This is a genomic window from Hydrogenophilus islandicus (genome assembly GCF_054657095.1).
Genome location: NZ_BAAHXE010000010.1, coordinates 1 through 55875 on the forward strand (window position 1 = coordinate 1; position 55875 = coordinate 55875).

The 55875-nt window shown below is 66.4% G+C and carries 52 protein-coding genes, 1 tRNA gene and 1 pseudogene (1 of these 54 only partly in view); 20 read left to right on the forward strand and 34 right to left on the reverse strand.

Annotated elements, in window-relative coordinates; translation table 11 throughout:
* Positions 1–47: 47 nt before the first annotated feature.
* Complete coding sequence (locus ACYQ6T_RS04755) at positions 48–755, forward strand: response regulator (RefSeq protein ID WP_459828347.1); 708 nt, start codon at positions 48–50, stop codon at positions 753–755.
* 15 nt (positions 756–770) lie between these two features.
* Positions 771–2033 (forward strand): ATP-binding protein, encoded by a 1263-nt coding sequence (locus tag ACYQ6T_RS04760; RefSeq protein WP_459828349.1) that lies wholly within the window; start codon positions 771–773, stop codon positions 2031–2033.
* Here ACYQ6T_RS04760 and ACYQ6T_RS04765 read toward each other — a convergent pair.
* The 5 genes from ACYQ6T_RS04765 to gatC all read right to left on the reverse strand — a co-directional run bounded on the left by ACYQ6T_RS04765 (position 2003) and on the right by gatC (position 7914).
* Positions 2003–3577, reverse strand: coding sequence for a hypothetical protein (locus tag ACYQ6T_RS04765; RefSeq protein ID WP_459828351.1), 1575 nt, complete (start codon positions 3575–3577; stop codon positions 2003–2005). The two genes, ACYQ6T_RS04760 and ACYQ6T_RS04765, sit on opposite strands and share 31 nt — an antisense overlap.
* Positions 3547–4602, reverse strand: a complete 1056-nt coding sequence (locus ACYQ6T_RS04770) for a YeeE/YedE family protein (RefSeq protein WP_459828352.1) — start codon at positions 4600–4602, stop codon at positions 3547–3549. The genes ACYQ6T_RS04765 and ACYQ6T_RS04770 overlap by 31 nt, the downstream gene beginning before the upstream one ends.
* Positions 4603–4672: 70 nt before the next feature.
* Positions 4673–6133 (reverse strand): Asp-tRNA(Asn)/Glu-tRNA(Gln) amidotransferase subunit GatB, encoded by a 1461-nt coding sequence (gatB, locus tag ACYQ6T_RS04775; RefSeq protein WP_459828354.1) that lies wholly within the window; start codon positions 6131–6133, stop codon positions 4673–4675.
* Between the two features lie 12 nt (positions 6134–6145).
* Entirely contained in the window at positions 6146–7630 is a 1485-nt protein-coding gene (gene gatA, locus ACYQ6T_RS04780) for an Asp-tRNA(Asn)/Glu-tRNA(Gln) amidotransferase subunit GatA (protein WP_459828356.1), read from the reverse strand.
* The gene (gene gatC / locus ACYQ6T_RS04785) at positions 7627–7914 is read right to left on the reverse strand and encodes an Asp-tRNA(Asn)/Glu-tRNA(Gln) amidotransferase subunit GatC (protein ID WP_459828358.1); all 288 of its coding nucleotides are present in this window, start codon (positions 7912–7914) and stop codon (positions 7627–7629) included. Before gatC ends, gatA begins: the two co-directional genes overlap by 4 nt.
* Before the next feature lie 97 nt (positions 7915–8011).
* On the opposite strand from gatC, the gene ACYQ6T_RS04790 reads away from it, so the two are divergent.
* The 10 genes from ACYQ6T_RS04790 to ACYQ6T_RS04835 are packed head-to-tail and all read left to right on the forward strand — an operon-like array spanning position 8012 to position 19281.
* On the forward strand, positions 8012–9052 hold the full coding sequence (locus ACYQ6T_RS04790) for a rod shape-determining protein (protein WP_459828360.1): 1041 nt from the start codon (positions 8012–8014) through the stop codon (positions 9050–9052).
* A 2-nt stretch (positions 9053–9054) separates the two neighbouring features.
* Entirely contained in the window at positions 9055–9897 is an 843-nt protein-coding gene (gene mreC / locus ACYQ6T_RS04795; RefSeq protein WP_459828362.1) for a rod shape-determining protein MreC, read from the forward strand.
* 6 nt (positions 9898–9903) lie between these two features.
* Positions 9904–10416 carry a rod shape-determining protein MreD gene (mreD, locus tag ACYQ6T_RS04800; RefSeq protein ID WP_459828363.1) on the forward strand — a complete coding sequence of 171 codons (513 nt, stop codon included), beginning with the start codon at positions 9904–9906 and terminating at the stop codon, positions 10414–10416.
* A gap of 7 nt (positions 10417–10423) precedes the next feature.
* Positions 10424–12292 carry a penicillin-binding protein 2 gene (gene mrdA / locus ACYQ6T_RS04805; protein ID WP_459828365.1) on the forward strand — a complete coding sequence of 623 codons (1869 nt, stop codon included), beginning with the start codon at positions 10424–10426 and terminating at the stop codon, positions 12290–12292.
* A complete protein-coding gene (rodA, locus tag ACYQ6T_RS04810; RefSeq protein ID WP_459828367.1) occupies positions 12289–13419 on the forward strand; it encodes a rod shape-determining protein RodA in 1131 nt (376 codons plus the stop codon). Before mrdA ends, rodA begins: the two co-directional genes overlap by 4 nt.
* Positions 13416–14375 (forward strand): septal ring lytic transglycosylase RlpA family protein, encoded by a 960-nt coding sequence (locus ACYQ6T_RS04815; RefSeq protein WP_459828369.1) that lies wholly within the window; start codon positions 13416–13418, stop codon positions 14373–14375. The genes rodA and ACYQ6T_RS04815 overlap by 4 nt, the downstream gene beginning before the upstream one ends.
* A gap of 59 nt (positions 14376–14434) precedes the next feature.
* Positions 14435–15577, forward strand: a complete 1143-nt coding sequence (locus tag ACYQ6T_RS04820; RefSeq protein WP_459828371.1) for a D-alanyl-D-alanine carboxypeptidase family protein — start codon at positions 14435–14437, stop codon at positions 15575–15577.
* Between the two features lie 13 nt (positions 15578–15590).
* The gene (lipB, locus tag ACYQ6T_RS04825) at positions 15591–16277 is read left to right on the forward strand and encodes a lipoyl(octanoyl) transferase LipB (RefSeq protein WP_459828373.1); all 687 of its coding nucleotides are present in this window, start codon (positions 15591–15593) and stop codon (positions 16275–16277) included.
* 32 nt (positions 16278–16309) lie between these two features.
* On the forward strand, positions 16310–17284 hold the full coding sequence (gene lipA, locus ACYQ6T_RS04830; RefSeq protein WP_459828375.1) for a lipoyl synthase: 975 nt from the start codon (positions 16310–16312) through the stop codon (positions 17282–17284).
* On the forward strand, positions 17281–19281 hold the full coding sequence (locus tag ACYQ6T_RS04835; protein ID WP_459828377.1) for a UvrD-helicase domain-containing protein: 2001 nt from the start codon (positions 17281–17283) through the stop codon (positions 19279–19281). Before lipA ends, ACYQ6T_RS04835 begins: the two co-directional genes overlap by 4 nt.
* Positions 19282–19365: 84 nt before the next feature.
* Here ACYQ6T_RS04835 and ACYQ6T_RS04840 read toward each other — a convergent pair whose 3' ends face one another.
* Positions 19366–19788: a c-type cytochrome gene (locus tag ACYQ6T_RS04840; protein ID WP_459828379.1), complete on the reverse strand. Its 423-nt coding sequence runs from the start codon at positions 19786–19788 to the stop codon at positions 19366–19368.
* Between the two features lie 95 nt (positions 19789–19883).
* Between ACYQ6T_RS04840 and ACYQ6T_RS04845 the strand changes: the two genes are divergently transcribed.
* A tRNA-Arg gene (locus ACYQ6T_RS04845) sits at positions 19884–19959 on the forward strand.
* Positions 19910–20539, forward strand: coding sequence for a UbiX family flavin prenyltransferase (locus tag ACYQ6T_RS04850; RefSeq protein ID WP_459828448.1), 630 nt, complete (start codon positions 19910–19912; stop codon positions 20537–20539). The genes ACYQ6T_RS04845 and ACYQ6T_RS04850 overlap by 50 nt, the downstream gene beginning before the upstream one ends.
* 11 nt (positions 20540–20550) lie before the next feature.
* On the opposite strand, the gene ACYQ6T_RS04855 is transcribed toward ACYQ6T_RS04850, so the two are convergent.
* The 16 genes and pseudogenes from ACYQ6T_RS04855 to ACYQ6T_RS04930 all read right to left on the reverse strand — a co-directional run.
* Entirely contained in the window at positions 20551–22989 is a 2439-nt protein-coding gene (locus ACYQ6T_RS04855) for a putative bifunctional diguanylate cyclase/phosphodiesterase (protein WP_459828381.1), read from the reverse strand.
* On the reverse strand, positions 22986–23843 hold the full coding sequence (locus tag ACYQ6T_RS04860; RefSeq protein ID WP_459828383.1) for a phosphate/phosphite/phosphonate ABC transporter substrate-binding protein: 858 nt from the start codon (positions 23841–23843) through the stop codon (positions 22986–22988). Before ACYQ6T_RS04860 ends, ACYQ6T_RS04855 begins: the two co-directional genes overlap by 4 nt.
* 48 nt (positions 23844–23891) lie before the next feature.
* On the reverse strand, positions 23892–24452 hold the full coding sequence (locus ACYQ6T_RS04865; RefSeq protein ID WP_459828384.1) for a YqaA family protein: 561 nt from the start codon (positions 24450–24452) through the stop codon (positions 23892–23894).
* Between the two features lie 16 nt (positions 24453–24468).
* The gene (gene sppA / locus ACYQ6T_RS04870) at positions 24469–26367 is read right to left on the reverse strand and encodes a signal peptide peptidase SppA (RefSeq protein WP_459828386.1); all 1899 of its coding nucleotides are present in this window, start codon (positions 26365–26367) and stop codon (positions 24469–24471) included.
* On the reverse strand, positions 26364–27134 hold the full coding sequence (trmB, locus tag ACYQ6T_RS04875) for a tRNA (guanosine(46)-N7)-methyltransferase TrmB (RefSeq protein WP_459828388.1): 771 nt from the start codon (positions 27132–27134) through the stop codon (positions 26364–26366). Before trmB ends, sppA begins: the two co-directional genes overlap by 4 nt.
* Positions 27135–27139: 5 nt before the next feature.
* Positions 27140–27970 (reverse strand): thiazole synthase, encoded by an 831-nt coding sequence (locus tag ACYQ6T_RS04880; protein ID WP_459828390.1) that lies wholly within the window; start codon positions 27968–27970, stop codon positions 27140–27142.
* A gap of 20 nt (positions 27971–27990) precedes the next feature.
* Positions 27991–28206: a sulfur carrier protein ThiS gene (thiS, locus tag ACYQ6T_RS04885; protein WP_459828392.1), complete on the reverse strand. Its 216-nt coding sequence runs from the start codon at positions 28204–28206 to the stop codon at positions 27991–27993.
* A 65-nt stretch (positions 28207–28271) separates the two neighbouring features.
* Positions 28272–31820, reverse strand: coding sequence for an EAL domain-containing protein (locus tag ACYQ6T_RS04890; RefSeq protein WP_459828394.1), 3549 nt, complete (start codon positions 31818–31820; stop codon positions 28272–28274).
* A gap of 6 nt (positions 31821–31826) precedes the next feature.
* Entirely contained in the window at positions 31827–32264 is a 438-nt protein-coding gene (locus tag ACYQ6T_RS04895) for a type II toxin-antitoxin system VapC family toxin (RefSeq protein WP_459828396.1), read from the reverse strand.
* Positions 32261–32512: a FitA-like ribbon-helix-helix domain-containing protein gene (locus tag ACYQ6T_RS04900; RefSeq protein ID WP_459828398.1), complete on the reverse strand. Its 252-nt coding sequence runs from the start codon at positions 32510–32512 to the stop codon at positions 32261–32263. The genes ACYQ6T_RS04895 and ACYQ6T_RS04900 overlap by 4 nt, the downstream gene beginning before the upstream one ends.
* A gap of 72 nt (positions 32513–32584) precedes the next feature.
* On the reverse strand, positions 32585–33433 hold the full coding sequence (locus ACYQ6T_RS04905; protein ID WP_459828400.1) for an ABC transporter permease: 849 nt from the start codon (positions 33431–33433) through the stop codon (positions 32585–32587).
* Positions 33426–34388, reverse strand: a complete 963-nt coding sequence (gene ccmA, locus ACYQ6T_RS04910) for a heme ABC exporter ATP-binding protein CcmA (RefSeq protein ID WP_459828401.1) — start codon at positions 34386–34388, stop codon at positions 33426–33428. Before ccmA ends, ACYQ6T_RS04905 begins: the two co-directional genes overlap by 8 nt.
* A gap of 5 nt (positions 34389–34393) precedes the next feature.
* Positions 34394–35122 carry an alpha/beta hydrolase gene (locus tag ACYQ6T_RS04915; RefSeq protein ID WP_459828402.1) on the reverse strand — a complete coding sequence of 243 codons (729 nt, stop codon included), beginning with the start codon at positions 35120–35122 and terminating at the stop codon, positions 34394–34396.
* A gap of 1 nt (position 35123) precedes the next feature.
* A complete protein-coding gene (locus tag ACYQ6T_RS04920) occupies positions 35124–35444 on the reverse strand; it encodes a (2Fe-2S) ferredoxin domain-containing protein (protein ID WP_459828404.1) in 321 nt (106 codons plus the stop codon).
* A 133-nt stretch (positions 35445–35577) separates the two neighbouring features.
* The gene (locus tag ACYQ6T_RS04925; protein WP_459828406.1) at positions 35578–37188 is read right to left on the reverse strand and encodes an IS200/IS605 family accessory protein TnpB-related protein; all 1611 of its coding nucleotides are present in this window, start codon (positions 37186–37188) and stop codon (positions 35578–35580) included.
* A 47-nt stretch (positions 37189–37235) separates the two neighbouring features.
* Positions 37236–37406, reverse strand: a pseudogene (locus ACYQ6T_RS04930) (IS607 family transposase); the annotation flags it as partial.
* A 114-nt stretch (positions 37407–37520) separates the two neighbouring features.
* Here ACYQ6T_RS04930 and ACYQ6T_RS04935 point away from each other — a divergent pair.
* From ACYQ6T_RS04935 to ACYQ6T_RS04955, 5 genes are read left to right on the forward strand one after another with little or no spacing between them, the layout of a single operon-like run.
* Positions 37521–38660, forward strand: a complete 1140-nt coding sequence (locus ACYQ6T_RS04935; protein WP_459828408.1) for a class I SAM-dependent methyltransferase — start codon at positions 37521–37523, stop codon at positions 38658–38660.
* Between the two features lie 40 nt (positions 38661–38700).
* Positions 38701–40458 carry an asparagine synthase (glutamine-hydrolyzing) gene (gene asnB, locus ACYQ6T_RS04940; RefSeq protein WP_459828410.1) on the forward strand — a complete coding sequence of 586 codons (1758 nt, stop codon included), beginning with the start codon at positions 38701–38703 and terminating at the stop codon, positions 40456–40458.
* On the forward strand, positions 40455–41279 hold the full coding sequence (locus ACYQ6T_RS04945; protein ID WP_459828412.1) for a family 16 glycosylhydrolase: 825 nt from the start codon (positions 40455–40457) through the stop codon (positions 41277–41279). The genes asnB and ACYQ6T_RS04945 overlap by 4 nt, the downstream gene beginning before the upstream one ends.
* Positions 41276–41821, forward strand: coding sequence for an acyltransferase (locus tag ACYQ6T_RS04950; RefSeq protein WP_459828414.1), 546 nt, complete (start codon positions 41276–41278; stop codon positions 41819–41821). Before ACYQ6T_RS04945 ends, ACYQ6T_RS04950 begins: the two co-directional genes overlap by 4 nt.
* A gap of 2 nt (positions 41822–41823) precedes the next feature.
* On the forward strand, positions 41824–43803 hold the full coding sequence (locus ACYQ6T_RS04955) for an HAD-IIIC family phosphatase (protein WP_459828416.1): 1980 nt from the start codon (positions 41824–41826) through the stop codon (positions 43801–43803).
* Here the strand turns inward: ACYQ6T_RS04955 and ACYQ6T_RS04960 are convergent.
* Genes ACYQ6T_RS04960 through ACYQ6T_RS04975 form a run of 4 tightly spaced genes read right to left on the reverse strand, consistent with a single transcriptional unit; the run spans position 43787 to position 48837 of the window.
* On the reverse strand, positions 43787–44602 hold the full coding sequence (locus ACYQ6T_RS04960) for an alpha/beta hydrolase (RefSeq protein ID WP_459828418.1): 816 nt from the start codon (positions 44600–44602) through the stop codon (positions 43787–43789). The two genes, ACYQ6T_RS04955 and ACYQ6T_RS04960, sit on opposite strands and share 17 nt — an antisense overlap.
* Positions 44603–44605: 3 nt before the next feature.
* On the reverse strand, positions 44606–45838 hold the full coding sequence (locus ACYQ6T_RS04965; protein WP_459828450.1) for a multifunctional CCA addition/repair protein: 1233 nt from the start codon (positions 45836–45838) through the stop codon (positions 44606–44608).
* A 56-nt stretch (positions 45839–45894) separates the two neighbouring features.
* On the reverse strand, positions 45895–46872 hold the full coding sequence (locus ACYQ6T_RS04970; protein WP_459828420.1) for a complex I NDUFA9 subunit family protein: 978 nt from the start codon (positions 46870–46872) through the stop codon (positions 45895–45897).
* Positions 46873–46890: 18 nt separating this feature from the next.
* Complete coding sequence (locus ACYQ6T_RS04975) at positions 46891–48837, reverse strand: lytic transglycosylase domain-containing protein (protein ID WP_459828422.1); 1947 nt, start codon at positions 48835–48837, stop codon at positions 46891–46893.
* A 28-nt stretch (positions 48838–48865) separates the two neighbouring features.
* Here ACYQ6T_RS04975 and ACYQ6T_RS04980 point away from each other — a divergent pair, with 28 nt between their 5' ends.
* Positions 48866–49489: a 5-formyltetrahydrofolate cyclo-ligase gene (locus ACYQ6T_RS04980; RefSeq protein WP_459828424.1), complete on the forward strand. Its 624-nt coding sequence runs from the start codon at positions 48866–48868 to the stop codon at positions 49487–49489.
* A 15-nt stretch (positions 49490–49504) separates the two neighbouring features.
* Here the strand turns inward: ACYQ6T_RS04980 and ilvA are convergent, their stop codons facing one another.
* The 8 genes from ilvA to recA form a co-directional block, all read right to left on the reverse strand.
* Positions 49505–51046 (reverse strand): threonine ammonia-lyase, biosynthetic, encoded by a 1542-nt coding sequence (ilvA, locus tag ACYQ6T_RS04985; RefSeq protein WP_459828426.1) that lies wholly within the window; start codon positions 51044–51046, stop codon positions 49505–49507.
* Positions 51047–51066: 20 nt separating this feature from the next.
* A complete protein-coding gene (hprK, locus tag ACYQ6T_RS04990) occupies positions 51067–52029 on the reverse strand; it encodes an HPr(Ser) kinase/phosphatase (RefSeq protein ID WP_459828452.1) in 963 nt (320 codons plus the stop codon).
* Between the two features lie 18 nt (positions 52030–52047).
* Positions 52048–52491 carry a PTS sugar transporter subunit IIA gene (locus tag ACYQ6T_RS04995; RefSeq protein ID WP_459828428.1) on the reverse strand — a complete coding sequence of 148 codons (444 nt, stop codon included), beginning with the start codon at positions 52489–52491 and terminating at the stop codon, positions 52048–52050.
* A gap of 9 nt (positions 52492–52500) precedes the next feature.
* Positions 52501–52815, reverse strand: a complete 315-nt coding sequence (hpf, locus tag ACYQ6T_RS05000) for a ribosome hibernation-promoting factor, HPF/YfiA family (RefSeq protein ID WP_459828430.1) — start codon at positions 52813–52815, stop codon at positions 52501–52503.
* An 18-nt stretch (positions 52816–52833) separates the two neighbouring features.
* A complete protein-coding gene (rpoN, locus tag ACYQ6T_RS05005) occupies positions 52834–54267 on the reverse strand; it encodes an RNA polymerase factor sigma-54 (RefSeq protein ID WP_459828432.1) in 1434 nt (477 codons plus the stop codon).
* Positions 54264–54986, reverse strand: a complete 723-nt coding sequence (gene lptB, locus ACYQ6T_RS05010) for an LPS export ABC transporter ATP-binding protein (protein ID WP_459828434.1) — start codon at positions 54984–54986, stop codon at positions 54264–54266. Before lptB ends, rpoN begins: the two co-directional genes overlap by 4 nt.
* A gap of 4 nt (positions 54987–54990) precedes the next feature.
* Positions 54991–55440, reverse strand: a complete 450-nt coding sequence (locus ACYQ6T_RS05015; RefSeq protein WP_459828436.1) for a regulatory protein RecX — start codon at positions 55438–55440, stop codon at positions 54991–54993.
* A gap of 81 nt (positions 55441–55521) precedes the next feature.
* Positions 55522–55875, reverse strand: the 3' portion of a protein-coding gene (gene recA, locus ACYQ6T_RS05020; RefSeq protein ID WP_459828438.1) for a recombinase RecA. Its footprint extends 723 nt past the window's final position; only the last 354 of its 1077 coding nucleotides appear in the window; the start codon falls outside the window, past its right edge — the gene reads right to left on this strand; it ends in the stop codon at positions 55522–55524.

The window sequence follows — 55875 nt, forward strand, 5'->3', positions numbered from 1 at the left end:
GATGCTCTGTCACAAAACCGTCACAATCTGCGGTTACAATGATTTTCATGGAACGAGAAAAGATTCTCCTCCTCGTCGAAGACGACGCAGCGATCCGCGGGCTGCTTGTCCTCCACTTTCAAAGGGCAGGGTTTCGCGTGGTCGAGGCGGAAGATGTGCGCGGCGCGTTGCGCATCCTCGACCAGATCGTTCCCGATGTTGCGGTGATCGATTGGATGTTGCCCGACGTCGCCGGGATTACGCTCGTCGAACGGTTGCGCCACAGCGACCGGACGCGGCTGCTCCCGATCGTGCTGCTCACCGCGCGCGCCGGCGAAGCGGACAAGATCCGCGGTCTCGAGGGGGGCGCGGACGACTACGTCACCAAGCCCTTTTCGCCCCGCGAGCTCCTCGCGCGGGTGCGGGCGCTTCTGCGCCGCGCGCAGAGCGAGCCCGAAGGGGGGCCGGTGTCGTACGGCCGAATCGAACTGATTCCCGACCGGCGGGTGGTGCAGGTCGGCGGGCGATCCCAGACATTGGGACCGACCGAATTCCGCCTCCTCTACTTTCTCGCGACCCACCCCGAGCGGGTGTGGGACCGTGCGACGCTGCTCGATCGCGTTTGGGGAAACGACGCCGCGATCGAGGAGCGAACCGTCGACGTTCATGTCCGCCGGTTACGCTTGGCGCTTCGGCCGCTCAACGCGCACGAGATGGTCGAAACGGTGCGGGGCGTCGGCTACCGCCTCACCACCGAACGCGACGCTGCACAGTAACCGATGCGGGAGGGAATGGCGCCGCTCGCGATCGCCCTCACCCTGATCGGGGGCGTTGCGGCGTGGGCGGTTGCGCACGTCGACGGCCTTTTGGTAGTGGCGGCAGCAGTGGCGGCGTTCGGATGGTGGCAAACCGCGCGGCATTTGCGCGCTCAGAGCGAACGGCTCGCGCAACTCGAGCGGGAGGCGCGCGTCGGGCAAACGGGGGAAGCGAAAGAGGAGGATACATCAAGGCTCCTTGCGCTCCTCTCAAGGGTACCAGTAGGGCTGCTGTGGGTCCGCAAAGGTCGGGTTGATTGGGTGAACGGCAATGCCAGCCAAGGGTTGGCGATCGACCCGACCCGCCACCTGGGTCAGCCGGTCATCTGGTTTTTGCCCGATCCCCACTGCTGGCACGCGGTGACGACCAGCGCCGAGCGGAGCACGACGATCCGAGTCTCCCGCCACGGTCGGGAACGCGTCTGGCAGCTCAGGTGGTTCCCTGAAGGAGAAGCGGCCGATTCGGGGTTGTTGTGGCTCGCCGACATCAGCGACGAGGTTCAAGCGGCGAAGATGCGCGAGGAGCTTCTGGCGAACGTCTCGCACGAACTGCGCACGCCGCTCACGGTGCTGCTCGGGGGGTTGGAGACCGTGAATGAGCGTGACCTGCCGCTCGCGGCGGAGGAGCGGGACAAACTGCTTCTGCAGTGCGAAAGGGAAGCACGCCGGATGTTGCGGCTGGTCGATGACCTACTGCGTCTGGCCGAGCTCGAAGGGGGAGCGGCGCATGCCGCGGAGTGGCTCGATGTGGTGGCGTTGCTCGACGAGGCGGCGGAAGTTGCGCGCCACGCAGCGCCCCCCGGGTTGACGATCGCGGTGGAGCTTCCCGAGGAGCTCGCGACCGAGATTTACGGCATTGACGCGGAGATCGCGATGGCGCTGAGGAACCTCGTGACCAACGCGGTGCGCTACACCCCGCCCCCCGGCACGGTGACGCTTGGCGCCAAGGTCGACGGGGGGCATCTTGACCTCTTTGTCGCTGATACCGGGATCGGCATTCCGGAGGAGCACCTCCCGCGCCTGACGGAGCGTTTCTACCGCGTCGATCGGGCGCGGTCGCGGGCGAGCGGCGGCACCGGTCTGGGGTTGGCGATCGTGCGCCAGGTGGCCGATCGCCACGAGGCGACGCTGGAGATCACCAGCCGCGTGGGCGAGGGGAGCACTTTTCGGCTGCGCTTTCCCCGCGGCCGTTGGCGCGCGCAGAAGGGCTACAGCTCGGAAAAGGAGAACCAGAGGTAGTCGGCACCGCGCTCATACTGCTCCGAGAGGAGGAGCGAGCGAAGCGCGTTGCCCTCTCGGATCTCCCAATGGAGCGGCAGCTCATCCGCGACGAGGGGAACGACCAGCGTCGCGAGGGGGTCGAGATCGCCGCGGTTGCGGAGGAGGAGAAAGGCGGGCGACCACGGGTGAGGCTCTTTGCCGATGGGACTCCACGGCCGAGCGGCGATCGGTTGCAGGCGGTCGTAGGGAAAGCGCTCGATACCGACCCGCACCGTGCGATCGAAGCGTAGACGCCACCGCACCCGCGCGAGCACCGCACGGTTCTGCACGTTCGCTTCGTCCTGGTTGGGAACGACCACCACCAGCTGCTGCGGGGTCAGTGGGAGCTGCTCTTCATCCTCGTGGGGGTGCACCACCTGCCAGCCGTTTGCGCTTCGGTCCCACAGGCGCCAGAGCTCCTGGGTCTGCCAACGCGAGTGACTCCCCTCCTCAAGGTTGGAGCCAAAGAGGGAGATGCGCTGCGACCGCAGGTGCGAAGATTCAGTTACAGCAGCAAAACCGAACGAGCGGCCGGCAAGGAGGGCGTAGATACGCCCCCAGCTGCCGACGACCGCAATCGGTTCGAGATACCCCGTTTCGCGCGGCTGGCGCCGCTCTTTCGGTTTGTCGCGCAGCAGTTGCAGGAGCGTTTGCACCGCTTCGGGGGGGGTAGCGGGAACGTCTCCCTCAGCGCTCTCCCGCGTGAGCAAAGCGCTCAGGCGCGTCAAGCACGCCTCGCTATCGAGAAACCACGTTTCTGACTCGCGCGAGGGGTCGCGCAGTCGGGGCGGCGACCAGCTCTGGGGCGAGAAGCCGTAGCGGGACTCCTCGGGGGGGGTAACAAGCCAGCTTTGCGGGACGATCTGCAAAAAGGGGGCGCACGCGCCGATCAGGTCCGCAAGCGACCGCCACTTCGCTTCAGGATGGCGCGTCGGGTCGACGACGAAGAGGGCGACCACCCCGGCGATCCACTCGTGGGCGGAGGCTTTGCCGTCACGACTCAACGGCTCGTCGACCCGCTTCCAGAGGACCCGCCGCTCATGGGCGACCGTAAAGAGGCGGTAGAGGGCGTTCCAGAGCGCTTCGGGGATCGCAATTGCGTGTTGCCAAAACCAGAGAAAGGTCTGGTGGAACCCCCACGCAATCCGCTCGAACGCGACGGCGAGGTGGTGGCGTGAGCGGGAGTGGTTCGCGAGCTGCTCTGCGACCGCTTCGTAGAGGGCGATCTGGGTGGGCCAGAGGGGCCACCACCATTCGGGGTGGTTCGCGGTGAGGGTCACCGCGTGGTGGCGGAGCGTGTCGATGGCAGCTAGGAATGAACCAGGGTCAGTGGGTGAGGCGCTGCCGGAAAGAGAAGTGCCAGGAGGGGTGCGCAGGGTCTTTTCGAGCGCTTTGGCCCGCTCGATCAAGAGATTCCCCGCTTGCTGCGCCGAGCGGACCGCGCTCAATTCGGTGTGGAGCGTTTCGCGCCAACGGTCCGCGTCCCACATCGTCACTGCGCCCGTTTGCTGCCGTCGACCCATTGGTGGGTCAGAATGCCACCCACCCACATCGCGAGCAGCGTCACCCACGAGGTGAGGGAGAAGAGGGAGGCGCCGGTCACCCCTGCGCCCACCGCACAACCGCCCGCGAGGATGCCGCCAAATCCCATCAGCACAGCACCGGCAAGATAGCGCTTCATCGCGTGTCCGCCTTGGAATCCTTGCAATTCCAGTTCGCGATTGTGCCATGCGGCGAGAAAAGAACCCAGAAGCACCGCGGGGATAAAGAAGAAGTCAAAGTCGAGCGGCACTGTGGGGGTGGCGAGTACAGTCATCAAGACGTTTGCCGACGGCGTGGTGAAGGTGAGGCTGCGGACAGCTACCGGTTCGAAGGAGACGAGCGAGAGTTGGTAGGTGGCCACCCAAGCGACGACGATGATCAGCCCAGCGGCGATTGCATGGGCGATTTGCGCACGGGGGAGGCGCGAGCGAACTGCCCAGACGATCGCGGCAGCGAGCCAGAGCGCGGCAAAGGCGATCGCGAAGGGCCGTCCCCAGCCGAGGAGCGCGAGGAGGTCGCGGGCGGTGCCGCCGGGGATCGTCCATAGGCCGTTGAGCCATTCACGGAGCGGCGCCAAGATTCCGCCCGATGCCGCCTGGGCGGTCACTGCAAAGAGGAGACCAGAAAGGAGCGAGCGCAGGTTGCCAGTTCCGGCGAGGATCAACATGCGCGACGCGCAGCCCCGGGTGAGGATCATGCCGCAGCCGAACATCAGACCGCCGAGGATGGCCCCCGAGAGACTGCCGACGCTCGCGAGTTGCCGAACGTTGGCGGTGTCGAACCATCCCAGGGCGATCATGAGCTGGGTACCCATGACGGCGACCGAGAAGGTGATCAACCAGACTGTGGTCCGCTGCCCCCATTGACGTTCGGCAAATTCGATAGTGGCTGCGCGCAGGCAAAAGCGCGAGCGCTGGCCGGCATAGCCGAACCCGAGGCCAATAAGTGCCCCCAAAAAAGCCAGAATGTAAGGGGTTTCGAAGTGGTCGACAAGCCAAGAGATCATGGCGACACCCCCCAAGGATGGTGTCGCCATTATCGCACAGAAAGACGGCGAGTCAGGATAGAGGAAAATACTAAGAAGATAATGCGCGCCGAACGAGCTCGCTCACCTGTTGCGGGTTGGCTTTCCCTTTCGAAGCTTTCATCACCGCGCCGACGATCGCGTTCAACGCCTTCTCTTTGCCGGCGCGGAATTCAGCGACCGACTTGGGGTTGGCGGCGATCGCGTCACGCACGAGCTGCTCAAGGAGCCCGCTGTCACTCTCCTGGCGCAACTCGAGCGCCGTGATCAATTCGTCGGCGGAGCGGCGATCCCCGTCCCACCAGGCGGCGAGCAGCCGCTTGCCGCCGGTGGAGGAGAGGGTGCTGTCGGCAACCCGTTGCACCAGAACTGCGAGCTGTTCGGGGGTGATCGGGCAGGCGGCAAACGGCCGCTCCTCTTTGTTGAGCCGGCCGATCACTTCCACCAAAAGCCAGTTGGCGCACGGTTTAGCAAGCGCTGCCCCGGCGGCAGCCACCGCGGCGGTGAAGAAGTCGGCCAACGCCCGATCGCTCACGAGGAGCGCCGCGTCGCTCTCCGAGAGACCATAAGTAGCGACGAACCGCTCGGCAAGAGCATCCGGGAGCTCCGGGAGCGCCTCCCGTTCGCGGGCGATCCATTCGGCTGGGATCACGAGCGGCAAGAGGTCGGGGTCGGGGAAGTAGCGGTAGTCGTGCGCCTCCTCTTTGGTGCGCATCACCCGCGTCTCCCCTTTCGCCGGGTCAAAAAGGACGGTCGCCTGTTCGATTGCGCGCCCCGCTTCGAGCTCGTCGATCTGCCAGGCGATCTCGTATTCGATCGCCTGCTGGAGGAAGCGAAACGAGTTGAGGTTCTTGATTTCGCGCCGGGTGCCGAGTGCTGTGGCGCCGCGCGGCCGGACCGAGACGTTGGCGTCGACGCGAAACGACCCCTCCTGCATGTTGCCGTCGCAGATGCCGATCCAGCGAACGAGCGCGTGGAGCGCTTTGGCGTAGGCGACCGCTTCCGCGGCGCTACTCATCTCGGGTTCGGAGACGATCTCCAGCAGCGGGGTCCCGGCGCGGTTGAGGTCGATGCCGCTCATCCCGTGAAAGCTCTCGTGGAGGCTCTTGCCGGCATCCTCTTCGAGGTGGGCGCGGGTGAGACGAACCGTTTTGCGGGTGGCGTGTGCCCCTTCGCCGACGCGGAAGGTGATCGCCCCGCCGGCAACGACCGGCTGTTCGTACTGACTGATCTGGTACCCCTTGGGGAGGTCGGGGTAGAAGTAGTTCTTGCGGGCAAAAAGGCTCACGGGCGCAATCGTGCCCCCGACAGCGAGGCCAAAGCGGATCGCACAGGCGACCGCTTCGCGGTTGAGCACCGGCAGCGTCCCGGGAAGCGCCGCATCGACCCAACTCACCTGCCGGTTCGGTTCAGCACCAAAGCGGGTTGCAGCCCCCGAGAAGATCTTGCTTTGGGTGATGAGCTGGGTGTGGATCTCGAGCCCAATCACCGCCTCATAGCGACTCGTGTTCATCGGCTCTCTCCTTTACCGCGCTGCGATCGGGGGAAGGGCCCAGTGCCATTCGGTAACGCTCTGGTAGGCGTGCGTCGCCGCCAGGAGCTTCTGCTCGCCAAAGTGGGGGGCGATGAGCTGCGCGCCGATCGGCAGTCCTTGACCGTCAAAACCACACGGATGGGCGATCGCGGGGAGTCCCGCGAGGTTCACGCCGATCGTATAGATGTCGGCAAGGTACTCTTCGACCGGGTCGCTGCGCTCCCCGAGCCGCCACGCGGTGGTGGGGGTGACGGGGGTGAGGAGGAGGTCGCAGGTGGCAAAAGCGGCGCGGTAGTCGTCGGCAATGAGCCGACGCACCTGTTGCGCTTTGCGGTAGTAAGCGTCGTAGTAGCCGTGGGAGAGGACGTAGGTCCCCATGAGGATCCGTCGTTTGACCTCCCAGCCGAACCCTTCGGCGCGGGTGCGGGCGTACATCTCCAAGAGGTCGTCGCTTTGAGCGCGGTAACCATAGCGCACGCCGTCGTACCGGGCGAGATTGCTCGACGCCTCTGCTGGGGCGAGGACGTAGTAGGCAGGGATCGCAAGCTCAGCGCGGGGGAGCGCCACGTCCACCAGGGTCGCGCCGAGCGACTCATAGGTGCGGGCGGCGGCGAGCACTGCGTCGCGCACTGCTGGCTGGAGCCCCGCGGCGGTAAAGAACTCCTGCGGGAGGCCGATGCGCCAACCGGCGAGCGGCCGGCTCTTGGGGAGCGCCGCGAGTTGTGCCGGGTAGTCGGGGATCGGGACGTCGACAGATGTGGAGTCGCGGGGGTCGAACCCGGCGATTGCGGCTAGCAGCAGCGCACAATCTTCGGCGGTACGGGCAAAAAGACCCGCTTGGTCAAAGGAGGAGGCGTAGGCAATCATCCCCCAGCGGCTCACCAACCCGTAGGTCGGTTTGAGGCCGGTGACGCCGCAGTGGGCGGCGGGCTGTCGGACACTTCCGCCGGTGTCGGTGCCGGTTGCCGCCGGCGCGATCCCCGCAGCGACCGCTGCGGCTGAGCCGCCCGAGGAGCCGCCGGGGATCCGCTCAGGATCCCACGGGTTGCGGCAGGGGCCGAAGGCGCTGTGGCTGTTCGCTGACCCCATCGCGAATTCGTCGAGGTTGGTTTTGCCGATCGCGATCACCCCCGCACCGTTGAGTCGCTCGACGACCGTTGCGTCAAAAGGCGAGCGGTAGGCGGCGAGCATCCTTGAGGCCGCGGTGGTGGGGAGGTCGACGGTGCAGAAGAGATCCTTGTGGGCGATGGGGATTCCAGCCAGGGGCGACGCGCTGTCGGCAACGCGCGCCGCGACCTCGGCGCTGCGGGCGGCAACGCGCGCAGGCTCAGCCAGGGTGATGAAGGCGTTCAATTGCGGTTGCAGCGCTTCTGCCGCTTCACGCGCGGCCAGGGCCGCCTTTTCGGGGGTAGTCGTGCCGTCGGCAAAGGCGCGGGCGAGCGCCGCGACCGTCATCGGGTGTGAGGGACGCATCATTCGATGACCTTGGGAACGAGGTAGAGACCGTTTTCAGCAAGCGGCGCAATCGCCATCAACGCCTCCCGGCAGTCGGGTTCGGTGACGACATCGTCGCGCAGCCGCTGGGTGAGTTCAAGCGGATGGGCGAGCGGCTCGACCCCTTCGGTCGGCGCCTGTTGCAGGCGGTCAATCAGCGCAAAGACACCATCGAGTTCGTGCGCCATCTGCGCCGCTTCTGCGTCGGTGAGCGCGATGCGCGCAAGCGTTGCCAAACGCTTCATCGCTTCAGGGGTGAAGGACATAGTCTGCTCGATCCTATCCCATTCGGAAACCGGATAGGTTATCATAGCGCATTGGTTTTTGCGCAGCGCTCCGCGCCTCTTTGCTCAAGGAACACCCATGTTCGGCTTCTTACGCTCTTGGTTCTCGAATGATCTCGCGATCGACCTCGGGACGGCCAACACATTGATCTACATGCGCGGCCGCGGCATCGTACTCGACGAGCCGTCGGTGGTGGCGATCCGCATCGACCCCACGACGGGAAAGAAGACGATTCAGGCGGTGGGGAAGACGGCGAAAGAGATGCTCGGCAAGACCCCAGGGAATCTCCAGGCGATTCGCCCGATGAAGGATGGGGTGATCGCCGACTTTGTCGTCACCGAGCAGATGATCAAGCAGTTCATCAAGAAGGTCCACTCGTCGAAGCTGATCGCCCCGTCGCCGCGGATCATCATCTGTGTGCCGTGCGGTTCGACCCAGGTGGAGCGGCGGGCGATTCGCGACGCCGCGCTCGCGGCCGGCGCGAGCAAAGTCTACCTCATCGAAGAGCCGATGGCCGCGGCGATCGGCGCGGGGTTGCCCGTTGCCGAAGCAACGGGGTCGATGGTGGTCGATATCGGCGGGGGGACGACCGAAGTCGGGGTGATCGCGCTCGGTGGGATGGTCTATTCCGGTTCGATTCGGGTCGGCGGGGACAAATTCGACGACGCGATCGTCAATTACATTCGCCGCAATTACGGGATGTTGATCGGTGAGGCGACCGCCGAGACGATCAAGAAAGAGATCGGCACGGCTTTCCCTTCGGCGGAGGTGCTCGAGATCGAGGTGAAGGGGCGCAACCTTGCCGAAGGGATCCCGCGCGCCTTTACCGTTTCGTCGAACGAGGTGCGCGAGGCGCTCCAGGAGCCGCTCAATCAGATCGTCTCGGCGGTGAAGATCGCGCTCGAGCAGACGCCGCCTGAGCTGGGTGCCGATATCGCCGAGCGCGGCATTGTGCTGACTGGTGGGGGAGCGCTGTTGAAAGACATCGACCGCCTGATCCAGGAGGAGACGGGGCTACCGGTCTTCGTCGCCGACGACCCACTCACCTGTGTGGCGCGGGGGTGCGGCGCCGCGCTGGAGAAGGTCGACCTCGTCGATACGATCTTCACCCATGAGTGACTGTGGCTGATTCGGCTGCGCCGCATCTGAGCTTTCGCCGTTCGCTGTCGCTGACCACCCGGGCGTGGTTGGGAACGCTTTTGGCCCTCCTTCTGATGGTGGCCGACGCTCGTTTCGGTTGGCTCACGTCGTTGCGTGACGGCGTCTCCGTCCTGGTTCGCCCCTTCGTCGCCGTTGGCCAGTGGCCGGTGGCGTTGTGGGAGCGCTTTGAGCGCGCGACCCTCGACGTCGTTGCGCTCCAAAAGGAGAATAGCGAGCTCAAGCGCCAGCTCCAGATCCTCTCGGTCGAGCTGTGGCAGGGGGCAGAGGCGCGGCGGGAGAACGACCGTCTGCGCGCGCTCCTCTCTTTTCCGCCGCTGCCAGCGACGCGGGTGTTCCCCGTCCAGGTGCTCTACGACTCTCCCGACCCCTATTCGCGCCGGATCGTGATCGATCGGGGGAGCAACCACGGGATTCGCCCCGGTTTGGCCGTTGTCGCCGCCAAAGGGTTGGTGGGGCAGGTGACCCGCGTGCAGCCGCTCGTGAGCGAAGTGACGCTGATCACCCATGAGCGGATCAGGATTCCCGCGGTCGTAACACGGACCGGGATGCGGGGCATCCTGTGGGGGAGAAACGACGCCGAGCTGCAGTTGCGTGATGTCCTCGGCGAATGGGCGGTGGCGGAAGGGGATGAGGTGGTGACCTCTGGCCTGGACGGGCTTTTGCCGAGTGGCTTACCGGTGGGGCGTGTCTCCCGGATCGAGCGGGGCGAGGCGACGCCGCTCGTCTTTGTCGCGCCGTTCGACGCCGGCGAGCAGTGGCGGGCGCTCCTGGTTGTCGAGCGCATCGACGCCGAGGGGAGGTAAAAGCGGATGGAACAGCCGACCCACCGGTCGCGGGAACTCCTCGCGCCGCCCAGCCGCACCTGGCTGGGGGTGACGCTGCTTGCGTCGATCGCGCTCGACCTGGTTCCGCGCTTCGGGCCGGGATGGGGGCCGGAGGTGACGCTGCTCACCCTCACCTTCTGGGCGCTGCGTACGCCGATGTGGGCGGGAATCGGTCTGGCGCTCGCGGCGGGGGTGGCGATCGACGTTGGGCGCGGGGCGGTGCTGGGGCAGACGGCGCTCGCGGCGATCTGGGTGGTTTGGGGGGCACAGCGGTGGCGCAACCGCCTCCTCTGGTTCGGCCCGGTGGGGCAGGCGGCCCACCTCATCTGGCTCTGGGCTGCAGTGCTGCTCGCCCAGATGGCGGTGCGCTGGATTGTGGTCGGAGAGGGTGAACCGGTTACAGGCTACCTTTTGGCGCCGGTGTGGATGGCGCTCCTTTGGCCCCTCTGGTACCAGCTCCTCCTTTGGCCGCAGCGGCGGCATGTGGCGAAGAGTTAAGGCGGCGATGGCCTTCGCGATACTCACGCTCGATCAGCTGGTGCGCCGGACGCGCTGGCGGGCGCTCATCTGGGTCGTGGTGATGGTGGCCGGTTTTGCCGTCTTGTTGTGGCGGCTGCACCACCTGCAGATCGTGCAGCATGAACGGTTTGCGGTGTTGGCGGAGTCGAACCGCTTGGCGCTTGTTGCGATCCCGCCGCAACGGGGAGAGATCTTCGACCGCAACGGCAAGCCGCTCGCGCGCAACGAAGGGGTCTATGTGTTGGAGGTCACGCCCGCGTTCACCCCCGATCTCGAAGGGACGCTGGCGCGGCTGCAGACGCTGGTGGCGATCGAGCCCAACGAGTTGCGGTCGTTTCGCCGCCGGGTGCGGGAGCAGCGGGGACTGGGGAGCGTGCCGCTCAAGTGGCGGCTCTCCGACGAGGAGGCGGCGCGTGTTGCGGCCCACGCTTTTGCGTTGCCGGGGGTGCAGGTGGCGGTCCGGTCGATGCGCCACTACCCTTACGCCGAGGTGATGGCGCACGTCGTCGGTTACCTCGGGCGGATCAGCGAACGGGATCTGCAAGAGATCGATGCGCGCGATGAGTTGGGGCGGTACCGGGGCCTCGAGGTGATCGGGAAAGAGGGGGTCGAGGCGAGCCACGAGGGGGAGCTCGTCGGCTGGCCGGGGTGGGAGCAGCTCGAGGTCAATGCCGCAGGTCGTGCGGTGCGCCGCTTGGCATCAAACCCACCGCGCCCCGGGTTGGACGCGGTGCTGACGATCGACGTCGATTTTCAGGCGTTCGTCTATGAGCTGTTGCGCGACAAACGGGCGGCGTTCGTCGCGCTCGACCCCCGCGATGGGAGCGTGTTGGCGCTGGTGAGTACCCCGTCGTTCGATCCGAATCTCTTCGTCGCGGGGCTCTCGGCCGAGGAGTGGGGGGCGCTCATGAAAGATCCGGCGCGGCCGCTCCTCAACCGGCCGCTGCGCGGGACCTACCCGCCCGGGTCGACCTTCAAGCCCTTTATGGCGCTTCTGGGGCTCGAGAGCAAGGCGCGCACGGTGGCGCAACGGTTCAACCATCAGGGGGCGTTCCAAATTGGCGCGCAGGAGCTCTACGACCGCAAAGCGAGCTGTCAAAGCGGGGTCGACCTCATTCGCGCGCTGACCTACTCGTGCAATGTCTATTTCTACCAATTGGGGGTCGATCTCGGGATCGACGCGATCAGCTCCTTCATGACCCGTTTCGGTTTTGGCCAGCCGACCGGCATCGATCTCCCGCAGGAGGCGGCAGGGGTCCTACCGTCGCGCGCGTGGAAGCGCGGCCACTTCAAGCGGCAGCGTGATCAGCAGTGGTTCACCGGCGAGACAGTCTCGGTGGCGATCGGCCAGGGGTACAGCAGCTACACGCCGCTCCAGATGGCGAACGCTTTGATGATTCTGGTGAATGGCGGATTGGGCCCGATCCCGCACGTCGTCGACCATTTTCGCGATCGCACGCGGGGTGAGATCGTTCCGGTGACCCGCCCGCCCGCCCGCTTCGTGCCGCTCTCCCCCGCCCACGTCGAGGCGGTATTGACGGGGATGCGGGAGGCGGTGCGGGTGGGTACTGCGGCGAAGGCTTTTGCCGGTGCGCCGTACCGCGCCGGCGGGAAGACCGGAACGGCGCAGGTGGTGTCGACGCAGCGGGCGCGGCGCCACGATCCGGATGACGCCGACGATCGCGACCACGCGTGGTTCCTTGCCTTTGCGCCGGTGGAGGATCCGCGGATCGTCGCAGCGCTGATCGTCGAAAATGGCGGCTTTGGCGGGGCGGTCGCGGCGCCCTTGATGCGGGTGATTTTCGACCGCTTTTTCGGGGTGGCGCCGAAACCGACGTGGGAGACGGCGCAATGAGGTGGGGGGGATGGCAGACGCTTCTGGTGCGCTGGGATCCGCTGCTGCTGCTGATCCTTGTGGGAATCTTCACCTTTTCCCATTGGGTGATGACGAGCGCCTCGCCAGAACGGCTCGACGACCAGCTCCTCCATCAGGGGTTGGCGCTTGCGGCGCTGCTCGTTGCGGCGCTGATCCCGTTTCGCTGGTGGCTTGCGCTTTCGCCTCTCCTCTATTTGGGCGGCCTGCTTGCGCTGGTGTTGGTCCTGATGGTGGGGGTGACGGCGAAAGGGGCGACGCGCTGGCTCGATTTGGGGGTGGCGCGGGTGCAGCCTTCGGAGTTGATGAAGCTGGCGGTACCGCTTTTCGTTGCCGCCTATTTCCATTGGCGGCAGGGGGTATTGCGCTGGTGGGACCATCTGGTGGCGCTCCTCTGGGTGGTGATGCCGACGCTGCTCATTCTGAAGCAGCCCGATCTCGGGACTGCGATCATGGTGGGGGTGATCGGCGGGTGCGTCCTCTTCTTCGCTGGGCTGAGCTGGCGGGTGATCCTGCCGCTCTCTGCGGTTGCCGCGGTCGCCATTGCCGCCTTCATCCATTACGGTGCGGCGTGGTGCGCGCCCGAGGTCCAATGGCCTGGATTGCACGACTATCAGAAAGGGCGAATCTGCACGCTGCTCGACCCCGAGCGCGATCCGTTGGGAAAGGGGTTTCACACGATCCAGGCAGCGATCGCGATCGGCTCGGGCGGTTTTTGGGGGAAGGGCCTTGGCCAGGGAACGCAGGCGCAACTGGCGTTCATCCCGGAACGGCACACCGATTTCATCCTTGCGGTGATCGCCGAAGAGCTGGGATTTGTCGGGGTGAGCGGGCTCTTTGCGGGTTATTTTCTCCTGTTGTTGCGTCTTTTGGCGCTCGCGCTCCGGTCGGGGTTGTGGGCTGGGCAGCTCTTTGGCGGCGCTGCGGTTGCGGCGATCTTCATCTATACTTGGGTCAACGCCGCGATGGTGATGGGCATTGCCCCCGTCGTGGGGGTGCCGTTGCCGTTTGTGAGCTATGGTGGGACGGCGCTCATGAGCCTCTGTTTGATGGTCGGGGTGGTTGCGAGTGCTGCGGCAGAGCGGCCGTTGTCTGGGGGACGACGATGAGACGCTGGCGAGCGGTTCTGAGTCTGGTGGTCGCTTCAGGCGTTCTTGCGGCGTGCGGGTCGCCTCGCGTCAAGAGTGAGACACGTGAACCTCAACCCAGCGCTAGCCGAGGGGTTGAGCCGCGGGTGGAGCCGCTGCGGCCGGCGAACGCCCGCCCCTATACGGTGCTGGGGCGCACCTATTTTCCGATGTCCGATTTTGCCCCCTACTGGGAAGAGGGGGTGGCGTCGTGGTACGGTCGGGATTTCCACGGTAAGCCCACGGCAAGCGGCGAGTCCTACAACATGTTCGCGATGACTGCGGCGCACAAGACGTTGCCGATCCCCAGTTACGCCCGAGTCACCAATCTGGCGAACGGCCGTCAGGTGGTGGTGCGGGTCAACGACCGCGGGCCGTTTGTCGACGGGCGGTTGATCGACCTCTCGTTTGCTGCAGCGCAGGAGCTCGGTTTTGCCAACCAGGGGACGACGCCGGTGCGGGTGGAGCTGATCCTCCCCGAGGAGATCCGCGCCGCCGAGCGGGAGCGGCGGTCGCTCGTCGCGCAAGCGGCGCCAAGCGCGCTATCCGACGCCGAGCGCCTCGGTTCGGTGCAGGGTGGCGAACCGATGGTGGCTTCGCTCGCGAGCGCGCAGCAGAGCGAGCGCTTGGCGCCCGCTGTGGCGGAGCCTCCGTCGCCGCTTGCGGCCAACGCCCCTTCGCCGCTTCCCCGCAGTGCTTTTTACCTGCAGCTCGGGGCGTTTGCCCAACCCGACAACGCGGAGAGCTTCGTCGCCCATCTGCGATCGCAATTTCCGGAGATGCCGTTGCGCATCCACGTCCAGGGGGCGCTGGCCCGCGTCGTCGCCGGGCCTTACCGCGATGCAACGGTGGCACAACTTGCGGCAGAGCAGCTCAATGCCCAATTTGGCCGGATGCCGCTCGTGGTTTCGGGGAGTCGTTTGGGGCTCATGCCCTGACAACGGGAAGAAAAGCGGGTACACTTCGCGTTTGTCGTTTGGCACAGGAGCGAGAGAGCGTGAACAGACGGTGGGGTGGGTGGCTCGTCAGCCTCTTTTTCGCGGCGTCAGTGTGGGCGCAGACGCCGACCGTTTCGTTGCCTGCGAAAGAGTGGCTGCTGCTCGATTTTGCCACCGGCGAGGTGCTTGCCGAGCAGGGGGCCGATGAAGCGGCGGAGCCGGCGTCGATTACCAAGGTGATGACCGCTTACCTCGTCTTCGAGGCGCTCGCCGATGGGCGGCTGCAATGGGAGCAGCGCGTACCGGTGTCGCAAAAGGCGTGGAAGATGGGGGGGTCGCGGATGTTCATCGAGCCGCGCAATCAGCCGACCGTTGCCGAGCTGCTGCGGGGCATGATCATCGCCTCCGGTAACGATGCGACGGTGGCGCTCGCCGAGGCGGTTGCCGGCACTGAGGAGGCGTTCGTCGCGAAGATGAACGCCACCGCTGCGCGATTGGGGATGACCCGTACCCATTTCACCGACGCCTCCGGCTGGCCCCACCCCGACCACAAGACGACGGCACGCGATCTCGCGATCCTCGCCCAAGCGCTCATTCGCGACTTTCCCAAAGAGTATGCGCTCTTCAAAGAGAAGGAGTTCGTCTACAACGGCATCCGCCAGCCGAACCGCAACCGGCTGCTGTGGCTCGACCCGACTGTCGATGGGATCAAAACCGGTCATACCGCTAGCGCCGGGTACTGCCTGCTCGCTTCAGCGGAGCGCGACGGCAGGCGGTTGATCGCGGTGACCCTGGGGAGTGATTCCGACGCGCAGCGGGCCGAGGCGTCGTTGAAGCTTCTCAACTACGGCTTTGCCAACTTCGCCCATTTTCCCGTTGCCGAGGCGAAAAAACCGGTCGCGACGCTCCGGGTGTGGCAGGGAGTGCGCTCTGAGGTGGCGGTGGGATCAGAAAAGGCGTTGGTGGTGACGCTGCCGCGCGAAGAGGTGAGTAAAGCGCGCGTCCAGTTTGTCGGGCAGGAGCCGCTGATCGCCCCGGTTGCGGCGGGCCAGCAGGTGGGGCGGATCGAGATCGTCGTCGATGGCGAAGTGCGGCGCTCGCTCCCGGTGGTCGCGCTCGAGGCGGTCGAACAGGCGGGGTGGTGGGGGCGGACCGTCGACGCGTTCCAACTCTGGTGGCGGCGGCTTTTCCCGGCGAAGTGAAGGGTGTGTGGGTTTGAGTGACCAAGGGCTTCCTTTCGCCGATCCGCTTCCCAACGGGTGGGAGGAGCTCTGCGCCGCGACCTGGTGGGGGCGCGTCCCCTACGCAGCGATCTGGGCGAGGATGCAGCGCTACACAGAAGAGCGGAGCGACACTTCGTGCGACTGGTTGTGGTGCGTCGAGCACGATCCGGTCTACACACTCGGGCTTGCCGGGCGCGAAAGCCATCTCACGCCGGCGGCTCGCGACTATGCCCCCGTGGTGCGCTGCGACCGCGGGGGGCAGGTGACGTGGCACGGTCCGGGGCAGTTGGTGGTCTATACCCTGTGGGACCTACGGCGGCGCAACCTCTCGGTTCGGGGGATGGTGGCGCTCCTCGAGGAGGCGGTGATTGCGCTCCTTGCCCGCCATGGGATTACTGGCGAACGGAAGAGCGGCGCGCCGGGGGTCTATGTTGCCGGGGCGAAGATCGCGTCGCTCGGCCTCAAGGTCCGGCGCGGTTGCGCCTATCACGGGGTGAGCCTCAACATCACCAACGACCTCGCCCCGTTTCGCGCGATCGACCCGTGCGGTTACCCGGGGCTACCGGTGACCCGCACCGCCGACTGGGGGTGGGCGCCGACCTTGGAAGCCGCGGCGCGCGAGTTGGCGAACGATCTTCCCGGGCGATGGCAGTGGCAGCAGCCCCCCGCGGTCGCGTGACGGCGGGAAGAGAATGGCAAAAGGGATAGAAGATGGCGCTTGAACCAGGGGTGAAGTTGCGTAGTGGCGCGAAGACCGCGCGCATTCCGGTCAAAATTGTTCCGAAAACCAAACTGGCGAAACCGGAGTGGATCCGTACCCGGCTGCCGGCGGGAGGGGCGCTCGAGCAGTTTCACCGCGTCAAAGAGATTCTGCGCGCGCAAGGGCTCCATACCGTGTGCGAAGAGGCGAGCTGTCCCAACATCCACGAATGTTTCGGCAAAGGGACCGCGACCTTCATGATTTTGGGCGACATCTGCACCCGGCGCTGCCCTTTTTGCGACGTCGCCCACGGCCGTCCGCTCCCCCCTGACCCCGACGAGCCGAAGCGGGTCGCGACGACCGTCGCGGCGCTCAACCTCCGCTACGTGGTGATCACCAGCGTCGATCGCGACGACCTTCCCGACGGTGGGGCGGAGCAGTTCGTTCAGACGATCGCGGCGATTCGCGCTCTGTCGCCCGCTACCCGGATCGAAGTGCTCGTCCCCGACTTTCGCGGCCGCCTGGAGCGGGCGCTCGACCGTTTTGCCGCGGCGCTTCCCGACGTCCTCAACCACAACCTCGAGACGGTGCCGCGCCTCTACCGTGCCGCGCGGCCGGGGGCCGACTACGCCCACTCGCTGCGGCTCCTTGCCGAATTCAAGGCGCGCTACCCCGAGGTGGTGACCAAGTCGGGGTTGATGGTGGGGTTGGGCGAGCGCGACGACGAGATCCTTGCGGTGCTCCAAGATCTTCGCGACCACCAGTGTGAGATGGTGACGATCGGTCAATACCTCCAGCCCTCCCCGGGCCATCTCCCGGTGGAGCGGTTCGTCTCTCCCGAGACCTTTGCCGCCTGGGAGCGTGCGGCGTTGGCGATGGGGTTTCTCCATGCGGCGTGCGGTCCGATGGTCCGTTCCTCCTACTGGGCCGATCGCCAGGCGGCAGAGGCGGGGGTGGTGAAGAGCGTCGCCGGAGGAGCCGCGTGAGGCTCGATACGCTCAACCCCACACAGCAGGAGGCGGTGCGGGCGCTCGACGGCCCTTGCCTCGTGCTTGCCGGTGCGGGGAGCGGCAAGACGCGGGTGATCACCCACAAGATCGCCTATCTGATCGCAGAGGCGGGACTTTCCCCGCGCCACATTGCGGCGATCACCTTCACCAACAAGGCGGCGCGTGAGATGGCCGAACGGGTTGCGGCGCTCATGGGCGGCCGTTCTGCACCGGGACTCACCGTGTGTACCTTTCACGCGCTCGGGGTGCGGATCCTCCGCGAGGAGAGCGCGCGGCTCGGTTTGAAACCGCGCTTTTCGATCCTCGACCCGACCGACGCGCTGACGGTGCTTGGGGAACTCCTCAAGGAGGCCGACCGCGGCTGGCTCAAAGCGGTGCAGGGGCAGATCTCCCAGTGGAAAAACCAGGGGGTGGTGCCGGACGAGGCCGAACAGCTCGCCCAAGACGACCTCGCCCTTCAGGCCGCCAAGGTCTATCGCGACTACGAGCGGGCGCTGGCCGCGTACCATGCGGTCGACTTCGACGATCTGATCTTGAAACCCCTCCTGCTCTTCGAGCGCGATCGGGAAGCGCGGGAGGTGTGGCAGCGGCGGCTCCGCTATCTGCTCATTGACGAATATCAGGATACCAACCGCACCCAGTATCGGCTGCTCAAGGCTTTGGCGGGGGTGCGCGGGGCGTTTACCGCGGTGGGGGACGACGATCAAGCGATCTACGCCTGGCGCGGCGCCGACGTCGAGAATCTGCGCCTCCTGCAGCAGGACTACCCGCAGTTGCGGGTGATCAAGCTCGAGCAGAACTACCGCAGTACCCGCACGATTCTGAACGCCGCCAACCGCCTGATCGCCCACAACGACAAACTCTTCACCAAGCGGCTCTGGTCGCACCACGGGCAGGGGCAACCGATCGTCGTGCGGCTGTGTCGCGACCCGGAAGCGGAAGCGGAGTGGGTCGTCGCCCAGATCGACGCCAAGCGCTTTGAATTGCAGGGGCGGTGGCGCGACTTTGCGATCCTCTACCGCGGCAACCACCAGGCGCGCCTCTTTGAGCAGGCGCTGCGCGCCCACCGCATCCCCTACGTGATCTCCGGCGGCGGCTCCTTTTTCGATCGCACCGAGATTCGCGACGCGATGAGCTACCTGCGGCTCCTCTTGAATGAGGACGACGATCCAGCCTTTGTCCGTGCGATCACCACGCCGCGGCGCGGAGTCGGCGCATCGAGCCTCGAGGCGCTCTCCCGCTACGCTGGGACGCGCCACCTGAGCCTCTTCGCCGCGCTCTTCGAGACGGGGGCAGAAGCGCACGTTCCCGCGGCGCCTCTTGCCGCGATGCGCGAATTTGCCACCTTCATCAACCGCTTTCGCTACCGCGCCGAGCGGGAGCCCGCAGGGCGCGTTGCGCGCGAACTCTTCGCCGCGGTGGCGCTCGCGGACCATTATCTTGCGACGCTCGATCCTCGCGACGCGAAGCAGCGCACCGAGTCGCTCGACGATTTCCTCGCGTGGATCGAGCGCAAAGGGGAGGCCGATGGGGTCACCCTTTTGGAGGTGGTGCAGACGATCGCGCTGATCGCGCGGCTTGAGCGCGACGACGAGACGCCCGACGCGGTGCAGCTCGCGACGCTTCACGCGGCCAAAGGGCTTGAATTCCCCCACGTCTTTCTCGTCGGGGTGGAAGAGGGGGTGTTGCCCCACCAGTCGAGCATCGACGCCGGGAGCGTCGACGAGGAGCGCCGCTTGATGTATGTCGGGATCACGCGGGCGCAGCGGACGCTCACCATCACCTACTGCGAAAAGCGGCGGGAGGGGAAAGAGTGGCGTTCGTGCGAACCCTCGCGTTTTTTGCGCGAAATGGGGGAAGAAGGGGTAGAAGTCAAGGGGCGCGACGCGCCGCTTCCCAAAGCCGAGGCACAAGCGCGCTTAGCGCAGCTGCGCGCGCTCTTGAACCGCGCGCCCGAAGGGGCGACCCCCTAGGCATGCGCCCATGAGCCGCCCCCCTGAGAACCGGCATTGGGGCGAAGGAGGAGAGGGCGCGGCGGTTATGCTACCGAGAGAGCGTTATTCCACCGGTGGCTCGGTAAAGCCTGCGCCTGCCTGGTTCGCGAGATAGGCGACCGCCCGTTTGATCTCAACGTCGGTGAGGTCGGCCGCGCCCCCTTTCGGCGGCATCTGGCCGATGCCGTTCGTCGCGCTTTGGACGAGGGCGTCAAACCCTTTTGCGATGCGCGGGCCCCACGCCGCCGTGTCGCCGGTTTTGGGACTCCCCAATGCGCCACTTTCGTGGCAACTTTTGCACACCGCCTGGTAGATCTGCTCACCGGTCCGTTTCCCGGGTTCGACCGTCTGGAATTTGAGGTTGAGTTGCGCAACCGGCAAAATCGCTGCGAGGGTGGCGTTCTCATCCCCTTTCTGTTCCTGCGAACAGCCGGCGATTACGGTGACTGCCCCCAAGGTAAGCAGCAGGCGAAGCGAGGTGTTCATCATGGGCTCCTGACGCGATGGTTTGGCAACGATTATAACGCAAGGGGCTACGCACTTGAATGAATTCGTGCTATCATGCGCGCTTCAACCCTCAGGCGCCTGTAGCTCAGTGGATAGAGCGTTGGCCTCCGAAGCCAAAGGTCGCAGGTTCGATTCCTGCCAGGCGCGCCATCGTCTGATCGTCGCCGTCACCGGGGCATCGGGCGCGATCCTCGCCGAACGCTTTCTCCTGCGCGCCCGCGAAATCGCCGCCGTTGAGCTCCACTTGATTCTCTCTCCCGCGGCGCTGCTGACCGCCCAGCTCGAACTCGGCAAGAAAAAAAGGGAGTGGGCGGCACTTGCCGACCGGTGCTACCGCTTTGATGACCTCGCCGCAGCGCCCGCAAGCGGCTCGTTTCCGGCGCTCGGGATGGTGATTGTCCCGTGCAGCATGAAGACGCTCGCGGCGGTCGCGCACGGCTTTTCCGACAACCTCATCACCCGCGCCGCCGAGGTGACCCTCAAGGAGCGCCGGCGGTTGGTGCTCGCGGTGCGCGAAACGCCGCTTTCGCTCGTGCATCTGCGCAACATGACGCAAGTGACCGAAGCGGGGGCGGTGGTGATGCCGCCGGTTCCGGCCTTTTACGCTGGGGTGACGACGATCGCGGAGGCGGCTGACCAGTTCGCGTACCGCATCCTCGCCCTCTTCGGCTGGGACCACCCGCAGGCGGTGCGCTGGTCGGGGCCCAACGAAAGGCCCAGCGAGGGGTAGCGCTTTAACCGCTACGGCACGGCGTGGGTACTCTGCGCGGGATCGTTTTTGAGGGGGACCGACGGCGGGGGAAAATCGCGGGAGGGGACGCTCAAATGGTACCCTTGCGCGGCGTCGACCCCGAGCAGACGCAGGAGCGCGACTGTTTCACCATCTTCGACGAATTCGGCGATCGTCGTCTTCCCCAGCCCCCGCGCCACTTGGGCAATCGCCTGGACGATCAGGCGGTTCGCGCTGTCTTGCGGTAGGTCGCGGATGAACTGACCATCGATCTTGACGACGTCGGCCGGGATGTACTTGAGGTAGCTGAAGGAGCTGAAGCCGGTGCCGAAGTCGTCGAGGCAGAGCGCCGCGCCGAGCTGATGGACGAGGTGGGCGAAGCGGATCGCCTCCTGGAGGTCGCTGATTGCCGCCGTTTCGGTGATCTCGAAGAGGAGGCGGCGGGCGTGGGGGGGCGCTTGCCGCCACTCGTTCTCGAGCCACAGCGCAAAGCCGGGGTCGGAGAGGGTCCGGCCGGAGAGGTTGACGGCGATCCGCGGCGCGTTGGGATGTTCGGCGAGGTGGTGCAGGGCGCGGCGGACCACCCAGCGGTCGAGGTCGCGGATCTTGCCGCTCTTCTCCGCCGCGGGGATAAAGTGGCCCGGTGAGACGAGGCGGGAGGGCTCTTCGGGGTCGCGCATCCTAAGGAGCGCCTCGACATGTTGCAGCTGACCGTTGAGGTCGTAGATCCCCTGAAAATGGAGCTCGAAGAGCTCCTCGGCCAGTGCCATCTCGATCCGCTGGTTCCAGGTGAGGCGCGCCACCTCCTCGTGGTGGGCTTCACTGCTGTAGAAGCGCCAGGTGTTGCGGCCACTCCCCTTCGCCTGGTACATCGCCATGTCGGCCGCGACGACGAGATCATCGGGGTTGTCGCCGTGTTCCGGGAAGAGGGCGATCCCGACGCTTGCGGTCACCCCGATCCGTTGACCGTCGAAGTCAAAGGGAATCCGGGCGATGGCGCGGACGATCCGCTCGGCAAGCTGCTGCGGCTCGCTGCGGTCACTGATTTGCGGCAGGAGAACGGCAAATTCGTCCCCCCCTAACCGCGCGACGATCTCGTTGCTGCGGGTGATCGCGGTGAGTTCACTGGCAATCCGCGCAAGGAGCGCGTCGCCGGCGCGGTGGCCAAAGGTGTCGTTGAGGTGTTTGAACTCGTCGAGGTCAAAGAGGATCAGCGCGGCCTGGTGGCGTTGCCGCCGCGCGTCGTTGAGCCGCTCTTCGAGGAGCTCGGCAAAGCGGCGGCGGTTGTAGAGGCCGGTGAACCCGTCGCGCTCAGCGAGGTAGATGAGCTGCTCCGCCGCGCGCCGTTCGTGGGTGATGTCCTCAAAGAGCCAGAGCCGCGCGATCAGCCGCTGATGGCTGTCGCGGACCGGAAAGCAGAGTTGAAGAAAAATCCGGCCATCGACGAGGTGCAATTCGGCGCTGTCGGAGATCTCCTGGGTGCCCGGGACGGTGAGGAGGAGCTTCGAGAAGTGGTCGGGTTCGGCACAAAGAGTTTGGCTCGCCCGCATCACGTCGCGGCTCTTTTGCCCGACGATCGGCGTCTCCGCCGGAATACGCCAAAGCCGCCGCAAGGCGCTGTTGGCGAAGATCACCCGCTCGGAGGTGTCGACGAGGAGCACCCCGAGGCGCATCGCCTCGAGGAGCGCGGTGAGCTGCGCGTGCTCCGCTTCGAGCGTCGCTGCCGCGGCTTCGGTCTCCCGTTGCGCGACGGTGAGCGCCACGAGCCGCTCTTGGAGCTCGTCGGCCATGCGGTTGAACGCTGCGCCCAGGCGGGCGATCTCGTCATGGGTTCCCGCCGGCGCGCGCTCGTGGAGCCGACCCGCGGCAAAGCGCTCGGCGGCCTGCTCGATCGCCTGGAGCCGCCGTCCCAGACGGTAGAAGAACCAGAGGTAGAGGGCAAGCGTCAGCACCGTGGTGCCGGCAAGGGCCCACCCGCCCAGTTGGGCGAGCCGCTCGACGAGCGCGGTGAGCGGTTGCGGCGCGTACCCCACCTGAACCGCACCGCTTGCAAGCGGCAGGAGGATGTCGAGCCGGCGCGTGAGCGGCACGGTGGTGAGCGCCGCAAGGGGCTGCGCCGGGGGGAGCGCGGCGTCGGGGGGCGTTCCCGCGAGCGCGAGCCGTTCGCCCGCGGCGTTGAAGACGGCAAGGTAGTCGATCTCCCCTTGCGCGCCGAGCTCCTCGGCGATCTCCTGGAGCGTCGGGAGGTTGCGCTCAAGGAGCGGCGCCTGGAGCGCTGCGGTGAGCTCGACCTGCAGGCTCTGGAGGCGTGCGCGGGCGAGCTCCTCGGCCGCCTCGCGTGTCTGCTGCCAGAAGAGGTACCCGCAGAGGGCAAAGATCGCGAGTTGCGCCACAAGGAGCAAGGGTGCCCAGCGGGCGAAGAGCGAGCGGCGAGAGAGGAAGCGGCTCATTCGGTGCTCTCAAAGAGGCGGTCGAAGTCGGCGACGAAGGGGTCGAGCGCCTGCCAATCGTCGTCGCTGATCGGTTGCAGCGTCCCGTGGCGGAGTGCGGCGAAATGCGGCGCCCCGTCGCCGCGACTCCACGCGAGCAGCCGGTCGCGGAGCGTGGCGATCGTCTCATCCCCGAGCCGGGCGTGGGCGAGGTAGAGGAGCGGCGGCGAGGGGGGGAGGCGCACGACAATCCGGTAGGCGGTCGGGTCGAGGTTGAGCTGTTTGAGGGTGGTGACCGAAACCACCGCAGCGTCGGCAAGTCGCTGTTGCAGGTGGGCAAAAGAGTTGGCATGGCTGCCGGTTGCGGTGAGCCTCAGGTCGCGCCCGATCACCCACCCCTGTTCGCGGAAGAAGCGGCGCGCCGCGAGCGTCAGGTTCGCCCACGGGTCGCTCGTCACCACCCGTTTGCCGCGCAGATCGGCAACGCTCTCGATCGGGCTCTCGGGCAGGACGATGAGGAGCGGCTCCAAGGGGGTCGAGGGCCGGGCGAGCCCAACCATCTGGTAGAGCAGCTGCGCGATGCGGCCAAAATAGGGGCTGGTGGCGATGAAGTCGTACCACCCCGCTGCGGTTCGCTCGAAGTGGCCGCGGTAGTTGGGGGCCGATTCGAGCGCCACCGGGCGGTTGAGTTCGCGGGCGAACCAGGCGCGGAGCGGCTCGTAGAGTTGGGCGAGCCGCCGCGCCGAGAGGTAGGGGACGACCCCGAAGACGAGCGGTGGCTCGGCGGCACGAAGCGACACGGGAAGAAGGGTCGCGCCTGCAGTGGCAAGCGTTCGGGTGAGAAAGTCGCGGCGGTTGCGGCAAGTAGAGGTCATGGGGCGATAGGTCCAGGTGACCGGTCTATCGATTCTACCGCAAAGCACTTAGCTGAAAAGCCCGAGCCCCGCGTGGATCACGCCGTAGTAGACAAAGAAGCGCGGGATTCGGAAGGCGCACGCGAGCGCGACGAGCGGCAGCGGCAAGCGCAAGAGTCCCGCGGTCCAGGTGGTGACCGAGAAGGGGAGCGGCGTCGTCGCGCCGAGAAGCACCCACCAGAAGCCGTATTTGCGCAGCATCGGTTCGTGCTCCTCACGGAAACGGCCGAAGATCCGGTGGAGCATCGGGAAGTGTTCGAGAGTGCGGCCGATGAAGTAGCCCTGGACGCCGGCCCAGGCGGAGACGGCGCCGATCCCGAAGACATAGAGCCACCACTTCTCGGCCATGCTGCTGCGGCTGACGACAACCAGCATCGAGTCAGGAGGAAAGGGGAAGATCAAGGTGTCACCGATGAGAATCACGAGCGCCATGCCCGGAAAGCCGAGGTGTTCGGCAACCCAATGGGCGGCGGCGACGAGCTCCTGTTGAAACGCCCAGCCGAGGGCGGCCATCAGGATCAGGAGCCCCACAATCGCGATCACGGTCTTTTTGAGCGCCTCTTCGATCATCGGACTGGTAACCTCATCACGGGGGGGTGCACAGACAGTGGGCCCAAAGGGGGGGCAGCGTCGCCGTCGGAGCGGTGAGTTCGCGGGCGAGCGTGGCGACGAGCGGGGTGAGCGACGGGGGGAGAAGGAGCGTGTCGATCGCCGAATGAGCGAGCGGGGAGGGGGTGAGGCCCACAGCGGAGACCTTCGACTGTAGGGTGAAGAGGAGCCGCCGCAACCATTCGCGCACGGTGGGTGGCTCTGTTGCCCACCGCACCTCGGCGTCTGGGGCGCCGGCGCGTTCGCGCGCAAGGGCAAGCGCCCGCTCAAGCCCGCCGAGCTCATCCACGAGCCCGAGTTTCACCGCCGCGCTCCCCAACCAGACCCGCCCTTCGGCGATCGGAGGGAGCTCGGAGGCAGGGATTTTTCGCCCTTCGCTCACCAGCGTGAGGAAACGGCGGTAGGTGTGGCTGACTGCCGCGTCGAGCGCACGGGTCACCGCCTCGGGGAGCGGCTGGCGGGGGTCGAGCGGTGCGGCGAAGGGGCCGGTGCGCACGCCGTCGGTGGTGAGATCGAGCTTCTCAAGAAGCCGCGCGGCGTTGGGGATGAGCGCGAAGACGCCGATCGAGCCGGTGAGGGTTTCGGGCCGAGCAGTGATTGCGTCGGCGGCGGTGGCGATCCAGTAGCCCCCCGACGCCGCGACGCCGGCGAAGCTCGCGACGACCGGTTTGCCGGCGCTCCTGACTGCCGCGACCGCGCGGCGGATCTCTTCCGCGGCAAAGGCGCTGCCGCCAGGGGAGGCGATGCGCAGCACCACCGCGCGCACCGCGGCATCATCCCGGGCGTCGTTGAGAGCCTCGACGAGCCGGTCACTCGCCGCTGCTGTCGGGCTGCCGTCGTCGCGCTCGACAATCGTGCCGTTGACGACGACGACGCGGATCTCCCCCCCTTTAGGGTGGAGGAGCCGTTTCGCTTGGTGCGCGGCAAGGTAGCGGTGCCACGCGACCCGGTCGCGGTCAGGATCGAGCCCCGTCGCGTCGCCTACCCGCTTTTCCCACGCGTCGCGCGGGGCGAGGTGGTCGACGAGCTTTTCGGCAAGCGCCGTCTGCGCGCCGTCCCCGCCGTGGGCGGTGAGCCGTTCGTCATAGGCGGCGTGGTAGCGGTCGACCGCCTCCGGCGGCAGGTGGCGCGCTGCGGCGATCGCGTCGCGCACCTGGTGCCAGAGGCCGAAGAGGAGGTCGGTGACCGCGCTCCGTTCTTCTTCGGACATCGCGTTGCGGGTGAAGGGTTCGACGAACGACTTGTAGCGGCCGGCGCGAAAGGCATAGACGGTAACGCCCAGGCGGTCGAGCGCCGCCTTAAGGTAAGTCGGCTCAAGTGCAAGCCCCGGTAGGAGCACGAACCCTTCGGGGTCGAGGGTGATCTCGCGGGCGATCGACGCGAGGTAGTAGCGCTTCTGGTCGAACCGGTCGGCAAAGGCGAAGACGGGTTTTCCCGCCGCCTGGCAGCGGGCGAGCGCGTCGCGCAGCTCCGCGAGTTGCGCATAGCTCGCTCCAGAAAAGCGGCTGAGGTCGAGGGTGACTGCGACGACGCGCGGGTCAGTTGCCGCAGCAGCGAGCGCTTCGAGGAGCGAGCCAAGGTGGTTCTGCTCCTCCTCTTCGTCCCAGAGGGCGAGCGGGGGCGTGCGCGGCGGCGTCTCGCTGATGCTCCCGTCAAGCGTCAGGTCGAGGATGAAGCGGTGGGGAAGGAGCGGCGTCGCTGGCGGTTTGGCGTGCCACGCGACGGCGAGGGCAATGAGCACCGCAAGGCCGACGGCGAGCGCAATTGCGCCCAGGACCGCGCGCCCGAGCCATTCGAGCCCGGCAAGGAGGCGCGCGGCGAGCTTGAGCGGCGCGGTAAGGAGCGCGAGGAGCAAAGCGGGGCGGCGACTGCTCATGACGGGGAGGAATCGGCGGAGGGCGCTGCTTGCGCGTCCAGAGGGGCGTCAGCAGGGGGCGCGGCGCGGCGGCGATAGACGAGGTCCCAGACGGCGTGGCCGAGATGGGTTCCGCGCTGCTCGAATTTGGTCCGCGGCCGCCACGCGGGGCGCGGTTCGGCAAACCCCGTTTCGGGGTAGTCGTTGGCAAGGAGCGGCTCGGCGTCGAGCACCGCCCGCATCCAGTGGGCGTACTCCTCCCAGTCGGTGGCGCAGTGAAGGTACCCTCCGGGTTTCAAGCGCGAGGCGAAGAGCGCGACGATCGGCGGCTGGACGATCCGCCGCTTATGGTGCTGCTTCTTCGGCCAGGGGTCGGGAAAGAAGAGGTGGAGTGCCGAGAGCGCCCCTTCGGGGATCACCCGCTCGAGCACCTCGACCGCGTCGTGGCGCAACACCCGGAGGTTCTTGAGCCCCCGCGCGTCGATGAGCTTCAGGAGGTTGCCTACCCCAGGGCCGTGGACTTCGACGGCGATGAAGTCGATGTCGGGGTTCGCTTCGGCGATCGCCGCGGTGGCGTCTCCCATCCCCGAGCCGATCTCGAGCACCACCGGGGCGCGGCGCCCAAAGATCGCGGCGAAGTCGAGGGGTTGGTCGGGTTGCCACGGCAAGCCCCAGATCGGGTAGAGGCGGGTGAGCGCCTCCTTCTGGCTCGGGGTCATCCGCCCTTGGCGCAAGACAAAGGTGCGGACCGTACGGTGAGTCAAGCGGTCGGTGGTAGCGGTCGTCATCCTTTTCACCCTCGGCCAATGAGGCCACTCATCGGGGAGCTTGGGTCGGCGCTGTAGGCTTTGCGCGGCATGCGGCCGGCAAGGAAGGCGGCGCGGCCGGCGGCCACCGCCCAACGCATCGCGTAGGCCATCCGCACCGGGTCGCGGGCGTGGGCAATCGCGGTGTTCATCAGTACCGCGTCGCACCCGAGCTCCATCGCGATCGCCGCGTCTGAGGCCGTGCCGACCCCGGCGTCGACGATCACCGGCACCTGGATGGACTCAATGATGAGGCGCAGGTTCCACGGGTTGAGAATCCCCATCCCCGAGCCGATGAGCGACGCGAGCGGCATCACCGCAACGCAGCCGATCGCTTCGAGCCGTTTCGCAAGGATCGGGTCGTCGGAGCAGTAGGCCATCACGTCGAACCCATCCGCCACCAGCTGCTCGGCCGCTTTGAGGGTCTCGAGCATGTTGGGGAAGAGGGTCTGCGGGTCACCGAGGACCTCGAGTTTGACGAGCGATTGGCCGTCCAACAGCTCACGCGCGAGGCGCAGCGTCCGCACCGCCTCCTCGGCGGTGTAGCAGCCGGCGGTGTTGGGGAGGATCGTGAACCGCTCCGGGGGCAGGTAGTCCAGCAAATTCGGCTCGTCGCGCTTCTGCCCGAGGTTGGTGCGGCGAATCGCGACGGTGACGATCTCGGCACCCGAGGCTTCGACCGCGGCGCGGGTTTCAGCGAAGTCGCGGTATTTGCCGGTACCGACGATCAAGCGCGAGGTATACGTGCGGCCGCCGAGCACGAGCGGGGTGTCGGCAACGGGGTCGGGTGGGGTGGGGGGCGAAAGCGTTTCGGTCATCATGGCTCCAGCAAATCAGATCAGCCGCCGCCAACGGCAACGACGATTTCGAGCAGGTCGCCGTCGGCAAGCGGGGTAGTTGCGAAAGCGCTCTTCGGGACGATCGCGCCATTGCGCTCCACGGCGACGCGCTTCCCGAGCCAGCCGTAGCGCTCGAGGAGCGCGGCGACGGTCGTGCCGGCGGGCAGCGTGACCGGTTCGCCGTTGAGGCGCACCGTGAGCGGGGTCTCAGCCATCGGTCCTCTCTCAGTGGAGTAGCTGGGCGGGAGTTTACCCGAAATCGACCCGACACGCCCCTCGCTTACCGCCCGATCTCGCGCAGCCACGCGGTCAAGAACCACTCCATGAGGGTGTTGTAGGCGACGCGGTAGGCGGTCCTGTCGCCGCGCTCGACGGCGTCGTGGAGCACGGCGTGGGCGGCGCGGGGCACCTCTGCCTTCGGGTGGTAGGTGGCCAGGTAGGCGGTGACCGGACAGTCGGCGAGTTGCTGGAGGTGTGCAAATCCGCGCTCGTGGTGGACCTGCCACTGGTAGGTGAGGGCACCGAGGAGCGTCGTGAGCGGCGCGGCGGGGTAGCGTAGGAGTGGCGTTTGGTGCCAGCGCGCTGCCCATGCGGGGAGCGTCTCGGGGGGCATCGGGCGGGCGATCGCGTACCCTTGCGCCCGAGGGATGCCGACGACACTCAGCGCTTCGGCGAGCGCGGCGTTTTCGACCCCTTCGGCGACCGTCTGCCGCTCGAGCCCTTCGGCGAGGCGCGCAAGCGCGCGGATCACTGTCAAGAAGGTGATCGGGTTCGCGGCGAGTTTGCGCACGAGCAGCTGGTCGATTTTGATCACGTCAAAAGGGAGCTCCGCGAGGCGCAAGAGCCCACTGTAGCCCGAACCGAGGTCGTCGACCGCGAGTTTTACCCCGACGGCGCGCAACGCGGCGAGCGCTTCGATGCTCTCCTGCGCGGTGATCGGTTCATCCTCAAGAAGTTCGAGGGTGAGCCGCTCTGGGGCGACTCCTGCGGCGGTGAGCGCGGCGCGAAGGGCGTTCGCGGCGTCGGGTTGGTGGAGGGTGGTGTGGTCGAGATTCACCGAGAGGTCGATGGTGAGTCCCGTCTGCTCCCATGCGCGCAGCCAGTCGAGCCCCTGCCGCACCACCGCGCGGAAGAGGTAGGGGTAGTCGTCGGCACGAAGTGCCGGGAGAAACTGCCCGGGAAGGAGGGTCTCGGAACCGACGGTGAGCCGCGCGAGCGCCTCGGCTTTGACCACCGTGCCGCGCCGTAGGTCCACAATCGGCTGCACCGCGAGCGCGACGCCCCCGCTCATCACTGCAGCGCGGATCGCCGCGGCGCGCCCGACGCTGATCGGTGTCTCTCCACCCCGATGCGGGGCGGTTTCGAACGCGCGCAACACGGCGTTTGCGCGTGCCTGCACGCTCTGGAGCCACAACTGGGCGAAGAGGGCGCTGAACTGGTAGGGGTGGCGACCGCCGATGTAGAGGAGGAGCCGCGGACCGTGACTGTCGGCAAGCGGGACAGCGGCAGCGCTTGCGACCCCGAGCGCCGCGGCAACAGGTTGCCACGGTACGGTCCGCGGGTCGTGGAGGTAGTCGTCGGTGGTTGCGATCGTGCCGCGCAGCCACGCGGTGGCCATGAGTCCCCGGCCGGCGGGGTCGCGGGTGTCGAGGCGCGGCGCGCGCTCCGGCGCAAACGCGGCGTTAAGCGGAGAGAGATCCCCTTTACCCCGCGCGGTGACGAGGTGAAAGACCCCTTGAGCGTCGGGCTGAAGGAGCAGCACCATGCGGATTCCCGGTAGGCCGAGGATCGCCTCTGCGAGCGCCTCTTGCCAGCTCGCCAAGGTCCCACCCCCCTCGGGAAATTCGTGGAGGACCATCCGCAGGTAGGCGAGCTGCACCCCCTCCATCGCGGCCAAAAAGTGTTGCAGCGCGAGCGCGGTGCGCAGTCGCCAGAGGTGGAGCAGGCGAAAGACCTCGCCGCTTCGGAGTGCCTGCGCGTTGAGAAACTCCTGGAGGAAGGTGTGGCTGCGGTCGTAACCGATTGCCGCGTCGGCAAAGCCGAGCCCTTCGAGCGCGTGGATGGTGCCCAAGAGTGCTGCCTGCTCGGCGATCGTCTCGCGGGTCGCGTCGGAAGTGGCGAGGGTGGCGAAGTGGGTGGCGATCAGCTGCCGGTAGCGGGCGAGCTCCTCGGCGGGTTGTGCGGCGAGCCGCTTGCCGATTTCGGGGTGGTCGGTGAGGCTTTTGAGGAGCACTTCGGCGAAGGTTTGCGCCGCTTCGCGCAAGAGCGGCGCATAGGCGGCGAGGAGCTGCTCCGCTGCGGGGGAGAAGGGGTCGAGTGGAGCTTCGAGTGCCTCCAGCCACCGGGTCTGTTCGGGCTCTTCCCCCGCGACGCGCATCACGGTGTCGCTTCGCCCCTTCTCCGCTTTGAGGGTGAGGAGCGCCGCATCGGCGCGGCGCAGCAGCGCATCGAGCTCCTCCCCCTGTTTGGGGAAGAGCGCCCAGCCGACGCGGTAGTGCGGGGTGACGGTGACCCCGTCGGCGAGTGGTACCGGCGCGGCCACCGCGCGCGCGAGCCGTTCGCCGAAGGCGGCAAGCTCCTTTTCAGCAGTTTGCGGGGTGAGGTGGGTGAGCAGAATCACGAATTCGTCGCCGCCGAGACGGGCGACGAGATCCCCACCGCGGACGCTCTGTTGCAGCCGTTCGGCGACGGCGCGGAGCAACTGGTCGCCGGCGTCGTGGCCGTAGCGGTCATTGACCGGTTTGAAGTCGTCGAGGTCGAGGATCCCCACGGCCGCCCGCTCGCCGCGGCGGCGCGCGTCGGCAAGGAGGGGCGGCGCGGCGATCTCGAGCGCATGGCGGTTGATCAGCTGCGTGAGGGGGTCGGTGCGGGCGACCACGGTCTCCTGCACGAGCGCGTCATGGAGGGTGCGCAGCAGCGTGCGCTGGCGCGAGAGGAGCGCGGCGAGGATCAGGAGGAGTCCAAGCTCGAGAACCCAACGGGGGAGGGCGCTTTGGGCGTAAGCGGTGCGCCACGCCGCGTGCGAGATCGCCGCGGTGACGCAGTAGGCGCCGCGGCACGCCTCAGCGGTGAAGGCCGCCTCTTCGCCCCCCGTCGCGGCGGGGGCGCTTGCTGAGGGGGTGTCAGGAAAGGTGAGGGTCTCCGCCACGTCGAGCAAAGCGACGACGCGAGCGAAGCGGCGGTCGGTGACGGTGAAGCGAAGCGGTGGGAGCTCTTCGGGAACGAGCGTCTCGGCGCGGGCAAAGAGGAGGGTGGCGCGGTAGGGGCTACCGGCAAAGGCGGCAATAGTGCCGTCGGCGCGAAGAAGCGGCACGCGCACGCCGACCACCGCTTCTTGGAAGCGGGGGGAGAAGCGGGGCAACGTCGTTTGGCAGGTGCCTTCTGCCGCGGGGGAGAGATCGATCGGGCGGAAGTCGTCCGCGGTGAAGATCGGAGTGTGCGGTTGTTGGAGGGTGCTCCAGAGGAACCTCGAGGCGTCGGGCGACTGGACATTGACCGCGCGCAGTTCCGGGTGCTCCCCGGTGACCCGCGCGAGCGCCACGGCGATCGCCTCGGGGATCGGGCGCGGGGGCGACGCGGTGACGTAAGGGGCGAGGAGCCCTTTGCCGATCAGGGTGAGATTTTCGCAATGTTCTCGCACGCGGGCGTCGATCGCGCTCGCCTGGGTTGCCGCCGCAGCAGCAAGCCGCTCTTCTGTCTCTTTTTGGGCTGACCGAAACCACACCGCCTCGGCGACGGCAATGAGGGCGACGGCAATCAGGAAGATGATCAGGAGCGACCATGGAGGGCGCGGGTGGAAGTCGGTGGGGGGCGGGGTGGCATGGTTCATGGGAGATCAAGCAGAAGCGTTCGGACTTTCCAACCAAGGATTGATGACCGGCACCCCCATGGCCACGAAGGGGGAGGTATCTCGGGTTGCCACAGTCAGGCGGTTTGCGAGAGCAGTAGCAGCGATGAAGCCGTCTGCCATCCCCACAGCCAAACCTGACGCTTGGGCATTGGCCAGCGCTTCGGCATAAGGTTGGGTTGCCGCCACATCAAAAGGAAGTATCCGTCCTGCAAACGCAGGGAATATCTGACACTCTAATTGCTCAATGAGGCTGTTGCGGCGGCGACCTACAGGCAAGCGCGCCACACCAAAACGCAGCTCCGCAACGGTAACTACAGAGAGAAACAGGGTCTCCAGGGGCTGAGCATCAAGCCATGCGACCACTCGCGCATCGGGCTGGGCACGCAGTGGTTCTGAGATCACATTGGTATCGAGGAGAATCATTCAAGTTCCACCGTCCTCGGGGCAGACTTCTCGCGTTGATTGATCAGCGCCACTTCTTCGTCGGTGAGTTTGACTTTGCGACCGATTTCGGCAAGCATCGACCCCAATTTCAGGTGGCCTTGTGGTTTGACGGCCTCTTCGAGCAAGGCGCACACCTCGGCCTCGGTACTACGACCGTGCAGAGCGGCGCGCAAGCGCAATGCGAGATAGACCTCTTCCGGCAGATTACGAACAGTCAGAGTGGCCATGAACCACCTCGCTTGAGTTGCTCCGGTAAACCCATTTTATTCCGATGCGCTGATTCTGCCAACGCGCGCGGTTCAGGGAAGGAGCCGGCGGCGCAATCGCGCAAGCGCCCAGCGGGTAGGGAGGAGGGTGAGGAGCAGCGCAACTCCGAGCGCCGAGAGGACAGCGGAGAGGGGCGGGAGGTCGCCCGCCGCAAGGGGGCGCAGGAGCGCGAGCGCCTGGGTGAGCGGCAGCCACTCAGCGACGCGCAGGAGCGGCGCGGGGAGCTGGGCGAGCGGGAAAAAGGCGCCGGAGAGGAAGGCCATTGGGGTGATGAAGAGGGTGAAGTAGTAGAGGAAAAAGTCGTAACCGCGGGCGAGCGCGACCATCGGCAGCGCGAGCGCCGCGAAGACGAGGCCGGTGGCGAAGACGACCAGCAGAAGAAGCGGCAGCGTCGGCCAGGCGATCAGCCCTGCGGCGGCGGCAATGAGCGCGACCGCGCCCCCCGCGAGCGCCGCTTTGGTCGCCGCCCAGAGGAGCTCGCCGAGGAGGATGTCGCTCAAAGTGAGCGGGGTGGTGAGGACCGCCTCCCAGGTCTTTTGCACGTGCATGCGCGAGAAGGTCGAATAGAGCGCCTCAAAAGTGGCGGCGTTCATCGTCGCGTAGGCGACGATCCCCGGGGCGAGGAAGTGGAGGTAGGGGCGGCCGTCGATCTCGGCGACGAGCGACCCCAAACCGAGCCCGAAGCCGAAGAGGTAGATGAGTGGATCGACGAAGTTCCCGAGGAGCGACGGGACGAGGAGTTTGCGCCAGACAAGGGCGTTGCGCCGCCAGAAGGAGAGTGGCCGCAGGAGCCGGCGGGCAAGCGGGGGTTGTTGGGGTTGGGCGGGCAGAGGCGCCACCGACGGGGGGTTGCCAGGAGGCGGGGTGGTCGGGTCAGCCATCGCGCAGCTCGCGGCCGGTGAGTTTGAGGAAGAGGTCTTCGAGGTTGCCGCGCCGCACCACCGCGCGGGCGGTGGCGTCGCGGGCGATCAGCTCGAGCGCCGCGGTCGGGTCGGCGTGGCAGTAGCAGAAGAGGGTTTCGCCGACCCGTTCGAAGCGTAGCGGCGCTGCGGCGGTGAGCGCCGCGGTGAGTTGCGCCTCAAGCGTCGCGAGGCGCTCGGGAGCGGAGGCGGCGGCGTCGATCTCGACGACGTAGGGTTCGATCGCGGCGGCGATCAGCGCGCGCGGCGCCCCTTCGGCGACGACGCGGCCGTGGTCGATCACCACCACCCGGTCGGCGAGCCGCTCCGCTTCGTCGAGGTAGTGGGTGGTCAGCAGAATCGTCACGCCGCGCTGTTGCAGTTCCCGCAGCCGCTGCCAGATGAGGTGGCGCGCCTGGGGGTCGAGGCCGGTGGTCGGTTCGTCGAGGATCAAGAGCCGCGGTTCGGCCACCAGCGCGCGGGCGAGCGATAGCCGCCGCCGCATCCCACCGGAGAGCGCCGCGACGGGGGAGTCCTCTTTGCCGGCAAGGCCGACGAAGGCGAGGAGCTCGGGAGCTCGGGCGCGCGCTCGAGATGCCGAAATTCCGAAGTAGCGGGCGAAGACGACGAGGTTTTCCACCACCGTGAAGTCGGGGTCGATGTTGTCGAATTGCGGCACGACCCCGATCCTTTGCCGCGCTGCTTCCGCCTCGTGGGGAATCGGGTGGCCGAGGAGCGTGACTTCCCCCCGCTCGAAAGGAGAGAGGCCCAAGAGGACGCGGATCGCGGTGGTCTTGCCGGCGCCGTTGGGGCCCAAGAGGGCGACGAGTTCGCCGGGCCAGACGGCAAAGGTGAGGGCGTTCAGCACCGGCTGGGCGCCGAAGCGCTTCTCCACCGCGGCGAAGGTGACGAGGGGGTTTTGTTCGTTGCCGAGCATACCGGTTAGCCAGGCGGGTGGAGGGTGAGCGCCGCTTCGACCAGAGTGCGCACCACGACGAGCTTGCCGTGGAAAAAGTGGTCGGCCCCGGGGATCACGGTGACCGGCCGGGCAGCGGGGCGTGCCCAGTCGAGCGCGCGGGAAAGCGGCGCGACGGTGTCCTCTTCGCCGTGGATGATCAGCGTGGGGAGGGTGTCGGGGAGCTCCGGGGTCGCGTAGACGGTGCCGGAGCCGAGCGCCAACCCGTGGGGGAGGCCCACCAACGTCACGTGGCGGAGGGTGGTCGCGGGAAGCGCTTCGCGCCACACGGTGGGGTCGAGCCCGGGGAGCGGTTCGTTGGGCGAGGCGGGGAGCCCGAGGAGCACCCGCGCGACGCGCGTCGCGACAAAGGCGCCAAACGAGAAGCCGGCGAGGTAGATTTGCGGCGGCAGCGACCACTCGGCAAGCGCCCAGGCGATGAGCGCCAAGAGGTCTTCGCTCTCGCCGCGGCCGTGGTCGTGCACCCCTTCCGACCCGCCGACGCCGCGAAAGTTGGGGCGAAGCGTCAACAGCCCCTTCGCGGCGTGGGCGCGCGCCAGGGTATGGGTCACTTTGTTCGTGTTCGCGCCGCCAAAGAGGGGATGGGGGTGGGCGACGATCGCGAGCCCCACAGGCGGTATGCTCGGCAGGTCGACGAGGAGCTCGATTGCGCCTGCACGCCCTGGGGCGAGCCGTTTTTCGGCTGGCGCGGCCATCTTACGGCTGGTCGGGGAGCATCAGGCGGGTGACCTTGCGGCCGCCGACGAGGTGTTCCGAGAGGATCTCGTCGAGGTCGCTCTCGTCGAGGTAGGTGTACCAGGTCTCGTCGGGGTAGACGACGACCACCGGCCCCAAGTCGCACCGCCCCAGGCACCCCGCTTTGTTCACGCGCACGCCGCCCGGCCCTTTGAGGCCGAGTTCGGCGACGCGGTCGCGGAGGTAGTTCATCAGTCGTTCGGCGTCGTGGTTCGCGCAGCAGGCTTCGCCCGCGTCGCGCTGGTTGCAGCAGAAAAAGAGGTGGTGGCGGTAGTAGCTCATCGCGTCTCCTCAGCAAAAAGGCCAACCCCGGTGCGTTACGGGCGCGATTCAGCAAGAAACGAGAGGAACGCGCCCCACGGCATCGGTTTGGCGAAATGGTACCGTTCCTCAAACCATAGACAGATATTCCGCGTCAAAATGGAATATCCTCTATGACGCTCCCCGAACGGTGCTGGGAGCGGTTCGCGTGCCGGAATCTCACCGGCAAGGTTCGGTAAGCACACACGGGTTGCGTTGCCGGAACTCGAGGTGTGGGTGGTCCCAACCGAACCTGCGCTCCATGCGCCGCTAGAGCTTTCCGAACGCTTGACCAGAACGACCACACATGCTTGGCCCGATTCCTTACAGGTAGGGCAAAGGTGACATGGCCGCCACCACGGGGGACAACCGCCACCCGCACAGTCGGACGTTCAGACAGTCCCAATCCACGACGGGCGATGGCAAGCGCCGCGCCCTGATGAACCGAAATACCTCTTCTTTGCGCAAAATTGACCGCGCCAATGACTGAGGTGTAAGCCGGATTGACCTCAATGACCTCAACACCATGGCGAAACGCTGCTGACTTGATGCTCGATAGCACCTTGCGGTAGGCAAACGAGGAGATGAGCCTCGATTGCCTGGCATCGGTGGTTTCGAGTTCGGCTTTCTTCTTCTGGAAGTCAAGCGCTTCGATCACAATAGGTTTGCCTGCCGCTTGCGCTTGGGTGACAAGTGCAATGGCCGCGCTCTCAATCATCGCCTTGGCTTGGTTGCGTCTCTTGCCGTAGGTGTTGAGATCAATCCGTCGAACCGCAACGAGGTTGCCAAAGCGATCGGTCTCGGCAACAGCCAAGTGGTCCGCATTGACATCGACACCAATTGCCCCCAACGCCCTGTGGGTCACCTGGGGGACGGAATCGGCTTCAACGCTCACGAATACCCGCCACCCTTTGCGATCGCGCACGAAACGGTAGCTCAACGCCGTGCCGATGCGTTTGGTTGTCAGTTTGCCGTTTGGGGTCACGCTATGGACACGCCTGCTTGCGGCGAGCGCTGCGACAATTTGCTCGTGGCCGTAGGCGAAACGAACGCCCTCAATGGTGAGGAACTTCCCGTGTTCCTGGAGCGCATCGGGTAGCCGCAGACGCAGTTGCAGCGTACCGTCTTCAGCAACCACTGCTTGGCACGACTGGTTACCTGCTGTCTCGTCTTGGCTCCCCACAAGAAAGAACTGGTTCGACCGGGCCAGCTGCCACTTCTCTTTCCACTCGGCGTGGTTCGCGTAGCCGTTCTTCTCAAGATGAAACTGCGCCCGAAAGAGCCTCTTGCCACCAAAGCAGAGACGAACTCTACCCGCCTCATGGTCTGCTTTGAGCGCCTTGAGCCGGGCTTTCATGAGGGCCAAGCGGCGCTTCTTCTGGTGGAGCTTGTGGGTGTGCGGTGCTCTCTCTTCAAGTTTTGCAACGACTTTCTCAGCTTGGGCGATGCGCCGCTCGGCTTCTGCAATGAGTCCGGGGCGACGCTCTTTGATGGCGTCGATCTTTCCTTTGAGACTGAGGGCAATCGCGTTGAACTGCCGTGCGGTAATGCCAAAGCGGGGCAGGAACGTGCGCTTGAGTTCCGCAAGCGACGCACGAGTCTCCATCGCCGCAAAGAGACTACGTTCAACCCGTCCGTAGAGCTCGCCCCAAGCATCAAGCACTGCCGCCTGCTCTGGCGTCAGGGCAAGCCGCGTCTGGTAGGTGAACATTGGGCGGTCAGCCATTCTGAATCGCCTCTAACGCCTTTTGCGCACGGCTCCGTGCTGATCGCGCTCGAAACCCGCGCATAAAGCGCCGCCCCACCCTTTTCCGGCTGATCATGAACAATCACCGTACCTGTGGGCAACTGCTCGGCTGGTACCGGCAACTGACCGCTGCGCCACATCCGCCAGGCAGTCTTGTAGGAAATGCCTTGGAGTTTCGCCCAAGCGCTCAGCTTCACCGCTTCACCTCAGGAAGATTTTGGAGAAGTATAGCACATATGGGTACAAAAGTACAACATGCGCAGCTGTTTGGAGCCCTTGAATCGCGATCGGCGCAAAGGGGGAGATTTGTTATGATCGAGGAAAAGGAGAGTTTGCCGATGATTGCTGAAGCGCTGCCGCCGGAGATTGCGGCGCGGAGTCAGGAGCTTGCGCAGCGCATCGCCGCGCGGATCGACGCGGCGGGGGGGTGGGTACCGTTTGCCGACTTCATGAACTGGGCGCTCTACGAGCCGGGGCTCGGCTACTACGCGCGCCACGATCGGCCGTTTGGGCCACTGGGGGACTTCATTACCGCGCCGGAGATCTCGCCCCTCTTTGGGGCGGTGATCGCCGACGTGCTGGCCGAGTCGGCGGCGGCGACCGGCCTTGCGGTCGAGTTCGGCGCGGGGAGCGGGGCGCTCGCGGAGGATCTGCTGCGGCGCTGGCAAAAGATTGGCGCGGTGCCGCGCGACTACGCGATCGTCGAGGTTTCAGCCGGTTTGGCGGCGCGGCAGCGGGAGCGGTTGGCGCCGCTCGCGGCCGAGTTGGGGGTGGCGCTCCACTGGTGGAGCGCTCTGCCTGACTTGTTCGCCGCCGCGGTGGTGGCGAACGAGGTGCTCGACGTCTTGCCGGTCCATCTCGTCGGAACGCGAGGGGAGGAGACCTTTGAGCGCGGTGTCGTCGTCGCGGCGCGCGAACCCGTTGCCTTTGCCTGGGCCGATCGGCCGGTGACGCCGGTCGCGGCGGCAGCGCTCGCGGAGGTTGTGCTCCCAAGGAGCAGCGACGGCGAGTACCTCACCGAGGTGGCGCCGGCGGTGGCGGCGTGGGTGGCGACGGTCGCGGAGCGGCTCGCGCCCGGTTCGACCTGGGTGCTCGTCGACTACGGCTACGAACGGGAGCTCCTCTACGCGCCGTTTCGCTCCTGCGGAACATTGCAAGGGTACTCTCGCCACCGAGTGGTCGAGGATCTCTTGGCGTGGCCAGGGGCGATCGACCTCACCGCGTTTGTCGATTTCACCGCGGTGGTGACGACGCTCACCCGCTGTGGGCTGACGATTGCCGAGTGGTCGCGCCAAGGGGCGTTTCTCTTGCGCCATGGGGTGCTGGAGCGGCTGGCCGAGCGGGCCGAGCCGGGGTCGGCGGCCTACGTCAAGGCGGCGCGGGCGGTGCAGCGACTCGTGATGCCGCACGAGATGGGGGAGCTCTTTCAGGTGGTGGTGGCGAAGCGGTGAAGAAGGAGACAACACTGTGTGTGGTTTAATCGTTGCGTGTATGCAGTGCGGTGCGGTCCCCCCCAACTTGCAACGGGGACTGGCGGCGATGCAGGCTCGCGGCCCGGACGGTGAGGGTCAGTGGCAGGAGAATGAGGTGGCATTGGGGCATCGACGGTTGGCGATCCTCGATCTCGCGCCCCGCGCTGCTCAGCCGATGCACTCTGCCGATGGCCGTTACGTGATCGTCTTCAATGGCGAGATCTATAACTTCCGCACCTTGCGCGAAGCGCTGATCAGCGATGGGGAGTCCTTTCGGACAGAAGGCGACACGGAGGTCATCCTCGCGCTCTTTGCGCGGGAGGGCGAACGGATGCTGCCGAAACTGCACGGCATGTTTGCCTTCGCGATTTGGGATCGACAGACACGGCGGATGTTTGCCGCGCGCGACCCCTACGGAATCAAGCCGCTCTACATCGCGCGTATTCCCAATGGTGTGCTGCTCGCCTCCCAGGTCAAGGCGCTGCTCGCGACTGGCGAGGTGGATGAGACACCTGACCCCCGTGGGGTCGCTGGCTTCTGGATGCTGGGAAGTGTCCCAGAACCGTACACGTGGTATCGCGACATCCAGCCCCTTCCCGCTGGCCATTGCGCTTGGATCGAAGGGGGCATGATCACCCGGACAGTCTGTTGGCACGATATCGGGGCAGTTTGGCGCGAAGCCCCTCGAGATGCTCAGCCCGATGCCGAGGTCCAAGATGGGGTGCGGGCGGCGCTGCGCGAGAGTGTCGCCCGCCATCTGGTCTCTGACGTGCCGGTAGGTGTGTTTCTGTCGGGCGGTATCGATTCGGGGACACTCGCGGGATTGATGGTTGAGGCGGGGGTCAGCGACTTGTGCGGTGTGACCGTCGCCTATGACGAATATGCTGGTACCATTCACGATGAGGCACCCGTAGCAGCCGAGATTGCCCGCTACTATGGGTTGCGTCACCACGTGCGCAGGGTGACACGTGACGAATTTCTCGCTGATCTCCCGCGCATCTTTGCCGATATGGATCAGCCCACGCTCGATGGGATCAACACTTGGTACGTCAGTAAAGCCGTTGCGGAGCTCGGATTGAAGGTGGTGGTCTCCGGCGTGGGGGGCGACGAGTTGTTTCACGGCTACGAACTCTTTTACCGCTTGCCACGCTTGTGGGCATTTTGGCGGCTGTTGTCGTCGATCCCGGGCGTATTACCGCTCGCGCGTCGGGTTGGAGCGTGGCGTGCCCGGCGCAAAGGGAATCTGCTTTGGCGTTACGCTGCCGACTGGTTGCGTTCGATAGAGGGGGCATGGTGGTTGTCGCGCAGTATCTTTGCGCCGGACAATCTGCCCAAGCCGCTGGTTGCCGCGATCGCCCCAAACGGCTTTGATCCCCGAACGCAAGTCCAGTCGATGGTGGGGCGTTTGCCGGACGATCCGTGGTTGGCGCTGTCGCAGATCGAGTCGATGACCTACCTGCGTAACCAGTTGTTGCGCGATTCCGACTGGGCGAGCATGGCGCACAGTGTCGAGTTACGCACCCCTTTAGTGGATGCCTCTCTGCTTGCGCAACTCCAACCGTGGCTCGCTGCGTTTCACCGCTTTCCGCGTAAAAGGCTGCTGGCTTATGCTCCCGAGAAGCCGCTTCCAGAAGCGGTCATCCAGCGCAAGAAAACGGGCTTTGTCATACCGGTGATGCGCTGGCTAGCCGAAGCCGGGATCGCACCGGATGGCATCAAGAACTGGGCGCGATATGTCGCCAACAGATGGGCCCTACCCCCGGAGATGAGCGTATGAGCAGGGTGTGGCGTGTGGTGGCGTTGGGGTTACTGCTTGCGGGGATTTCTTTAGCGCAAGGTGCGCCGCCGATCTCTGGCCGGTTCGCCCCGGAGCTTTCCGACGAGTTTTCGGGCGGCCGCATCGACCCCTCCATTTGGATGGTTGCGCACCCCCACTACCCGGGGCGCCCGCCCGGTCGGATCGATCCGCAGCGGGTGACCGTGCGTGACGGCATGGTGTGGCTCGAGACGAGAGAGGGGACGGGGTACTATTTGACCCCTTTTCTGCGCGCAAAGACGGAGATCCGTTACGGTTATTTCGAGATTCGCGCCCGGTTGGCCCGCTGTCGGGTGAATCAATCTTTCTGGTTTTACGCCTGGCGCGAACGGGGCACGCGCGAGATCGACGTCTTTGAGATGGCACCAGGCGCGCCCGGTGAGGCGCAGCGGCTCCATACCAATCTTCACGTCTATGACGGCGACCCCGCGCTGGAGAACGACAGCAACCGCCGTTCAGCGCCGCAGAAGTGGTCAGCGCCCAATTTCGACCCGACCGAGTTCAACGTCTATGGGTTCCTCTGGACCCCTGAGCGCTTGGAGTGGCGGGTCAATGGGCAGGTGATCCGCGAAGCAGCGAACCGCGACTTCCACTGGCCGATGGCGCTCACCTTCACCGGCGAAATCCACCCCAAGTGGTTTGGGCTCCCTGCTCCCGGTGAGCTGCCTTGCGCGATGGCGATCGACTACGTGCGGGTGTGGCGGTTGGCCGATGAACCCAGCGGTGAGGCGGTCGATCGCGCGCTCCAGAGCGCCGCTACCCCGGAGAGGGGACAACCATGACGAAGTGGCAGAAGGCGTTCGCTTACCTGCGCGGACGGTGGACAAGTTATCGCCACTTTGTCCGTCCGGCGTGGGTCTGTCAGGTGGGGCGGGTGGTGGTGGTGCGGGAGCGCGGGACGATCGAGGTGGGCGAACGGGTATGGTTGTGGCCCGACGTCAAGCTCGACGCGAGCGCCGTTGCTCCGGACGGCGTTGCCGAACTCCGCATTGGCGATCGCGTCTCGATCGGCGACCGCACCCAGATCCACTGCGGCGAGCGGATCGAGATCGGCGAGGGGACCCTGATCAGTTGGGATTGCGTGATCATGGACCGCGACTACCATAATCCCGACGGCGGACCGGAGAAAACCGCACCGGTAGTGATCGGCGAAAGGGTCTGGATCGGTTGCCGCGCGATCATCCTCAAAGGGGTGACGCTGGGCGACGGCGTGGTGGTCGCGGCAGGGAGCGTCGTGACCCGTTCGGTGCCGCCTTACACCTTGGTTGCCGGCAACCCCGCGCGGGTGATTCGGCAGGTGGCAAGAACTGCTTTGGGAGGGTAGCGATGGGAAGTGAGCACGAGTTGGCAGCCCTTTGGCGGTCGCGCCAAGCAGAGGTCGCCGTCACCGAGGAGTGGCGAAACTTCTCTCCTGAGGAGCTCGACCGCCGCTACTATCGGCCATTGGTTGCGCTCGCTGCGCAGGCAGCTGACCCTAAGGAGGAGATCGCTGCGGCACTCTTTCTCGAGGAGGCGCACCGTTTCATCGACCGCTTTTTGCCATCCGAGACGCGGCTGGAGCGTGCCCTGGAGCTCTTGCGGACGTGGCAGGAGGAGGCGAAGCGGCTGGGGTCACCCGCAGCAGAGGGGATCGCTCGGGTCCTGCCGTGGGTCACTCCCGGCGAAAAACTTGTCCATATTGCCGCAGCGGGCGATTGCCTGATGACCGACATTCGCACCTTTTTGCGCCCCTTGGCGGCACGCGAGGGGATCGGTGTATCGATGGATTGTCTCTACCTAAGCGCTGCGGCGGACGGAACCTTTCCGCCCGACGAGTTTGTCCGCTTTGCGCAGCAACAGAAGGCCGATCTCCTCGCGGTGAGTCCCTTCACCTATGACGGTTTGCCGATCTATCGGCTGCTCCGCGCCGGAGAGTGGGCGCTTCTACCGCAAGCGCTCGATGAGGTTCGTCGTTTTGTGAGCGAGTTGCGGGCGCTCGACGAGCGGCCGCTCCTTCTTCATGGCGTCAGCGGTTTGCCGCTCCCCCGCTGGCGGGCGCACCTCCCTTGGGATTCTTGGGCGCTTCCCCGGGATTGGCGTCACCTGTGCGACGTGCTCAATGGGGGGTTGCGTGCGCTCGCTGCTGAGTGGCCACACATCTGGTTTGTCGACGAGTGGGCCGTCGCTGCGCAGATGGGGTGGCGGCAGGCCAATGCGCCGGTCGTCGCCGGACGGCAGTTTGCCGATGCGCTCTTTCATCGTCGTCGCTTCGGCTTTGGTGTTGCCCAGGCCTACGGCAAGGTGGTGCGCGCCTTTACCCGCCTGCGCGGGATCAAGGTGATCGCCGTCGATTTCGACAACACCCTCTGGGAAGGGGTGATGGCCGAGGGACCTGTGCGCCACTACCGCGAGCGGCAGCAGCTCCTCAAGCGCCTCCAGGAGGGAGGGATTGTGCTGGTGGCGTTGAGCAAAAACGACCCGCAGACGATCCGTTGGGAAGAGATGGTGTTGCAACCCGACGATTTCGCCGTGCACGCGATTGGCTGGGAGTTGAAGCCAACCACCCTTGCTGAGATTGCGCAACAGCTCAATCTGGGACTCGACGCGTTTCATTTCATCGACGACAATCCGACCGAACGGGGGTTGGTGGCAAGCCATTTGCCGCAGGTGCGGGTCTGGGATGCGTGTGACCCTGAAACGTGGGAGATGTTGGCGATTTTGCCCGCGTTGCCATGGTGGTCGCAAACGGAGGAGGCGCGGCAGCGTACTGCGATGTACCGTGCCCAGCTCAAGCGGCAAGAGGCGGTACGCGCCTACGGCGAAGCGGGTGGCGATAGAGCAGTCCTTGAGGCACTCGGACTCACATTGACGGTTCACCCGATGCAGGAACGTGAGCGCTCTCGCGTCCATGAACTGGTCAACCGCACCAACCAGTTCAATACCACCACGATCCGCTACCGCCCTGAGGAGTTGGCCGACCCTTCCCGCCAGGTGTGGGTCGGTTCGCTGCGCGACCGCTACGGCGAGTACGGCTTGGTGCTGGTGGCGGTGCTGCGCGGTTTGTCGACCGGAGAGGTCGAGATCGAAGATTTCGTAATGAGCTGCCGCGCGATGGGCTATGGCGCAGAGACGACATTCCTCGCGGCCCTCTGGGAGCGCTTGGGCAAACCGGCGATGGTGGGGCGCTTCATCCCCACCGAGCGCAATGCGCCTGCGGCGACCTTCTTTGCCCGCTGTGGCTTCGTCGAAGAGCAACCGGGCGAATGGCGCCTACCTACCGGAAAAGCGCCCGAAGCGCCAGCCCCTTGGATCACGCTCGCCAAGTGACTCCCTCAAGGCAACGCAGTCGTTGGAGTCCTTGCGCGATCAGCGTTGCCGCGTGCTCCCAGTGCGGTTCGAGCATGAACGCGTGCCCCATATCGGGAAGGGTCTGGGGGGGGACGTGGTAGTGGCGCGCAGTGGTTTCGACTAGGGGCATCGGGATGATCTGGTCGAACTCAGCGCCAAAGACGAGCCATTCGGTGGGGTGTTGTTTATGGCGCTGCGGTAGGGCAAACGCGGTCATGTCCCAGAGTGCCCGAAGCGACTCAGGTTGCGAGAGGGCGAGGTAACGTCTGAGCGCCGCTGCTTCGGGTGGGTGGTGAAAGAGGGCCTGGGTGATCGCGCGGTAGTGTCCCCCTTTCTTGGCGAGGAGCCGGTTCATCTCCATCAGGGTTTGCGGTGAATGGGTGAGGAGATGCCAGAAGGAGGCACTGAGCCCGGTGGGCGGGACGCTGGCCAGCAGCACCACCGCGGGAAAGGGGCGCTTTTCGAGCGCTTTTTGCGCAACGAACCCGCCCATCGAGTGGCCCAGCAGAATCGGCGGCGCGGGCAGGCGCTCAGCCGCTTCCAGCACGTCGGTGACGTAGTCGCGAATGCCCAAGAGGTCAAACGCCTTGTCGCTTTCTGAGGCGCCATGGCCGGAGAGTGAGAGTGCCCATGCGTCGTAACCGTGGGCGCTGAACCAGGGGAGGAAGTGTTCCCAACACCAAGCGCCGGCGTAGGCGCCGTGAATGAAGAGGAGCGGTGGCCCCCCTTCGGCGCGATGCACCGGTGCAGCGTGGAGCAGTTCGAGGGTTCGTGCCATGGGTTATTCCGCTGAGGGGGGAGTGGTGTTTTGCGCTTGGGCGATTGCCGCGACGCGCGCGGTGCGGAGCGCCGCGGCGATCGCAGCGGGGTCGCTCGCGCGCCGGGCGATTGCCCCAGCGTCGACGGCGCGCGCGGCGGCAAGCGCCGCTTCCCACAGCGCCACGGTCGGGGCATAGTCTACGACGAGCGGCGGCCGCCCTTCGGCGTCGCACGCGCACGCGACGAGGAGCTGGCGGAACCGTTCCGGGCGGCGGAGGGCGTCGCACCGCTCGAGCACCTTGAGGCGGGTCGCGGGCCGTAGCCGCGCCCCCTGGTGGATCAGCCCATGTTCGCGTGCGGTGAGGAGCGCCAGCTCCCGGCACTCGTTCGGCGCGCGCAGCCGCCGGCTCACTGCCTCAGCGAGCGGGGCGCCGCGTGCTTCGTGGCCGTAGTGGTGGGGCCAAAGTTCTGGGGGCGTCGTCCCTTTGCCGAGGTCGTGAAGGAGCACCGCCCAGCGGACCGGTAGCGGGGCGTTGCGCCGCGCCGCTGCGGCGAGTGCGTGGAGGAGGTGGGTGCCGACGTCCCCCTCGGGGTGGTAGCGTTGCGGCTGCGGTACGCCAAAAAGGGCAGCCACTTCCGGGAGGAGCGCCGCAAGCGCCCCACACTCGTGGAGGAGCGCCACCATCCGCTCGGGTGCCGCCTCCATCAGCCCGCGAGCGAGCTCCTGCCACACCCGTTCGGGGGTCAGCTCGGCGAGCTCGCCGCTTGCTGCGATTGTGCGCATCAGCGCAAGCGTCTCTGGTGCGACGGTGAAGTCAGAGAAGCGCGCGGCAAAGCGGGCGACGCGCAACACCCGCAGGGGATCTTCGACAAAGGCGGGGCTCACGTGGCGGAGCCGCTTCGCTGCAAGATCGGCAACGCCACCAAAGGGGTCGATCAGGGTTCCGTCGGGGGCGACGGCGATCGCGTTGATCGTGAGGTCGCGCCGCGCCAGGTCCGCCTCAAGTGGCACATCGGGGGTGGCGTGGAAGCGAAACCCTTTGTAACCGCGGCCACTCTTGCGCTCGGTGCGCGCGAGCGCGTACTCTTCGTGGGTTGTCGGGTGCAGAAAGACGGGGAAGTCGCGCCCCACCGGCAAGAAACCGCGCGCGGCGAGCATCTCAGGGGTGGCGCCGACGACCACCCAGTCGCGGTCGTTCACCGCTCGCCCCAAGAGGGCGTCGCGCACCGCGCCGCCGACGAGATAGACCTGCAACCCCTGGGTAGCCGGGTCGGCGGCGGCGAGGCCGAGCTGCGCCTGGAGGTCCGGGCTCAGCCGGTGTGACGTCGCCGCCATTCGGGGTAGCGGGCGCGGTAGGTGTCGTGGGCGAGATATTCGGGGGCAATCGCCTCGAGCGCCGTCGGCGTGAGGTTGAAGGGGAGCGGCGCCCCCTCGACGACGTTCGGCACTTCGAGCGAGCGGAGGTTGTCGGGGGTGAGCGGCGGGTTGGGGATGAGCGCCATCAAGCGCGCCTGCAGGAAGGCGAGCCGGTCGGGGAGCGCGATCACCGGCCGGGGGTGGCCTGAGAGCGCCGCAGCGTAGGCGACGAGCTCTTTGAGGGTATAGACGCGGGGGCCGCCGAGGGGGTAGGTTTGGCCAGCACTTTCCGGGGTGGTGATCGCGGTGAGGATCACCGTGGCCACGTCCCCCACATAAACCGGTTGCAGTTTCGCCTCTGCCTTGCCAATCGGCAACACCGGGGCGAAGCGGGCGAGGCGGGCAAAGAGGTTCATGAACGAGTCGCCAGGGCCGAAGACGACGCTTGGGCGGAGGATCGTCCAGATCGGTGGGGTGGCGCTCTGGGCGGAGTCGAAGAGGGTGCGGATCGCCGCCTCTCCCGCTGCTTTGCTGCGCAGGTATTCGGAGGGGGCGGTGGGGGAGGCGCCGTTGGCGCTGATATGGACGAAGCGCCGGACCGCGCCGTCGCGGCAGGCGGTGGCGAGCAGCTTCGGCCATTGAACATGCGCCTCCGCAAAGTCGGGGCCAAAGGGTGCGCCTGGGCGGGAGTGGAGGATGCCGACGAGGTTGACGACGAGATCGGCCCCGCGGACCAACTCGGTGAGCGCCTCGAGCGACCGCGACCGGAGCTCGACCACCTCGGCGGTGGGAAGAAGGAGCAGATCGCGGGCGTTTTGCCAGCGGCGGGTGGGGATAATGATGCGCCACCCTTGCGCGGTCAGGCGGTTTGCCAGGTGGCGGCCGATAAATCCCGTGCCGCCGAAGAGAATCGCTGTGGGTTGCCGGGTCATGGTCAACTCCTTGTGCAGTTATCGAAGCCGTTCGCTGATGGTGGCAAGCTGCGGTTGGGCATTGCCGTAAGGGAGAAGGAGTTCGCTCAACCGTTTGGGTTGGCCCAGACGGTGGCTGTAGATCACGGTGTTGGCGAGCACTTTGCGGATGTAGTCGCGCGTCTCGGCAATCGGCAGCAGCTCGATGTAGAGGAGCGCGTCGAAGAGCGCCGCGTCGGCAGAGAGGTCGAGGCGCTGCCGCAACCGTCCGATCCGCCCCGGCCCGGCGTTGTAGGCGCCGGTGGCGAGCACAGGGTGGCCATCGAGCTGTTCGGTCATGATCCGGAGGTAGGTGATGCCGAAACGCAGGTTCGTCTCCGGTTCCAGCAGCTGCCGCGGTTGAAAGCGCAACTCGTTGCGCTTTTTCGCGACCCAGGTGCCGGTCGCCGGCATCACCTGCATCAGCCCGAGCGCTCCACTCGGGGAGCGGGCGTCGGGGCGAAAGCGACTCTCCTGGCGCATGATGCCGTAGGCCCACGCTGGGTCTACCCCTTCGCGGAGCGCCGTAGCGACCACCTCACTGCGCCACGGGGTGGGGTAGCGCAGCGTCCACGCCGTCAGGTCACCGCTTCTGTCGAGCAGCCGGATCGCGAGGTCGTACCGCCCGTCGGCGGCAAGCTGGGCGGCTGCGGCGCGGCGCTCGTGCTGCCGTTGCGGCGACGACCAGTGGGCGGCGAGGAGGTCGACTTCGCGCTGGGCGTCTACGGTCCACCCGCGGGTCGCTAATGCGCGGATCGCTGCGAGTTGCGGGGTCTGCGCAACACGGGGACGTTCGGCAGGTGCGACGTCAGGTTCTGGGGTGAGAGTGAGGGGGCGGCCGACAAGCTCGCCCGCGAGAAGACCGAAGAAGTTGTCTTCGCGGGCAAGTTCAGTGAGAATCACTCGGGCCGCGTCGCCCTTGCCGAGCGCTTTGAGAACCCAAGCGCGCCAGAAGCGCCAGTTGGCTTCTGACCGCTCCACCGCGGTGAGCTCTTCAAGCAAGCGCCAGGCGGTCAGCCACTCTTCCCGCTGCAGCGCCAGGCGGATCTGCCATTCGAGCGGTTCGCGCCAGATCGGGCTGGCCCGAAGCTGCGTGCTCCAGCTGGCTGCCTGCGGATCTCCTTTCCGTGCCGCGGCGAGAAAGGCCGCCCGCGCCAAGCTCGGCCCAAACGGCGGGGGGAGGCGCGAAACCTCTTGCCACACCTCGTCCGGGTTGTCGCGCGCCCGTTGGAGGAGGGTGAGCGCCTGGGGAAGCAACGTCTGGGAAGCGGAAAGGAGCGTCTGCCAGCCATTCGCCCCTTTCTCGCCGCGCTCAAAGGCTGTCGCGAGGAGCCGCTCGACGAGGTGCGTTTCGTTCAGCAGCCCCCGTGACACCGCCGCGCGGAAGTAGTCGAGGCAGGCTTCGGGAGGTTGCGCGGTTTCGGCGAGGAGGGTCACCGCCTCGTGCGCGAGCTGCGGTGGAGATTTGGCTGCCGTCTCGAGGCGGGCGTGGGCGAGCCAGCAGCGCGAGGTGGGGTCGTGGCGGAGAAGCGCCTCCAGCTGTTGCCGCGCCTCTGGCCACATTCCTTTTTCGGCCGCCCGTTGCGCGAGTGCTCTACGTACCCGTTCTGCGGCGCCCGTTCCCTGGTGCTTCTCAAGAAAAGCGCTCACCGTTCGTGGGTCGAGCGCAGGGTCGTCGCGTAAAATCTGCAGCGTTATCCGCCAACTGGTGACCATCGCCGCGAGCGGATCGTGCCGGCTCTTCTCCTCAAGGAGGGTCAGCGCCGCAAGGTCCCCGCGGGCAAAGGCGTCGCGCGCCTGGGCAACAGGATCGGAGGAAGCGGGCGCAGGAGCGGGTGCAGCTTTTGCCGGCGCTGGGCGCGACGCGGCAACGGCAACCGGTGTGCCGAGCCCGGTGACGAGGAGAACGGCAAGGAGAGCAAGGGGCGCCAAACGGCCTCTCAGCATCGCGCAACGAAAGGGAAAGGTGATCACAGTGACGATTGTACCCGATGGCAACGACCGCGCGGCGTTGCGCCGCCACTTTCTCCATCTGCGGCGCGCGATGGCGCCAGAGGAGTGGCAAGCGCGCAACGCGCAGCTGCTGCACCATCTTGGGCGCTGGTGGGCGCGCTGGCGCTCGGCCCAAGAGCCGCGCGGCGACGATCGCCCGTGTTGGGTAGGGCTCTACTGGCCGATGAAGGGTGAGCCCGACGTGCGGCCGCTCTTTACCTCCTGGCGCTGGCGAGCGCTTCCGGCCGCAGTGGCGAGCCACTCGCCGCTCCACTTTCGGCCGTGGATCGAGGGGGCGGCGATGATCGAGGATCTCTACGGCATCCCCACTCCAGAGTGCGCCGCGACGGTCCGGCCCGAGGTGGTGATCGTGCCGCTTGTGGCGTTCGACGAACGGGGTTTTCGCCTCGGGTACGGCGGCGGCTTTTACGACCGGACGATTGCGGCGTGGCGGGACGAGGGGTGGCGGGGGGTCGCGGTGGGTGTGGGATTTTCGTTCGCCCGCGTCGCTGACCTTAAGCCGCAACCCCACGACGTGCCGATGACGGTGGTGGTGAGCGACGCGGGGTGTCTGCTCGATCGCACCACGCTGGATGCGTCGCAATAAAACAGTGTGGTGGAATTACCCCGCCGAGAGGAAGAGATGGTACGCGGGGTTGGTCGTCTCTTCGACCCACTCGTAGCCCAAACGGTCGAGGAAGGCGCGAAATTCGCTCTCCTCTTCGGGGGGAACCTGCATCCCGGCGAGCACCCGGCCGTAGTCGGAGCCGTGGTTGCGGTAGTGAAAGAGGCTGATGTTCCAGTCGGAGCGGAGTTCGCTGAGAAACTTCATCAACGCGCCGGGGCGTTCGGGGAAGACAAAGCGGTAGAGCCGTTCGTTGCGGATGTGGGGGGCGCGGCCGCCGACCATGTAGCGGACATGGGTCTTCGCGAGCTCGTTGTCGGTGAGGTCGACCGCCCGGAGTCCCGCGTGCGCGAGTTGCGCAATCAGCGTCTGGACCTCGTCGCGGGTGTGGATCGTGACGCCGACGAAGATATGCGCCTCATGGGGGTCGGCGTAGCGGTAGTTGAATTCGGTGATGTTGCGGTGGCCAAGGAGCTGAATGAAGCTCTTGAACGACCCCGGCCGCTCGGGGATCGTGACCGCGAGCACCGCCTCGCGCTGTTCGCCGAGCTCTGCCCGCTCGGCAACGAAGCGCAGGCGGTCGAAATTCATGTTGGCGCCCGAGGCGACGGCAACGAGCGTCTGGCCGCTCACCCGGTGCATCCGCACCCACGCTTTGAGGCCTGCAACGGCGAGCGCCCCCGCTGGTTCGAGAATCGCCCGCGTCTCTTCGAAGACATCTTTGATTGCCGCGCAGATCTCGTCGTTACTCACTACCACCATCTCGTCGACATATTGGCGGCAGAGGCGGAAGGTCTCTTCGCCGACCTGTTTGACTGCCGCGCCGTCGGCAAAGAGGCCGATCTGTTCAAGCGTCACCCGTTCGCCACAGGCAAGCGACCGGGTCATCGCGTCGGCATCCTCCGCTTCGACGCCGATCACCCGGATATCGGGGCGCAGCGCTTTGAGGTAGGCAGCGACGCCCGAGATCAACCCACCGCCGCCGACACAACAGAAGACGGCGTGGAGCGGCTCAGGGTGTTGCCGCAGCAGCTCCATTGCGATCGTCCCTTGGCCGGCGATCACGTCGGGGTCGTCGAAGGGGTGGACGAAGGTGAGCTGCTCCTCGTCCGCGAGTTGCCGCGCGTAGGCGTAGGCGTCGGAGTAGGACTCGCCGGCAAGGACCGCTTCGCCGCCGCGCGCGCGGACCGCTTCGACCTTGATGAGCGGGGTGGTGGTGGGCATCACGATCACCGCTCGCACCGGCTTGCCGCGCCGCTCACCGACCGTTTTGGCGGCGAGCGCGACCCCTTGCGCGTGGTTGCCGGCGCTCGCGCAGATCACCCCCCGGTCAAGCTGCTCGTTGCTCAAGTGGGCGATCTTGTTGTAGGCGCCGCGGAGTTTGAAGCTAAAGACCGGTTGCAGATCTTCGCGTTTGAGCCAGACCTGGTTACCGGTGCGGCGGCTGAGGGTGGGGGCGAACTGAAGCGGCGTCTCGACCGCGACTTCATAGACGCGCGCGGTGAGGATCCGTTTGAGGTAGTGGGTAGCGTCGGCCATTGTCGGTATCGTCATTGCTATCAGGTAGGGGAGGTGTTCGCGGCAACGAGCGCCGCTTCGCGGGCCAAGAGCGCCTCGTGGCGCGCGAGGAACTCTTTGGTGGCGTCGATGCCCCGCAGCTTCAAGACAAAGTTGCGCACCGCGGCCTCCAACAGCACCGCCATGTTTCGTCCAGGAGCGACGGGCAGGGTGACGCGCGGAATCGCCACGCCCAAGATCTCTTGTCGCTCCTCTTCGATCTGCAGGCGCGGGAGCGGCGTACTCTCGGGGCTCATCCGCTTGAGGTGGGTGATGAGCCTCAGGCGCACTTTGCGCCGCACCGCCGTTTCGCCGAAGGTGGTGCGGATGTCGAGGAGCCCGAGCCCGCGGACTTCGAGGTAGTTCTGCAGGAGCTCCGGGCAGCGCCCTTCGAGTTCAGAGGGCGAGATGCGCGCGAGTTCCACGGCATCGTCAGCGACGAGCCCATGGCCGCGGGTGACCAGCTCCAGCGCGAGCTCCGATTTGCCGGTGCCCGCGTCACCCGTGATCAGGACGCCAACCCCCAAAACATCCATCAACACCCCATGAAGAATGGTGCGTTCGGCAAGAATGCGCGCGATTTTGAGGCGAAAACGGTCGATCACCTCGGCCGCCGGGCGGGGCGAGGTGAGGAGCGCTATCGCGTGGCGAGTGCAGAGCTCTTCAAGGACCGGGGGAGCAGGGGAGCCGTCGGCGACGATGATCGCCGGGGGGCGCGCCGCGGTGATTTCGGAGAGGATCGTGCGGATCTTCTCGACCGGTTGCTTCACCGACCAGGCGAGCTCAGCAGAGCCAACCACCTGGAACCGCTCGGGGTGGATGAGGTTGAGGTGGCCGACGAGATCGGCCGGCCAGATGTGGGTATCGGTCACCCGCACGACCCGCGAAAGGTCGCCGGTGAGGTGGGTGAGCGCGAGGGGCTCGGCAAGCGCAGCAACCAGGGCCGCGACGGTGGTTTCACGCACGGCCATCGCTACTGCTCCTTAGGCGCGAAACGGCGCGATCAGCGCTTCGGGCGTCTGGGCGGCGAGGATCGCTTGTCGCACCTCGGGGCGGCTCAACCGTTCGGCGAGCTCGGAGAGGATTTCGAGGTGGGTCTCGGTCGCCTGCTCCGGGACGAGGAGCGCGACGACGATCCGCACCGGCTGGCCGTCGATCGCGTCGAAGTCGACCGGCTCAGCCAGGCGGAGGATCGCCAGCCGCGGTTCGGTGAGTCCCGGAACGCGAGCGTGCGGGATCGCTACCCCCTCTCCGAGGCCGGTTGTCCCGAGCCGTTCGCGTTCGAGGAGAGCGGAGAAGAGTTTGTTGGCGTCGCGCCCGGGGGAGGCAAAGCGCTCGGCCACCGCCTCGAGAACCCGTTTCTTGCTCGACGCGGCAACGTCAAGCCCCACCTGCGCACGATCCAGAAGGGGAGCGAGGGTGCTCATTTTTGGCCATCAGGCAGAGGGCGGTGTCGACCCGTTGTGATGGTTGGTCACGATCTCCTTGTGTTTGCGGACCTGGCGGTCGAGTTTGTCGATCATTCCGTCGATCGCCGCGTAGAGGTCAGCGCCGGTTGCTTCGGCGTGGAGGTCTTTCCCTTTGACGTGGAGCGTGCATTCGGCCTTCTGGACGTTCTTTTCGACCGAGAGGATCACGTGGCAACGGGTGACGTGGTCGAAGTGGCGGATCACGTGGTCGAGCTTCTCACGAACGTATTGGTCGAGCGCTTCGGTCACTTCGACGTGACGGCCGGTGATGGTGGTGTTCATCAAAAGGTTCTCCTTGGGTCAAAGTCGTTTCCGCAATTTTGCGGGGGGAATCGAAAGCGAATCCCGGTATTTTGCCACGGTTCGCCGGGCAATCACAATGCCTTCGGCGGCGAGCCGTTCGGCAATTTCGGTGTCGGAAAGCGGATGGTGGGGGTCCTCGGAAGCGATGAGCGCTGCGATCCGGTTTTTGATCGCGGTTGCCGAGGCCGCTTCGCCGCTCTCGGTCGCGAGCGCCGTGGGGAAGAAGGTCTTGAGCTCAAAGAGGCCGTTCGGCGCTTGCAGATATTTGCCGGCAACCACCCGCGAGACAGTCGATTCGTGGAGCCCCACCATTTCGGCAACGGCCTTCAGGGTGAGCGGCTGCAAGGCGGTTACCCCGTGGCGGAAAAAGGCGCTTTGCCGGTCGACGATCGCCTGGCCGACCCGCATCAGGGTGAATGCCCGTTGGTGGAGCTGTTTGACGAACTGTTTCGCTTCAGTGAGGCGTGCGCGCCACGCTTCGGGGCTTTTGCGGCCAATCGACGCCTCAAAGAGCGGCGAGACGACCACCCGCGGGTAGGCGGCGGGGTTGAGGTGCACCTGGTAGTGCGCCCCGTCGGGGGTGACGATCAGGTCGGGGATCACGGCGGGTGCGGTGTCGGTGGCGAAGCGGCGGCCCGGTTTCGGGTCGAGCGATTCGATGAGCGCGACCGCCGCTTTGAGGTCGCCGTCGCTGCACCGAAGCGTCTTCTTCAACCCAGGGTAGTCGTGGCGGGCAAGAAGCGCGAGGTGGTCCGAGACGATCCGCTCGGCGAGCGCCCGTGCCGGGCCTTCTGGCCGTTCTGCAAGCTGGAGCAGCAGGCACTCCGCCAGTGACCGTGCCCCAACGCCGGTGGGGTCGAAGCGGTGGAGGATTTTGAGGGCGACCTCGAGGAGCTCACGATCGACGGGGGGATCGACCCATGTTGCGATCTCATCCAGCGGCGCCACGAGGTAGCCGTTGTCGTCGAGCGCTTCGATCAGGAGCAGCAGCGGGGCGCGAAGGTGGTCGGGCAGCGGGCTCATCTCCGCCTGGCGGATGAGGTGCTCGGTGAGCCCCTCCGGGGTGGCTGCGGTGCGGTAGGGATCGAACGTCTCGTCGTCGGGGGCTTCTCCCGACGTGGCCCCTTCCCAGTAGCGTTCACCAGGCTCGAGAGCGGAGTCAGCGGGGTCGCGGTCACTGCCCTGCTCCAGGGTGTCGCTCGTGGGGTCAAGGGAGGCGCTCGGCGACGAGGTGGGTTCGCCGTGCGATTCGGGAGCTTCGGGGAGCTCTTCAGCGAGGATCAGAAGGGGGTTGGTCGCGAGCGCCTCGTCGATCGCCTGGCGCAGTTCTACTGCCGGCAGGGTGAGGAGATGGAGCGACTGCTGAAGGAGCGGCGAGAGCGCGAGCGCCGTTTGGGTCTTGAGCGCCAAATGGGGGCTGGGCGCTTTCATAGGCGAAAGTGTTCGCCGAGATAGACGCGGCGCACCTCGGTGTGGGCGACGATCTCTTCGGGGGTGCCTGAGGCGATCACTCGTCCGTCGGCAAGGATCGAGGCGCGCTGGCAGATCCCAAGCGTTTCGCGCACGTTGTGGTCGGTGATAAGCACCGCAACGCCGCGCGTCTGGAGAAAGCGGATGATCCCCTGGATCTCCCGCACCGCGATCGGGTCGACGCCGGCAAAGGGCTCATCGAGCAGGATTAACCGCGGCTCGGTGGCGAGCGCTCGCGCGATCTCGAGCCGCCGTCGTTCGCCCCCGGAGAGCGAGACACTTGGTTGGTCGGCGAGGTGCGCGATCCCGAGCTCCTCCAAGAGCGCCGTCTCCCGTTGCCGTCGGCTCGCCGCCGGGACGCCGTGGAGTTCCAGCACCGCGCGGATGTTCTCCCGAACGGTGAGTTGGCGGAAGATGCTCGCCTCCTGCGGCAGGTAGGCGAGCCCCGTGCGGGCGCGGCGGTGGATCGGCAGGTGGGTGATCTCCTGCCCAGCGAGGTGGATCCGTCCCTCGTCGGCGCGAATGAGGCCGACGATGAGGTAGAAACAGGTGGTTTTTCCTGCGCCGTTGGGTCCGAGCAAGCCGACGATCTCGCCCGGCTCGACGGTGAGCGAGACGCCATTCACTACGGTGCGCGCGGCAAACCGTTTGCGGAGGTTTTCGGCAACAAGCAGTGTCATGGTGTCATTCTACTTGAGGCGGCGCGCTACTACACGGGGGATCGTCGAGGAGGCGGCGAATCGTCTCCCACGAGAAACCCCGCGCGGCCAGAAAGCGCGCCTGCCGCTGCCACTCCTTGGGGGTGGTGGGGGGGGCGGAAAATTTTTTTTGCCAGACGAGCGCTGCGCGTGAGGCCTCGTCGCCGAGCTCCTCTTCCGCAGCGCGGAGCGCCTCCGTGATCGCTTCGTCGCCAACCCCCCGTGCGGCAAGGCGATGGACGATCGCGTGGTTCCCTTGCCGTTCGGCAAGGCGGCGGGCGTGGGTGGTGGCGGCGCGGGCGTCGCTGATGAAGCCCAAGGACTCGGCCCGTGCGACGACGCGAGCGACCTCCTCCGGCGCAAACCCGCGGCGTACGAGCGCGGCCATCAGCTCCGCCCGGGTCGCCTCCCGCCGGGATAAGAGGCGAAGCGCCACCGTCCAAGGCGAGGAGGGGGGAGTCTCAGAAGGGGACCGGCCCACTGGATTCCCTGAGCAGTCGCAAAGAGGATCGCCTCGTTACGCCGACGCCTCACCCGCGGCAGCGTCGTCACGAGTTGGGGTCACTTCATCACTCCCCGCAGCAGCAGTGACTGCGGGCAACGGTGGCAGACCCACTGCGGCGCGGATGCGGTTTTCGATCTCGCGCGCGAGCGCCGGGTTTTGCCGCAACGTTTCGCGGACGTTGTCTTTCCCCTGTCCGAGCTTTTGCCCTTCATAGGCGTACCACGCGCCGGTCTTGTCGATGATTCTGTGTTGCACCCCGAGGTCGATAATCTCCCCTTCGCGCGAGATCCCTTCGCCGTAGAGGATGTCGAACGCCGCCTCTTTGAAGGGGGGGGCGACCTTGTTTTTGACCACCTTGACCCGCGT

Coding starts and splice junctions, on each gene's coding strand:
- ACYQ6T_RS04755 (WP_459828347.1), top strand. CDS start 48: ATGGAACGAGAAAAGATTCTCCTCCTCGTCGAAGACGACGCAGCGATC.
- ACYQ6T_RS04760 (WP_459828349.1), top strand. CDS start 771: ATGGCGCCGCTCGCGATCGCCCTCACCCTGATCGGGGGCGTTGCGGCG.
- ACYQ6T_RS04765 (WP_459828351.1), bottom strand. CDS start 3,577: ATGGGTCGACGGCAGCAAACGGGCGCAGTGACGATGTGGGACGCGGAC.
- ACYQ6T_RS04770 (WP_459828352.1), bottom strand. CDS start 4,602: ATGATCTCTTGGCTTGTCGACCACTTCGAAACCCCTTACATTCTGGCT.
- gatB (WP_459828354.1), bottom strand. CDS start 6,133: ATGAACACGAGTCGCTATGAGGCGGTGATTGGGCTCGAGATCCACACC.
- gatA (WP_459828356.1), bottom strand. CDS start 7,630: ATGATGCGTCCCTCACACCCGATGACGGTCGCGGCGCTCGCCCGCGCC.
- gatC (WP_459828358.1), bottom strand. CDS start 7,914: ATGTCCTTCACCCCTGAAGCGATGAAGCGTTTGGCAACGCTTGCGCGC.
- ACYQ6T_RS04790 (WP_459828360.1), top strand. CDS start 8,012: ATGTTCGGCTTCTTACGCTCTTGGTTCTCGAATGATCTCGCGATCGAC.
- mreD (WP_459828363.1), top strand. CDS start 9,904: ATGGAACAGCCGACCCACCGGTCGCGGGAACTCCTCGCGCCGCCCAGC.
- mrdA (WP_459828365.1), top strand. CDS start 10,424: ATGGCCTTCGCGATACTCACGCTCGATCAGCTGGTGCGCCGGACGCGC.
- rodA (WP_459828367.1), top strand. CDS start 12,289: ATGAGGTGGGGGGGATGGCAGACGCTTCTGGTGCGCTGGGATCCGCTG.
- ACYQ6T_RS04815 (WP_459828369.1), top strand. CDS start 13,416: ATGAGACGCTGGCGAGCGGTTCTGAGTCTGGTGGTCGCTTCAGGCGTT.
- lipA (WP_459828375.1), top strand. CDS start 16,310: ATGGCGCTTGAACCAGGGGTGAAGTTGCGTAGTGGCGCGAAGACCGCG.
- ACYQ6T_RS04840 (WP_459828379.1), bottom strand. CDS start 19,788: ATGAACACCTCGCTTCGCCTGCTGCTTACCTTGGGGGCAGTCACCGTA.
- ACYQ6T_RS04855 (WP_459828381.1), bottom strand. CDS start 22,989: ATGAGCCGCTTCCTCTCTCGCCGCTCGCTCTTCGCCCGCTGGGCACCC.
- ACYQ6T_RS04860 (WP_459828383.1), bottom strand. CDS start 23,843: ATGACCTCTACTTGCCGCAACCGCCGCGACTTTCTCACCCGAACGCTT.
- ACYQ6T_RS04865 (WP_459828384.1), bottom strand. CDS start 24,452: ATGATCGAAGAGGCGCTCAAAAAGACCGTGATCGCGATTGTGGGGCTC.
- sppA (WP_459828386.1), bottom strand. CDS start 26,367: ATGAGCAGTCGCCGCCCCGCTTTGCTCCTCGCGCTCCTTACCGCGCCG.
- trmB (WP_459828388.1), bottom strand. CDS start 27,134: ATGACGACCGCTACCACCGACCGCTTGACTCACCGTACGGTCCGCACC.
- ACYQ6T_RS04880 (WP_459828390.1), bottom strand. CDS start 27,970: ATGACCGAAACGCTTTCGCCCCCCACCCCACCCGACCCCGTTGCCGAC.
- thiS (WP_459828392.1), bottom strand. CDS start 28,206: ATGGCTGAGACCCCGCTCACGGTGCGCCTCAACGGCGAACCGGTCACG.
- ACYQ6T_RS04890 (WP_459828394.1), bottom strand. CDS start 31,820: ATGAACCATGCCACCCCGCCCCCCACCGACTTCCACCCGCGCCCTCCA.
- ACYQ6T_RS04895 (WP_459828396.1), bottom strand. CDS start 32,264: ATGATTCTCCTCGATACCAATGTGATCTCAGAACCACTGCGTGCCCAG.
- ACYQ6T_RS04900 (WP_459828398.1), bottom strand. CDS start 32,512: ATGGCCACTCTGACTGTTCGTAATCTGCCGGAAGAGGTCTATCTCGCA.
- ACYQ6T_RS04905 (WP_459828400.1), bottom strand. CDS start 33,433: ATGGCTGACCCGACCACCCCGCCTCCTGGCAACCCCCCGTCGGTGGCG.
- ccmA (WP_459828401.1), bottom strand. CDS start 34,388: ATGCTCGGCAACGAACAAAACCCCCTCGTCACCTTCGCCGCGGTGGAG.
- ACYQ6T_RS04915 (WP_459828402.1), bottom strand. CDS start 35,122: ATGGCCGCGCCAGCCGAAAAACGGCTCGCCCCAGGGCGTGCAGGCGCA.
- ACYQ6T_RS04920 (WP_459828404.1), bottom strand. CDS start 35,444: ATGAGCTACTACCGCCACCACCTCTTTTTCTGCTGCAACCAGCGCGAC.
- ACYQ6T_RS04925 (WP_459828406.1), bottom strand. CDS start 37,188: ATGGCTGACCGCCCAATGTTCACCTACCAGACGCGGCTTGCCCTGACG.
- ACYQ6T_RS04935 (WP_459828408.1), top strand. CDS start 37,521: ATGATCGAGGAAAAGGAGAGTTTGCCGATGATTGCTGAAGCGCTGCCG.
- asnB (WP_459828410.1), top strand. CDS start 38,701: ATGCAGTGCGGTGCGGTCCCCCCCAACTTGCAACGGGGACTGGCGGCG.
- ACYQ6T_RS04945 (WP_459828412.1), top strand. CDS start 40,455: ATGAGCAGGGTGTGGCGTGTGGTGGCGTTGGGGTTACTGCTTGCGGGG.
- ACYQ6T_RS04950 (WP_459828414.1), top strand. CDS start 41,276: ATGACGAAGTGGCAGAAGGCGTTCGCTTACCTGCGCGGACGGTGGACA.
- ACYQ6T_RS04955 (WP_459828416.1), top strand. CDS start 41,824: ATGGGAAGTGAGCACGAGTTGGCAGCCCTTTGGCGGTCGCGCCAAGCA.
- ACYQ6T_RS04960 (WP_459828418.1), bottom strand. CDS start 44,602: ATGGCACGAACCCTCGAACTGCTCCACGCTGCACCGGTGCATCGCGCC.
- ACYQ6T_RS04970 (WP_459828420.1), bottom strand. CDS start 46,872: ATGACCCGGCAACCCACAGCGATTCTCTTCGGCGGCACGGGATTTATC.
- ACYQ6T_RS04975 (WP_459828422.1), bottom strand. CDS start 48,837: ATGCTGAGAGGCCGTTTGGCGCCCCTTGCTCTCCTTGCCGTTCTCCTC.
- ilvA (WP_459828426.1), bottom strand. CDS start 51,046: ATGGCCGACGCTACCCACTACCTCAAACGGATCCTCACCGCGCGCGTC.
- ACYQ6T_RS04995 (WP_459828428.1), bottom strand. CDS start 52,491: ATGAGCACCCTCGCTCCCCTTCTGGATCGTGCGCAGGTGGGGCTTGAC.
- hpf (WP_459828430.1), bottom strand. CDS start 52,815: ATGAACACCACCATCACCGGCCGTCACGTCGAAGTGACCGAAGCGCTC.
- rpoN (WP_459828432.1), bottom strand. CDS start 54,267: ATGAAAGCGCCCAGCCCCCATTTGGCGCTCAAGACCCAAACGGCGCTC.
- lptB (WP_459828434.1), bottom strand. CDS start 54,986: ATGACACTGCTTGTTGCCGAAAACCTCCGCAAACGGTTTGCCGCGCGC.